The organism is Terrabacter sp. Root85, from assembly GCF_001429185.1.
Lineage (GTDB): Bacteria > Actinomycetota > Actinomycetes > Actinomycetales > Dermatophilaceae > Terrabacter.
Genome location: NZ_LMIW01000008.1, coordinates 114,119 through 170,204 on the forward strand (window position 1 = coordinate 114,119; position 56,086 = coordinate 170,204).

General features: G+C 71.4%; 56 protein-coding genes (2 of these 56 cut by a window edge). 45 read left to right on the forward strand and 11 right to left on the reverse strand.

Annotated features, from left to right (window positions below; genetic code table 11):
- The 9 genes from lysA to ASE25_RS07125 all read left to right on the forward strand — a co-directional run.
- Positions 1–1,309: the 3' portion of a diaminopimelate decarboxylase gene (lysA, locus tag ASE25_RS07085; protein ID WP_056824287.1), read on the forward strand. Its footprint begins 110 nt before the window's first position; only the last 1,309 of its 1,419 coding nucleotides appear in the window; its start codon lies beyond the left edge, outside the window; it ends in the stop codon at positions 1,307–1,309.
- Between the two features lie 84 nt (positions 1,310–1,393).
- Entirely contained in the window at positions 1,394–2,710 is a 1,317-nt protein-coding gene (locus tag ASE25_RS07090; RefSeq protein ID WP_200959014.1) for a homoserine dehydrogenase, read from the forward strand.
- Complete coding sequence (thrC, locus tag ASE25_RS07095; RefSeq protein WP_056770530.1) at positions 2,710–3,804, forward strand: threonine synthase; 1,095 nt, start codon at positions 2,710–2,712, stop codon at positions 3,802–3,804. The genes ASE25_RS07090 and thrC overlap by 1 nt, the downstream gene beginning before the upstream one ends.
- Before the next feature lie 4 nt (positions 3,805–3,808).
- A complete protein-coding gene (locus ASE25_RS07100) occupies positions 3,809–4,786 on the forward strand; it encodes a homoserine kinase (protein WP_056770527.1) in 978 nt (325 codons plus the stop codon).
- Positions 4,787–5,058: 272 nt separating this feature from the next.
- Entirely contained in the window at positions 5,059–7,200 is a 2,142-nt protein-coding gene (rho, locus tag ASE25_RS07105; RefSeq protein ID WP_056824290.1) for a transcription termination factor Rho, read from the forward strand.
- 118 nt (positions 7,201–7,318) lie between these two features.
- On the forward strand, positions 7,319–7,720 hold the full coding sequence (locus tag ASE25_RS07110) for a response regulator transcription factor (protein ID WP_020142958.1): 402 nt from the start codon (positions 7,319–7,321) through the stop codon (positions 7,718–7,720).
- Between the two features lie 13 nt (positions 7,721–7,733).
- Positions 7,734–8,792, forward strand: coding sequence for a HEAT repeat domain-containing protein (locus ASE25_RS07115; protein ID WP_056824293.1), 1,059 nt, complete (start codon positions 7,734–7,736; stop codon positions 8,790–8,792).
- On the forward strand, positions 8,789–10,237 hold the full coding sequence (locus tag ASE25_RS07120) for a glycosyltransferase family 2 protein (RefSeq protein ID WP_056824296.1): 1,449 nt from the start codon (positions 8,789–8,791) through the stop codon (positions 10,235–10,237). Before ASE25_RS07115 ends, ASE25_RS07120 begins: the two co-directional genes overlap by 4 nt.
- A complete protein-coding gene (locus ASE25_RS07125; protein WP_056824298.1) occupies positions 10,234–12,399 on the forward strand; it encodes a cell wall metabolism sensor histidine kinase WalK in 2,166 nt (721 codons plus the stop codon). Before ASE25_RS07120 ends, ASE25_RS07125 begins: the two co-directional genes overlap by 4 nt.
- A gap of 50 nt (positions 12,400–12,449) precedes the next feature.
- Here the strand turns inward: ASE25_RS07125 and ASE25_RS07130 are convergent, their stop codons facing one another.
- The gene (locus ASE25_RS07130; RefSeq protein WP_157623357.1) at positions 12,450–13,433 is read right to left on the reverse strand and encodes a hypothetical protein; all 984 of its coding nucleotides are present in this window, start codon (positions 13,431–13,433) and stop codon (positions 12,450–12,452) included.
- Positions 13,434–13,677: 244 nt separating this feature from the next.
- Between ASE25_RS07130 and rpmE the strand changes: the two genes are divergently transcribed.
- The 16 genes from rpmE (at position 13,678) to ASE25_RS07210 (ending at position 29,096) form a co-directional block, all read left to right on the forward strand.
- Positions 13,678–13,893 (forward strand): 50S ribosomal protein L31, encoded by a 216-nt coding sequence (gene rpmE / locus ASE25_RS07135; protein ID WP_026863931.1) that lies wholly within the window; start codon positions 13,678–13,680, stop codon positions 13,891–13,893.
- 89 nt (positions 13,894–13,982) lie between these two features.
- Complete coding sequence (gene prfA / locus ASE25_RS07140; protein ID WP_056824304.1) at positions 13,983–15,074, forward strand: peptide chain release factor 1; 1,092 nt, start codon at positions 13,983–13,985, stop codon at positions 15,072–15,074.
- A complete protein-coding gene (prmC, locus tag ASE25_RS07145) occupies positions 15,071–15,940 on the forward strand; it encodes a peptide chain release factor N(5)-glutamine methyltransferase (RefSeq protein WP_056824306.1) in 870 nt (289 codons plus the stop codon). Before prfA ends, prmC begins: the two co-directional genes overlap by 4 nt.
- A 55-nt stretch (positions 15,941–15,995) precedes the next feature.
- Positions 15,996–16,835 carry an L-threonylcarbamoyladenylate synthase gene (locus ASE25_RS07150; RefSeq protein ID WP_056770506.1) on the forward strand — a complete coding sequence of 280 codons (840 nt, stop codon included), beginning with the start codon at positions 15,996–15,998 and terminating at the stop codon, positions 16,833–16,835.
- 47 nt (positions 16,836–16,882) lie between these two features.
- Positions 16,883–18,160, forward strand: a complete 1,278-nt coding sequence (glyA, locus tag ASE25_RS07155; protein WP_056824309.1) for a serine hydroxymethyltransferase — start codon at positions 16,883–16,885, stop codon at positions 18,158–18,160.
- Positions 18,161–18,204: 44 nt separating this feature from the next.
- A complete protein-coding gene (locus ASE25_RS07160) occupies positions 18,205–19,302 on the forward strand; it encodes a glycosyltransferase family 4 protein (protein ID WP_056770500.1) in 1,098 nt (365 codons plus the stop codon).
- A gap of 144 nt (positions 19,303–19,446) precedes the next feature.
- Positions 19,447–19,956 (forward strand): hypothetical protein, encoded by a 510-nt coding sequence (locus tag ASE25_RS07165; RefSeq protein ID WP_056770497.1) that lies wholly within the window; start codon positions 19,447–19,449, stop codon positions 19,954–19,956.
- 14 nt (positions 19,957–19,970) lie between these two features.
- Entirely contained in the window at positions 19,971–20,264 is a 294-nt protein-coding gene (locus tag ASE25_RS07170) for an AtpZ/AtpI family protein (RefSeq protein WP_200959015.1), read from the forward strand.
- Between the two features lie 148 nt (positions 20,265–20,412).
- Positions 20,413–21,195: a F0F1 ATP synthase subunit A gene (gene atpB / locus ASE25_RS07175; protein WP_056770495.1), complete on the forward strand. Its 783-nt coding sequence runs from the start codon at positions 20,413–20,415 to the stop codon at positions 21,193–21,195.
- A 125-nt stretch (positions 21,196–21,320) separates the two neighbouring features.
- Positions 21,321–21,530 carry an ATP synthase F0 subunit C gene (atpE, locus tag ASE25_RS07180; protein WP_020142944.1) on the forward strand — a complete coding sequence of 70 codons (210 nt, stop codon included), beginning with the start codon at positions 21,321–21,323 and terminating at the stop codon, positions 21,528–21,530.
- Positions 21,531–21,586: 56 nt separating this feature from the next.
- The gene (locus tag ASE25_RS07185; protein WP_056770492.1) at positions 21,587–22,189 is read left to right on the forward strand and encodes a F0F1 ATP synthase subunit B; all 603 of its coding nucleotides are present in this window, start codon (positions 21,587–21,589) and stop codon (positions 22,187–22,189) included.
- Positions 22,189–23,001 carry a F0F1 ATP synthase subunit delta gene (locus ASE25_RS07190; RefSeq protein ID WP_056770488.1) on the forward strand — a complete coding sequence of 271 codons (813 nt, stop codon included), beginning with the start codon at positions 22,189–22,191 and terminating at the stop codon, positions 22,999–23,001. Before ASE25_RS07185 ends, ASE25_RS07190 begins: the two co-directional genes overlap by 1 nt.
- Positions 23,002–23,070: 69 nt before the next feature.
- Positions 23,071–24,702 (forward strand): F0F1 ATP synthase subunit alpha, encoded by a 1,632-nt coding sequence (gene atpA / locus ASE25_RS07195; RefSeq protein ID WP_056824313.1) that lies wholly within the window; start codon positions 23,071–23,073, stop codon positions 24,700–24,702.
- Positions 24,703–24,806: 104 nt separating this feature from the next.
- Positions 24,807–25,739: a F0F1 ATP synthase subunit gamma gene (locus ASE25_RS07200; RefSeq protein ID WP_056770482.1), complete on the forward strand. Its 933-nt coding sequence runs from the start codon at positions 24,807–24,809 to the stop codon at positions 25,737–25,739.
- Between the two features lie 27 nt (positions 25,740–25,766).
- On the forward strand, positions 25,767–27,227 hold the full coding sequence (gene atpD / locus ASE25_RS07205; RefSeq protein ID WP_056770479.1) for a F0F1 ATP synthase subunit beta: 1,461 nt from the start codon (positions 25,767–25,769) through the stop codon (positions 27,225–27,227).
- A gap of 489 nt (positions 27,228–27,716) precedes the next feature.
- Positions 27,717–29,096 (forward strand): NAD(P)/FAD-dependent oxidoreductase, encoded by a 1,380-nt coding sequence (locus ASE25_RS07210; protein ID WP_056824316.1) that lies wholly within the window; start codon positions 27,717–27,719, stop codon positions 29,094–29,096.
- A 114-nt stretch (positions 29,097–29,210) separates the two neighbouring features.
- Here ASE25_RS07210 and ASE25_RS07215 read toward each other — a convergent pair whose 3' ends face one another.
- On the reverse strand, positions 29,211–29,648 hold the full coding sequence (locus tag ASE25_RS07215; protein WP_200959016.1) for a hypothetical protein: 438 nt from the start codon (positions 29,646–29,648) through the stop codon (positions 29,211–29,213).
- Positions 29,649–29,766: 118 nt separating this feature from the next.
- On the opposite strand from ASE25_RS07215, the gene ASE25_RS07220 reads away from it, so the two are divergent.
- Together ASE25_RS07220 and ASE25_RS07225 are read left to right on the forward strand one after the other, a co-directional pair.
- Positions 29,767–30,042, forward strand: a complete 276-nt coding sequence (locus ASE25_RS07220; protein ID WP_028785412.1) for a F0F1 ATP synthase subunit epsilon — start codon at positions 29,767–29,769, stop codon at positions 30,040–30,042.
- A gap of 8 nt (positions 30,043–30,050) precedes the next feature.
- Positions 30,051–30,488, forward strand: coding sequence for a DUF2550 domain-containing protein (locus tag ASE25_RS07225; RefSeq protein WP_056824320.1), 438 nt, complete (start codon positions 30,051–30,053; stop codon positions 30,486–30,488).
- Positions 30,489–30,612: 124 nt separating this feature from the next.
- Here the strand turns inward: ASE25_RS07225 and ASE25_RS07230 are convergent, their stop codons facing one another.
- Both ASE25_RS07230 and ASE25_RS07235 read right to left on the reverse strand, forming a co-directional pair.
- On the reverse strand, positions 30,613–31,608 hold the full coding sequence (locus ASE25_RS07230; protein WP_056824323.1) for a hypothetical protein: 996 nt from the start codon (positions 31,606–31,608) through the stop codon (positions 30,613–30,615).
- A gap of 201 nt (positions 31,609–31,809) precedes the next feature.
- Positions 31,810–32,454, reverse strand: a complete 645-nt coding sequence (locus ASE25_RS07235) for a cob(I)yrinic acid a,c-diamide adenosyltransferase (RefSeq protein ID WP_056824326.1) — start codon at positions 32,452–32,454, stop codon at positions 31,810–31,812.
- A 66-nt stretch (positions 32,455–32,520) separates the two neighbouring features.
- On the opposite strand from ASE25_RS07235, the gene murA reads away from it, so the two are divergent.
- The 5 genes from murA to ASE25_RS07260 all read left to right on the forward strand — a co-directional run bounded on the left by murA (position 32,521) and on the right by ASE25_RS07260 (position 37,560).
- The gene (gene murA / locus ASE25_RS07240) at positions 32,521–33,807 is read left to right on the forward strand and encodes a UDP-N-acetylglucosamine 1-carboxyvinyltransferase (protein WP_056770458.1); all 1,287 of its coding nucleotides are present in this window, start codon (positions 32,521–32,523) and stop codon (positions 33,805–33,807) included.
- Positions 33,808–34,012: 205 nt separating this feature from the next.
- Complete coding sequence (locus tag ASE25_RS07245; protein ID WP_056770456.1) at positions 34,013–34,381, forward strand: STAS domain-containing protein; 369 nt, start codon at positions 34,013–34,015, stop codon at positions 34,379–34,381.
- 103 nt (positions 34,382–34,484) lie between these two features.
- Positions 34,485–36,503, forward strand: a complete 2,019-nt coding sequence (locus ASE25_RS07250; RefSeq protein WP_056825622.1) for a protein meaA — start codon at positions 34,485–34,487, stop codon at positions 36,501–36,503.
- 20 nt (positions 36,504–36,523) lie between these two features.
- Positions 36,524–36,871, forward strand: coding sequence for a hypothetical protein (locus ASE25_RS07255; RefSeq protein WP_056824329.1), 348 nt, complete (start codon positions 36,524–36,526; stop codon positions 36,869–36,871).
- Positions 36,871–37,560 carry a DNA alkylation repair protein gene (locus ASE25_RS07260; RefSeq protein ID WP_056824333.1) on the forward strand — a complete coding sequence of 230 codons (690 nt, stop codon included), beginning with the start codon at positions 36,871–36,873 and terminating at the stop codon, positions 37,558–37,560. The genes ASE25_RS07255 and ASE25_RS07260 overlap by 1 nt, the downstream gene beginning before the upstream one ends.
- Positions 37,561–37,613: 53 nt before the next feature.
- Here ASE25_RS07260 and nucS read toward each other — a convergent pair whose 3' ends face one another.
- Positions 37,614–38,309, reverse strand: coding sequence for an endonuclease NucS (gene nucS, locus ASE25_RS07265; protein ID WP_056824337.1), 696 nt, complete (start codon positions 38,307–38,309; stop codon positions 37,614–37,616).
- 84 nt (positions 38,310–38,393) lie between these two features.
- On the opposite strand from nucS, the gene ASE25_RS07270 reads away from it, so the two are divergent.
- Entirely contained in the window at positions 38,394–40,172 is a 1,779-nt protein-coding gene (locus ASE25_RS07270) for a 3-hydroxyacyl-CoA dehydrogenase family protein (RefSeq protein WP_056770440.1), read from the forward strand.
- 16 nt (positions 40,173–40,188) lie between these two features.
- On the forward strand, positions 40,189–40,497 hold the full coding sequence (locus tag ASE25_RS07275; protein ID WP_056824342.1) for a hypothetical protein: 309 nt from the start codon (positions 40,189–40,191) through the stop codon (positions 40,495–40,497).
- Between the two features lie 82 nt (positions 40,498–40,579).
- On the opposite strand, the gene ASE25_RS07280 is transcribed toward ASE25_RS07275, so the two are convergent.
- On the reverse strand, positions 40,580–41,158 hold the full coding sequence (locus ASE25_RS07280) for a TetR/AcrR family transcriptional regulator (RefSeq protein ID WP_056824345.1): 579 nt from the start codon (positions 41,156–41,158) through the stop codon (positions 40,580–40,582).
- Positions 41,159–41,262: 104 nt separating this feature from the next.
- Here ASE25_RS07280 and ASE25_RS07285 point away from each other — a divergent pair, with 104 nt between their 5' ends.
- The gene (locus tag ASE25_RS07285; protein ID WP_056824346.1) at positions 41,263–42,150 is read left to right on the forward strand and encodes an NAD(P)-dependent oxidoreductase; all 888 of its coding nucleotides are present in this window, start codon (positions 41,263–41,265) and stop codon (positions 42,148–42,150) included.
- A 56-nt stretch (positions 42,151–42,206) separates the two neighbouring features.
- On the opposite strand, the gene ASE25_RS07290 is transcribed toward ASE25_RS07285, so the two are convergent.
- Positions 42,207–43,619: an AI-2E family transporter gene (locus ASE25_RS07290; RefSeq protein ID WP_235508588.1), complete on the reverse strand. Its 1,413-nt coding sequence runs from the start codon at positions 43,617–43,619 to the stop codon at positions 42,207–42,209.
- A 214-nt stretch (positions 43,620–43,833) separates the two neighbouring features.
- Between ASE25_RS07290 and ASE25_RS07295 the strand changes: the two genes are divergently transcribed.
- Positions 43,834–44,265, forward strand: coding sequence for an SRPBCC family protein (locus ASE25_RS07295; RefSeq protein WP_056770424.1), 432 nt, complete (start codon positions 43,834–43,836; stop codon positions 44,263–44,265).
- 65 nt (positions 44,266–44,330) lie between these two features.
- On the opposite strand, the gene ccrA is transcribed toward ASE25_RS07295, so the two are convergent.
- Complete coding sequence (gene ccrA, locus ASE25_RS07300; RefSeq protein ID WP_056824349.1) at positions 44,331–45,671, reverse strand: crotonyl-CoA carboxylase/reductase; 1,341 nt, start codon at positions 45,669–45,671, stop codon at positions 44,331–44,333.
- A 150-nt stretch (positions 45,672–45,821) separates the two neighbouring features.
- On the opposite strand from ccrA, the gene ASE25_RS07305 reads away from it, so the two are divergent.
- Entirely contained in the window at positions 45,822–46,475 is a 654-nt protein-coding gene (locus ASE25_RS07305; protein WP_056824351.1) for a DUF998 domain-containing protein, read from the forward strand.
- Here the strand turns inward: ASE25_RS07305 and ASE25_RS07310 are convergent.
- Entirely contained in the window at positions 46,403–47,218 is an 816-nt protein-coding gene (locus ASE25_RS07310) for a polysaccharide deacetylase family protein (RefSeq protein WP_056824354.1), read from the reverse strand. The genes ASE25_RS07305 and ASE25_RS07310 overlap by 73 nt on opposite strands.
- Positions 47,219–47,330: 112 nt before the next feature.
- Between ASE25_RS07310 and ASE25_RS07315 the strand changes: the two genes are divergently transcribed.
- Positions 47,331–48,584, forward strand: a complete 1,254-nt coding sequence (locus ASE25_RS07315) for a glycoside hydrolase family 15 (protein WP_235508589.1) — start codon at positions 47,331–47,333, stop codon at positions 48,582–48,584.
- Here ASE25_RS07315 and mce read toward each other — a convergent pair.
- On the reverse strand, positions 48,564–49,007 hold the full coding sequence (gene mce, locus ASE25_RS07320; RefSeq protein WP_056824357.1) for a methylmalonyl-CoA epimerase: 444 nt from the start codon (positions 49,005–49,007) through the stop codon (positions 48,564–48,566). The two genes, ASE25_RS07315 and mce, sit on opposite strands and share 21 nt — an antisense overlap.
- Before the next feature lie 138 nt (positions 49,008–49,145).
- Here mce and ASE25_RS07325 point away from each other — a divergent pair, with 138 nt between their 5' ends.
- The 7 genes from ASE25_RS07325 to ASE25_RS07355 all read left to right on the forward strand — a co-directional run bounded on the left by ASE25_RS07325 (position 49,146) and on the right by ASE25_RS07355 (position 55,703).
- Positions 49,146–50,351: an acetyl-CoA C-acetyltransferase gene (locus ASE25_RS07325; RefSeq protein WP_056824360.1), complete on the forward strand. Its 1,206-nt coding sequence runs from the start codon at positions 49,146–49,148 to the stop codon at positions 50,349–50,351.
- Between the two features lie 20 nt (positions 50,352–50,371).
- Positions 50,372–51,337: a methylmalonyl Co-A mutase-associated GTPase MeaB gene (gene meaB / locus ASE25_RS07330; RefSeq protein WP_235508590.1), complete on the forward strand. Its 966-nt coding sequence runs from the start codon at positions 50,372–50,374 to the stop codon at positions 51,335–51,337.
- Positions 51,338–51,646: 309 nt separating this feature from the next.
- A complete protein-coding gene (locus ASE25_RS07335) occupies positions 51,647–52,654 on the forward strand; it encodes a GNAT family N-acetyltransferase (protein WP_056824362.1) in 1,008 nt (335 codons plus the stop codon).
- Positions 52,655–52,713: 59 nt separating this feature from the next.
- Positions 52,714–53,028, forward strand: a complete 315-nt coding sequence (locus ASE25_RS07340; RefSeq protein WP_030195005.1) for a thiamine-binding protein — start codon at positions 52,714–52,716, stop codon at positions 53,026–53,028.
- A complete protein-coding gene (locus ASE25_RS07345; protein ID WP_056770393.1) occupies positions 53,021–53,527 on the forward strand; it encodes a GNAT family N-acetyltransferase in 507 nt (168 codons plus the stop codon). The genes ASE25_RS07340 and ASE25_RS07345 overlap by 8 nt, the downstream gene beginning before the upstream one ends.
- 221 nt (positions 53,528–53,748) lie before the next feature.
- Positions 53,749–54,741: a hypothetical protein gene (locus ASE25_RS07350; RefSeq protein ID WP_235508591.1), complete on the forward strand. Its 993-nt coding sequence runs from the start codon at positions 53,749–53,751 to the stop codon at positions 54,739–54,741.
- 14 nt (positions 54,742–54,755) lie between these two features.
- The gene (locus tag ASE25_RS07355) at positions 54,756–55,703 is read left to right on the forward strand and encodes a tetratricopeptide repeat protein (protein WP_056824365.1); all 948 of its coding nucleotides are present in this window, start codon (positions 54,756–54,758) and stop codon (positions 55,701–55,703) included.
- An 82-nt stretch (positions 55,704–55,785) separates the two neighbouring features.
- On the opposite strand, the gene ASE25_RS07360 is transcribed toward ASE25_RS07355, so the two are convergent.
- A protein-coding gene (locus ASE25_RS07360) for a hypothetical protein (RefSeq protein WP_056824366.1) crosses the window boundary here: on the reverse strand, positions 55,786–56,086 show its 3' portion. The gene runs 185 nt beyond the window's last position; only the last 301 of its 486 coding nucleotides appear in the window; its start codon lies beyond the right edge, outside the window — the gene reads right to left on this strand; the stop codon is at positions 55,786–55,788.

Below are 56,086 nucleotides of genomic sequence, written 5' to 3' on the forward strand. Positions count from 1 at the left end.
CGTCGGTCGGGGCGCCGACGGCGTCCTCACGGTCGGTGGGATGAGCGTGACCGAGCTGGCACGCGAGTTCGGCACCCCGGCATACATCATCGACGAAGACGACTTCCGTTCGCGCGCAAGGGATTTCAAGCGGACGTACGCCGAGGTGTTCGACGGGCTGTCGGGTGGCGCCGACGTGTTCTACGCCGGCAAGGCCTTCCTCTGCACCGAGGTGGCGCGGTGGGTCCACGACGAGGGCCTGCACCTCGACGTCTGCACGGGCGGCGAGCTGGCGGTGGCCAAGCGGGCCGGCGTCCCCGGCGACCGGATCGGCCTGCACGGCAACAACAAGAGCGTCGCCGAGATCCGCGACGCCCTGGACTACGGCGTGAGCCGCATCGTCATCGACTCCTTCGACGAGATCGAGCGCGTCGCAGCGGTCGCCGCCGAGCTCGGCGTCGTCGCACCGGTCCTCATCCGCGTCACGGTCGGGGTCGAGGCGCACACGCACGAGTTCATCGCGACGGCCCACGAGGACCAGAAGTTCGGGCTGTCTCTGTCCGGCGGACACGCCTTCGAGGCCGCCCGTCGCATCCTCGACCAGCCCGAGTCGCTGCGCTTCCTCGGTCTGCACAGCCACATCGGCTCGCAGATCTTCGACACCGCCGGCTTCGAGGTGTCGGCCCGCCGCATCGTCGGGCTGCACACCCGCATCGCGCGCGAGCTCGGCGTCGAGCTGCCCGAGCTCGACCTCGGCGGCGGCTTCGGCATCGCCTACACGACCGAGCACGACCCCCTGCCGCCGAAGAACCTCGCGGCCGGTATGGCCGAGATCATCGAGCGCGAGTGCCGTGCCGAGGAGGTCGCCGTGCCGCGCATCTCGATCGAGCCGGGACGCGCCATCGCGGGCCCCACGACCTTCACGCTCTACGAGGTCGGCACGGTCAAGCCGGTCGACCTCGACGGGGGAGCGGAGCGCGTCTACGTCTCCGTCGACGGCGGCATGAGCGACAACGTCCGCACGGCGCTCTACGACGCCAACTACTCGTGCACGCTCGCGAGCCGGGCCTCGACCGCACCTCCCGTGCTCGCCCGCGTCGTCGGCAGGCACTGCGAGAGCGGCGACATCGTCGTCAAGGACGAGTTCCTCCCGGCCGACGTCGGCGCGGGTGACCTCCTCGCCGTCCCCGGCACGGGCGCCTACTGCCGCTCCCTGTCGAGCCAGTACAACCACACGCCGCGCCCACCCGTCGTCGCGGTCCGTGAAGGGGTCGCCCGGGTCATCGTGCGGCGCGAGACCATCGACGACCTGCTCGCCCTCGACGTCTGATGGATCTGCAGATCCTGCGCCACGGATGTCCGGATCGCGAAACAATGACCGTCCAGCACCCGGACAGGCGGCAGGATTCGCACCGTGGACAGCGCCGTGAGTGACACCCAGCCGTTGCGCGTCGCCCTGCTCGGGGCAGGCGTCGTGGGCGGAGCCGTCGCGCGCCTGCTCACCGAGCACGCGGACGACATGGCCGCGCGTGTCGGCGCGCCGCTCGAGATCGTCGGCATCGCCGTGCGTCGCGCCGGCCGGGACCGCGCCGCCCTCGGGGTCGACGCCGGCCTCTTCACGACCGACGCCGAGGACCTCGTGACCCGGGCCGACGTCGTCGTCGAGGTCATCGGCGGCATCGAGCCGGCTCGTTCGCTCATCCTGCGCGCGATGGAGCACGGCGCCTCGGTCGTCACGGCCAACAAGGCGCTCCTCGCCGAGGACGGCCCGGCCCTCTATGACGCCGCGGCCCGCCACGGCGTCGACCTCTACTACGAGGCCGCCGTCGCCGGGGCGATCCCGCTGCTGCGCCCCCTGCGCGAGTCGCTCGCCGGTGACGAGGTGCGCAAGGTGCTCGGCATCGTCAACGGCACGACGAACTACGTCCTCGACAAGATGGACACGACCGGGGCCGGTTTCGCCGACGCGGTCGAGCAGGCCCAGGCCCTCGGCTACGCCGAAGCCGACCCGACCGCCGACGTCGAGGGTTTCGACGCCGCGGCCAAGGCCGCCATCCTCGCCTCCCTCGCCTTCCACACCCGGGTCTCGGGCACCGACGTCTACCGCGAGGGCATCACCGAGGTCTCGGCGGCCGACGTCGCGGCGGCGCGCGAGATGGACTCCGTCGTCAAGCTCCTCGCGATCTGCGAGCACACCGACAAGGGCGTCAGCGTCCGCGTGCACCCGGCGATGATCCCGCGCTCGCACCCGCTGGCGGGGGTCCGCGAGGCGTTCAACGCCGTCTTCGTCGAGGCCGACGCCGCCGGTGAGCTGATGTTCTACGGGAAGGGCGCCGGCGGCGACCCGACGGCCTCGGCGGTCCTCGGTGACCTCGTCGCCGTCGCGCGCCACCGCGTCGGGGGTGGCCTCGGGCCGGGGGAGTCGAGCTACGCCGACCTGCCCGTCCTGACGATGGGCGACGCCCAGACGAGGTACCACATCAGCCTCGACGTCGAGGACCGGTCGGGTGTCCTCGCCCAGGTCGCGGCTGCCTTCGCCGACCACGACGTGTCGATCGAGACGGTGCGCCAGCAGCTCGTGCCCGCCGGCGACGGCGAGGCGGCCAGGGCCAACCTCATCATCGTCACGCACACCGCGAGCGACGCCGCGCTCTCGTCCACGGTCGAGCGCCTGCGCACGCTCGACGTCGTCCGTGGCGTCAACTCCGTCATGCGCGTGGAAGGTTCGTGATGGCCCACCAGTGGCGCGGAGTGATCCGCGAGTACGCCGACCGCCTTCCCATGCTCGAGGGCGCGCCCGTCGTCACGCTTCACGAGGGCGGCACCCCGCTCATCCACGCCGAGAAGCTCTCCGAGCGCGTCGGCGCCGAGGTCCACCTCAAGTACGAAGGCCTCAACCCCACCGGCTCGTTCAAGGACCGCGGCATGACGACGGCGATCAGCGTCGCTGCCCGCAAGGGGGCCAAGGCCGTCATCTGCGCGAGCACGGGCAACACGAGCGCGTCGGCCGCCGCCTATGCGACGAAGGCCGGCATGACGTGCGGCGTCCTCGTGCCCGACGGCAAGATCGCGATGGGCAAGCTGAGCCAGGCGATCGCCCACGGGGCCACGCTGCTGCAGGTCGACGGCAACTTCGACGACTGCCTGACCCTCGCGCGCAAGCTCGCCGAGGCCTACCCCGTCGAGCTCGTCAACTCCGTCAACCCCGCGCGCATCGAGGGCCAGAAGACCGCGAGCTTCGAGGTCGTCGACGCGCTCGGGGACGCCCCCGACATCCACTGCCTCCCGGTCGGCAACGCCGGCAACATCACGGCGTACTGGCGTGGCTACCGCGAGTACCTCGCCCAGCCCGTCACCGATGCGCCCGCGGGACCGGCCACCCACCTGCCCAGGATGTGGGGCTTCCAGGCTGCCGGTGCCGCGCCGATCGTCCTCGGCCACCCGGTCGACCACCCCGAGACCATCGCGACCGCGATCCGCATCGGCAACCCGGCGTCGTGGGAACAGGCCGTCGCCGCCCGCGACGAGTCCGGTGGCCGCATCGAGGCCGTCACCGACGAGCAGATCCTCGACGCCCATCGCTACCTCTCCTCGCAGGAGGGTGTCTTCGTCGAGCCCGGCTCGGCCGCGTCGGTCGCGGGCCTGCTGGCGAGCCACGCCGCAGGGCTCGTGCCCTCCGGGGCGCGCATCGTGTGCACCGTGACCGGCCACGGGCTCAAGGACCCCCAGTGGGCGCTGCGCACCGCCGACGGGAGCGAGGTCGTGCCGACCCGCGTCTCGGTCGACGCCTTCTCGGCAGCCCAGGCCCTCGGTCTCGAGGGCTGACCGCGTGAACCGGGTGCCCGCGGGCCGCTCCGTCAGCGTGCGGGTGCCGGCGAGCAGCGCCAACCTCGGTCCCGGCTTCGACTCCATCGGCCTGGCCCTGGGCCTCTGGGACGACTACGTCGTCACGACGTCCGACCGCGCCGGTCTCGTCATCGAGGTCACCGGCGAGGGGGCTGCCGACGTGCCCACCGACGGGCGGCACCTCGTGCACGCCACGATGCAGCACACGTGGCGCGCCCTCGGCGCCGAGCCGCCCTCGGGGTTGCACATCGCGGCCACCAACGGTGTCCCGCACAGCCGCGGGCTGGGTTCGTCGGCGACGGCGATCGTCGCGGGCGTGGTTGCTGCACAGGCACTTTCGTGGGGTGCCGACGAGACCGAGTATGCCGCGTGGCCGGCTCCCGGTGCCACCGTGCCCGTCGACCTCGGCCTGGCGACGCACCTGTCGAGCGAGCTCGAGGGGCACCCCGACAACGCATCGGCGAGCGTGCACGGCGGCCTCACGGTGAGCTGGATGCCGGACGGCAGTGGCCTCGACCGTGGCGAACGGACCGTCACGGCCCGTCTCGTCCCGCACCCCGACGTCGAGGTCGTCGTCTTCGTCCCGGAGACGCAGCTCGCGACGCGGACGGCCCGCGCCGTGCTGCCGGCCACGGTCCCGCTCGCGGCGGCTGCCGCCGGTGCCGGACGCGCCGCCCTGCTCGTGCACGCGCTGACAGCCGATCCTTCGCACCTGCACGCCGCGACCCGCGACTGGCTCCATCAGGAGGCCCGGCGCCCCTCCTATCCGGCCACGATGGAGCTCGTCGACCTCCTCCGCTCGCACGGGCACGCGGCCGTCGTGTCCGGGGCAGGTCCGAGCGTCCTCGTCCTCACGACGACCGAGGCCGCGGGCGACGTGCAGTCCGGGCACCTCGCCGAGCGGTGGGAGCGGCTCACGCCCAGGGTGCCGGCCCACGGCGCCACGGTGCACGCTCGCTGAGGCGCGACATTCGTGACCTCCCTCACCCGTGCGAGGGTCCCTGGGTGGTATCCTGAGCCCGCACCACTCGCCGCGACACCGCAGGCCGGTGCATCACCCCCACACTGAGGCGAAATCCTTTGCCTCTGGGCGCGTTCTGCGCCGAAGTGGATCTCAGACGGCCAGGTCACCTGGTCCAAGTCCGGCCCGCTGGAATGTCCCGGGCCGCAAACGAGGGGGAAGGATCCTTCGTGTCAGAAACAACCACCCGTCCGCTCTCTGGCCTGTCGGCCATGAAGCTGGACGAGCTCAAGGGCGTCGCGTCGTCGATGGGCATCACCGGCACGACGAAGATGCGCAAGAGCGACCTCGTCGAGGCGATCAAGGCGCGCCAGTCGGGCGGCTCGTCCGCTCCGGCTGCATCGACGCCCTCAACGGCGTCGACGGCATCGACGGGCTCCGACGCCGCGGCCCCCACCGAGGCCACCACCGAGGCCGCCCCAGCCCGCGCGTCGCGCCGGGTCAGCCGCCCGGCGGGCTCGGCCACGACGGCCGAGTCCTCCACCGAGTCCTCCACCACGACCTCCACCACGACCTCCACCGAGTCGGCCGGCCAGGCGCCCGCCGAGGATCGCGCCCAGGGCCGTGACGAGGCCCCGACCGGGGACCGTGCCCCGCGTGCCGAGCGGGGTGCCCGCGGCTCCCGTGAGAACCGTGCGGCGCGTGCCGACGCCCAGGACTCCACCTCGTCCGAGCGGTCCGACGCCGGCGACCACCAGGCGTCCGAGGGTGACGATCACGAGGGTCGTCAGCGCGACCGGGGTCGCGGACCGCAGTCCGACCGCGGTCAGCAGGGCGACCGTCAGCAGGCCGGCCGTGGCGACCGCGCGGACCGTCAGCAGGGCGGCCAGCAGTCCGACCGCCAGCAGTCCGACCGCCAGCAGTCGCGTCAGCAGGGCGACCGCCAGCAGGGCGACCGTCAGCACGACCGCGGCCAGCAGTCCGACCGCCAGCAGACGCGTCAGCAGGACCGCCAGGACCGTCAGCAGGACCGCCAGCAGCCCGACCGTCAGCAGCCCGACCGTCAGCAGGACCGTCAGGACCGTCAGCAGGGCGACGTGAACGACCAGAGCCGTGGTCAGCAGTCGCCGTACGACGACGAGGGTGGCAGCCGTCGCAGCCGCAACCGTCAGCGCAGCCGGGACCGCAAGCGCGGTCGCGGCCGTGAGGGTGGGCAGGACTGGAACGACGCCGACCTGCAGGTCGGCGACGACGACGTGCTCGTCCCTGTCGGCGGCATCCTCGACGTCCTCGACAACTACGCCTTCGTCCGCACGTCCGGCTACCTCGCCGGTCCGAACGACGTCTACGTACCGCTCGGCATGGTCAAGAAGAACGGCTTGCGCAAGGGCGACGCGGTCACCGGTGCCGTCAAGGCGCTGCGCGACGGCGAGCAGCCCTCGGGCAACGTCGGACGCCAGAAGTTCAATGCGCTCGTCCGCCTCGACACGGTCAACGGCCAGACGCCGGAGGAGGCCGCCAAGCGCGTCGACTTCGGCAAGCTGACCCCGCTCTACCCGCAGCAGCGACTGCGCCTCGAGACCGAGCCCAACGTGCTGACGACGCGGATCATCGATCTCGTCGCGCCGATCGGCAAGGGCCAGCGCGGCCTCATCGTCGCCCCGGCCAAGGCCGGCAAGACGATGATCATGCAGACCCTTGCCAACGCGATCACGACGAACAACCCGGAGTGCCACCTCATGGTCGTCCTCGTCGACGAGCGCCCCGAGGAGGTCACCGACATGCAGCGCGCCGTCAAGGGCGAGGTCATCTCCTCGACCTTCGACCGGCCGGCCGAGGACCACACGACGGTCGCCGAGCTCGCCATCGAACGGGCCAAGCGCCTCGTCGAGCTCGGGCACGACGTCGTCGTGCTCCTCGACTCGATCACCAAGCTGGGTCGCGCCTACAACCTCGCAGCTCCGGCGAGCGGCCGGATCCTCTCCGGTGGTGTCGACTCGGCTGCGCTCTACCCGCCGAAGAAGTTCTTCGGCGCCGCGCGCAACATCGAGAACGGCGGCTCGCTCACCATCCTGGCGACGGCCCTCGTCGAGACCGGCTCGAAGATGGACGAGGTGATCTTCGAGGAGTTCAAGGGCACCGGCAACATGGAGCTGCGCCTGAGCCGCGACCTGGCCAACCGCCGGATCTTCCCGGCCGTCGACATCAACAGCTCGGGCACACGCCGCGAGGAGATCCTCCTCGCGAGCGAGGAGCTGAAGATCATGTGGAAGCTGCGCCGGGTCCTCGGCGGCCTCGACGCGCAGCAGGCCATCGAGCTGCTCATCGATCGCCTCAAGAAGACCCGGACGAACTACGAGTTCCTCACCCAGGTCCAGCAGACGAGCGGCTCCAAGCTCGACGACGAGTCCTGACCGACGACAGATCGGGGACGGTGCCACATCGGCGCCGTCCCCTTTCGGCGTTTCATGGGCTATTCGGGTCAAATGTTCCTAAAATGGACGCATCACCCCGAACCCACCATGGAGAACCATGTCTGCGCCTGCCGGCGACCCCGATGCCAGCCCCGTCCGTGTCCTCGTGGCCGATGACGACGCTGACATCCGAGACCTCGTCGAGTTCAAGCTGACCCAGGCGGGGTATGCCGTCGAGGCCGTCCCCGACGGCATCAGCGCCTGGGAGGCGTTCGCGGCCAACCCGCCGCAGCTGGCGGTGCTCGACGTCATGATGCCCGGCCTGTCCGGCATCGACGTCCTCCGCAAGATCCGCGAGAGCGAGTTCTCCACGGTCCCGGTGCTGCTGCTCAGCGCCAAGTCGCGCGACTCCGACGTCGACACCGGTTTCGCGGTCGGCGCCGACGACTACGTCATCAAGCCGTTCAGCCCGCGTGAGCTGCTCCATCGCGTCAACGGCATGCTCGCCCGGGCCCGATGAGGGGGAGGGCGTCGTGATCATCGGGGCGGCGCTGCTCGTCGGAGCCACGGTCGTCATCCTCGGCGCGTGCGTGCTGCTCATCCTCGCCGTCGTCGCGGTCCGCGCGCGACGACACAGCCGCACCCAGCGCGACGAGATGCTGCTCTCGCCGCTCCGGCCGCCCCTCATCACGGTGGCCTCGGGTGAGGACGACGACGGCGCGGCCGCAGAGCAGCTGACGTGGGCGACCGGCGTCTCTCGCACCGTCCTCGACCGCAACATCGTCGAGATGCTGACGAAGATCCGCGGTGTCCCCGCCGAGCAGCTCGTCCACGTCCTCGAGGTCCACGGCGCCGTCGACGCGGCGGTCGCGCAGATGTCGAGCCGCTCCACCGTCAAGCGCGCGCGGGCAGCCCAGCTGCTGGGCCTGGCCCGCGCCGGGCACACGGTCCCGCTGCTCGTCGAGGCCCTCGGCGACGAGGCGGTCGAGGTGCGCAACAGCGCCGCCTACGCGCTCGGGCTCATCGGCGACCCCGCGGCCGCCGGCCCGGTGCTCGCGGCGATCGGCGCACCCGAGCGCGGGCTGCCTGCGGCCACGGCGGCCGAGGCCCTGCAGTCGATGGGTGTCGGCATCTCGGAGGTGCTGCGCGACGGGATGGCCGACCCCAACGCCCGCACCCGCATGGTCGCCGCCCACCTCAGTGGCGAACGCAGCTTCACCCGTGGGCTCCCGGAGCTGCGCGGACTGCTCGACGCCGACCCTGACCTGACGGTCCGCGAGACGAGCGCCTCGGCCATCGGCCGCCTCGGCCGGAGTGAGGACGTCGGCATCCTCGTGCGGCACACGGTGCCCTCCGAGCCACTGGCCCTGCGCCGGGCCTGCGTGATCGCCCTGGGTGACCTCGGTGAGGCGGAGGCGATCCCCGCGCTCGCCGTCCTGCTCGACGACTCGGACCCGCGCCTGGCCGAGCTCGCGGCGACGGCCCTGCTGTCGATGGGTCCCGACGGTCGCGACGCCCTCGCGGGCCACGAGAACGACCCCGCCGTGCGCTCCGCGCGACTGCTGGCCAGCCTGCAGAAGGCGTCTGCATGAGCTGGGACGGCTTCGTCGAGGGGCTGCGGTCCTTCGTCCTGTGGAGCATGGACGTCACGGCGGTGCCGATCATCATCTACTTCATCCTCATCAACACCTCGCTGCTCGTCCTCATCGTGCTGGCCTACCTCGAGTTCCGAGCCCAGCAGCGTCGTCGGTCGACGGCGGTCACCTGGCAGGGAGCGGGCCTGGCCCCCGGGGTGTCGTTGCTCGTCCCGGCCTACAACGAGGAGGCCGGCATCGTCATGGCGGTCAAGTCGTTCCTCACACTGCGCTACCCGCGGCACGAGGTCGTCGTCGTCGACGACGGCAGCAGCGACGAGACCTTCGCCCGCCTCGAGGAGGCCTTCGACCTCGTCCAGGTCCCGCGCGAGCTGCCGCACGAGATCCCGATCCGGGCCAAGGTGCTCGGCATCTTCGTCCCGCGCGACGGCCGCACCCGCCTCGTCGTCGTCCGCAAGGAGAACTCCGGCCGCTCGGAGGCGATCAACGTCGCCATCAACGCCGCGAGCGAGCCGCTCGTCGCCATGATCGACGGGGACTCCATCCTCGAGCCCGACGGCCTGCTCCACGTCACCCGTCCCTTCGCCGACGACCCGACGCGCATGGTCGCGACCGGCGGCGCCATCCGCCCGGTCAACGGCAGCCGCGTCGTGTCGGGCCGCATCGTCCGCGTCGAGATGCCGCAGACGTGGATCCCGCGCATCCAGCTCGTCGAGTACCTCCGGGCCTTCCTCCTCGGCCGCACCGGGTGGTCGCGCCTCGGCGGGCTCATCCTCATCAGCGGGGCCTTCGGTCTCTTCCGGCGCGACGTCGTCGTCGAGGTCGGTGGTCTCGACCCGGACAGCATCGGCGAGGACTTCGAGCTCGTCATGCGCATCCACAAGCGGCTGCGCGACGAGGGCCGCGACTATTCCATCGAGTTCGTGCCCGAGCCGGTCTCCTGGACCGAGGTCCCCGTCACCGCCAAGGTGCTGCGCAACCAGCGCCGCCGGTGGCACCGCGGTCTCTGGGAGACGCTCTGGGCCTACCGCTCGATGCTGTTCCGCCCGAAGTACGGCCGCATCGGCTGGCTCGCCCTGCCCTACTACTGGCTCTTCGAGCTGTTCGCACCGCTGCTCGAGCTCTTCGGGATCATCATCGTGCCGCTCGCGCTGGCGCTCGGCATCGTCAACGTGCCCTTCGCGATCCTCTTCCTCGTGCTGGCCTACGGGTATGCCGTGCTCGTCACCCTGTCCGCGATGGTCGTCGACGAGTGGGCCTTCCACAAGCACGACCGGTGGCGTGCCATCTGGCAGACCATCGCGGCGTCGGTCCTCGAGAACATCGGCTACCGCCAGGCCACCGTGTGGTGGCGCCTCGAGGGGTGGTGGTCGAGCCTGCGCGGGAAGAAGCACGTCTGGGGAGTCATGACCCGCACGGGCTTCGACGAGGACCCCGCGTGACGGGCGGGCTGCCGGTCGTCTCGAGGCGCTCCGTCGGCAGCCAGATCCGGCTGCTCATCGGCATCCTCGTCATCCTCGTGCCGATCGGAGCCATCATCTCGGTGGCCACGATCCACTCGCAGGGAGCCTCGGTGCGGGCCTTGACGCTCGCGCTCGGGCCGGCCCGCGAGGCCAACAGCGCCGTGCTGCTCGACATGACCCGCGCGGAGGGGGCCTGGCGAGAGAAGGTCGTCGGTGCCCCGGCCCCCCTCGACCCGCTCTCGTTGCGCCCCCGGGTCGAGAAGGAGCTGGCCGTCGTCGAGGCGGGCACGCAGCACGAGGAGCTCGCAGCCGACGACCGGGCCAGCTTCGCACCGCTCGTCGCGGCGCAGCGCACCGCCGTGGAGGGCTGGTTCACCGCCGCCGAGGCCTCGCTCGAGAACGTCCCCAGCGGACCTCCGGACGAGGCCCCGACGGGACCCCCCTCCAGCACGCCCGGCACCCCCGAGCCGGGGAGCACCGGCACCGCACCGACCACGCCCGAGGCGCGGCAGCGCACCCGGGTCGAGACGGCCTACGCCGCGTTCCTGTCGGCCAACGGCTCGCTGGAGGAGGCCATCCGCTCCCAGCGCGACGCCGCGCGCGTCGAGTCCCGCGAGGCGACCGGCATCACGTCCGGCGTCATCATCGCCGTCGCGGCGGTCGTCGTGCTCGTGCTCATCGCGGCCGGCTTCGGGATGGACCGCGCGGTCGGCCTCCCGCTCGCTCGCCTGCGTGAGGTCGTGCGCCGGCAGGCCGAGGAGGACGTCATCGCGATGGCCAACCAGGAGGAGGGCGCGCTCGAGGTCCGCATGCTCGCGCGCGACTTCAACGACCTGACCCGCGCCAACGCCCGCCTCGTCGACCAGCAGGCCGCGGTGCTCGAGATGCAGGAGCTCGTCCTCGACGTCGGCCGGGGCGCCCGGTCGGCCGTCGACGTCCACGAGGCACTGCAGCGGGTCACGACCAAGCTCGGCGCCGGCCTGGGCGCCGACCGCGTGCTGCTCTACACCCTCGGCGAGGACGGCCAGACGATCGAGGACCGCCTCCAGTGGCACACCGACGACCTGCCCGACCTGCCGCCGCTCCCACGCTCGCTCGCCCAGCAGGTCGGTGCCGTCAACGACGAGCTCCGCCGCGACGTCGGCTTCTTCGACCTCGGTGACCTCCTCGCCCACCAGGCGTACGACGACGAGCGTGCCCGCGCCTTCCACCGGGCCACCGGGGCCCGGTCCCTGCTCATGCTCCCGGTCGGGACGGGCGGCCGGGGCCTGGGCATCCTCTCGGTGATGATGGTGAGCGCGCCGCGCCGCTGGCACCGCCACGAGATCCAGGCCGCGCAGCAGTGTGCGGCCATCGCCGCCCAGTCGATCGTCGCGCTGCGCCTGTCACAGATGCAGGACGAGCAGGTGCGACGCCTCACCGAGCTCGACCGCCAGAAGACCGACTTCATGGCGACCGTCAGCCACGAGCTGCGCACCCCGCTGACCTCGATCAGCGGCTACCTCGAGCTGCTCGTCGACGGCGACTTCGGCGACGTCTCCGACGGCCAGCACGTCGCCCTCGACATCATCGGACGCAACGCGACGCGGCTGCGCGGGCTCATCGAGGACCTTCTCGTCCTCAACAAGATCGAGATCAGCGGCCTGCAGGCCGTGTCCGAGGAGGTCGCCGTCCGTGACCTCCTGCGCACGGTCACCGAGACGATGGAGCCGGTGGCCGCCGCCGGGGGAGTGCAGCTGCTCTGCACCGACGTGCCCGACGACCTCGTCGTCCGGGTCGACCGTGGACAGGTCGAGCGGGCGCTGATCAACCTCGGCTCCAACGCCGTGAAGTTCACCCCAGAAGGTGGCCAGGTGCTGCTGTCGGCCGAGCGCTCCGGTGACTCCACGATCATCTCCGTGCACGACACCGGCATCGGCATCCCGGCCAGCGACCTCGCGCGCCTGTCCGAGCGCTTCTTCCGTGCCGGCAACGCCACGGCCGCAGCCATCCCCGGGACGGGTCTCGGGCTCGCGATCGTGCGTGCCATCGTCGAGGGCCACGGCGGCGAGCTCGTCATCGCGTCGGTCGAGGGGGAGGGCACGACGATGCAGGTGGTGCTCCCCGTCGCCCAGCCGGCGAAGGTCCCGGCCCGGCGCTGACATCAGGGGGCGGGGCACTCCGGGAGCCGCGCCGGGAGTCCCGAGGATCCTCAGAAGCAGCCGCCCCGGGGGCGGCCCCGCAGCTGCTGCGTGACGGTCCATCCGGTCGCCGGGTCGCGGAGCACGTCCCCGGTCGGCGTCGTCGGCCGCGGCCTCGTCCCGGAGCTCGTCACCCGGGGAGAGCGGGTCTCGCCGGTGCGCGCGTCGAGCGACCAGCGCTCGGTGACCCAGACGGGCTCGCCGGTGACGGCCGCGGCCGTCGTCCGCGGGTACCAGACCTCGACGGCGACGACGTCCCGGCCCGCGAGGCGAACGCTGACGTCCGTCGGAGCGTCGGGTCGCGTGGGCAGCACGCGCCACGTCACCGCGCGGGCAGCGAGGTCGACCCCGAGGACCGAGCCGTCCGAGCCCGGGACGACGACGTGGGTGTCGTCGGCCGCCGCGAGGCGCTGGCCGGACCGGGTGCCCACGGGCAGCGCCACCTCGACCGAGTCCCACGAGCCCGAGTCCGGCGACCAGGCGACGAGCGTCTGCCCGCGGACGCCGACGACCGCGGTGGAGCTCACGACGGCCGACGCGCGGTAGGCACGGTCGGCGTCGCCGTCCACCGGTGACTCCTGCCACGACCAGCCGCCCGGGCCGCCGTCGAGCCGCTCGGCGGCGAGGACGGCGTCACCCTCGGCAGGGGCCCCCACGGCATACCCCTGGACGACGCCGATGACGTCGGCCAGGCCAGTCGGCGTCGAGACGGAGCCGGACGTGACGTCGACGACGTGGGTGGCGTGGCAGCCGACGATGACGACGTGGCCGTTGCTGACGACCGGAGGCTCGCTCAGCAGGTCCGGCACACTCGTCGTCCAGCGGACGGCCCCCGAGGGGTCGGCGCCGGTGACCGGCCCGGCCTCCGTCGCGGACACCTCGGGACAGTCGTCGAACGAGCAGCCGGCGCCCGAGCACGCCGCGGTCGAGAGCAGCACGGCGACCGCTCCGGCGACCGCCGCGCGGCGCCCACCCACCCTGCCCCTGACACCCATGCGCGCATCCTCGTCCTCCGCCGGCCCCGTCGTGGAGGAAAGACACTCGAACGCCCCCGATCGATGCATGTCCGGGACGCGTCGTCGCCGCGTCCGGGTGGGGGAATGCCGCGGCCCTCTCGTGCGTTTGGGAGGAGGTGCGCCGATCTGGCACACTCTTCCTTTGGACCGGTTCACGGGAGAGCAGCTCCCCAGCGTGAGCAGCGATGACACCGACCCGGCCGACTACCTCAAGGAGACAACGTTGAAGAAGGACCTTCACCCCGAGTACGTCGAGACCACGGTGACCTGCACCTGTGGCAGCACGTTCGTCACGCGCAGCACCGAGACGTCCGGCAAGATCTCTGCCGACGTCTGCTCGCAGTGCCACCCGTTCTACACGGGCAAGCAGAAGATCCTCGACACCGGTGGCCGCGTGGCCCGGTTCGAGGCCCGTTACGGCAAGAAGGCCGCCAAGTAGGTCTCCCGCACGCCGGCTCCCACGACTTCGGTCGTCGGGAGCCGGCGTTCGCTTTACCCCGACCCGTCCCCTGAGCCGAAGGGCCTGCCGTGCTCGATTCCGTCCAGTCGATCCTCGACGAGTACGCCGAGCTCGAGCTGCAGCTCGCCGACCCGGCCGTGCACGGTGACCAGGACCTCGTGCGCACCCTCAACAAGCGGTATGCCGCCCTGGCGCCGACCGTCGCCGCCGCCCGCGAGTGGACGGCGGCCGGCGACGACCTCGAGGCTGCACGTGAGCTCGCTGCCGACGACGCGTCGTTCGCCGAGGAGGTGCCCTCGCTCGAGGCCCGCCTCGCGGCCGCGGAGGAGCACCTGCGGCGGATGCTCGTGCCCCGCGACCCCGACGACGACCGCGACGTCATCCTCGAGGTCAAGGCGGGGGAGGGTGGCGACGAGTCGGCCCTCTTCGCAGGCGACCTGCTGCGGATGTACCTCCGCTACGCCGAGCAGCGCGGCTGGCGCACCGCCGTCGAGGACGCGACCGAGAGCGACCTGGGTGGCTACAAGGACGTCCGGGTCTCGGTGCGCGCCAAGAGCGCTCCCGGGCTGGGCGAAGGGCCGTGGGCCCGCCTCAAGTACGAAGGCGGCGTCCACCGTGTCCAGCGCGTGCCGGTGACCGAGAGCCAGGGGCGCATCCACACCTCGGCGGCCGGCGTCCTCGTCATGCCGGAGGCCGAGGAGGTCGAGGTGACGATCGACCCCAACGACCTGCGCATCGACGTCTACCGCAGCAGCGGCCCCGGCGGGCAGAGCGTCAACACGACCGACTCGGCCGTGCGCATCACCCACCTGCCCTCGGGCCTCGTCGTGTCGTGCCAGAACGAGAAGTCGCAGCTGCAGAACAAGGAGGCCGCGATGCGCGTGCTCCGGGCGCGGCTGCACCAGATGGCCAAGGACGAGGCCGACGCGGAGGCGAGCGCCGCCCGTCGGTCGCAGGTGCGCACCGTCGACCGGTCGGAGCGCATCCGCACCTACAACTTCCCCGAGAACCGCATCTCCGACCACCGCACCGGCTACAAGTCCTACAACCTCGACTCGGTGCTCGACGGAGACCTCGACCCCGTCGTCCAGTCGGCGCTCGACGCCGACGAGGCCGCCAAGCTGGCGGCGCTCGCCGAGGGCGACGGGCCGCGCGCGTGACGGACCTGCGCGAGGGTGTCCGGGCTGCTGCTGCGCGGCTCCGCGACGCGGGGGTGGCCTCCGCCGACGTCGACGCGGTCGAGCTCGCGGCCCACGTGCTCGAGGTCGACGCCTCGGAGGTCCGCCGCCTCATGGTGCTCGGCGGTCGCACGCTCCCGGGGTCGTACGCCGTCCTCGTCGAGGAGCGGGCCCGGCGGGTCCCGCTGCAGCACCTGACGGGCCGCGCCCACTTCCGCCGCCTGACCCTGTCGGTCGGCCCGGGGGTCTTCGTGCCGCGGCCCGAGACCGAGGTCCTCGTCGACCTCGCGCTCGTCGAGGTCGATCGGCTGTCGGCAGCAGGCGCCGAGGCCGTCAGGGTCGTCGACCTCTGCTCGGGCTCCGGCGCCATCGCCCTGTCCGTCAGGGCGGAGCGACCGGACGCCGACGTGCGCGGCCTCGAGCTGTCGCCCGACGCGTACGCCTGGTCGGTGGCCAACCGCGACCGCCTGGGTCTCGACGTCCGGCTCGAGCAGGGCGACGCGACGCTGCCCTGCTTCGAGGACTGGGCGGGCGCCGTCGACGTCGTGACCGTCAACCCGCCCTACATCCCCGTGGGCGCCGTGCCCGTCGACCCCGAGGTGCGCGACCACGATCCCGACGTCGCGCTCTACGGCGGCAGCGAGGACGGCCTGGCCATCCCGCTCGCGGTGGCCCGGACGGCCGCCCGGCTGCTTCGTCCCGGCGGCCTCGTCCTCGTCGAGCACGCCGACTCACAGGGCGAGAGCCTGCCCCGCCGCCTCGCGGCGACGGGGCAGTGGACCGACGTCACCGACCACGACGACCTGTCCGCCCGCCCGCGGGTGACGGTGGCGCGCCGCCGCGTCTGACCCACGGGTCGGCCCGGCGCCCGGGCGCTCGACCGCGCCCCAGTAGGCTCTGCCCGTGAGCGAGCGCTACGACTGCACCGACCCCGAGGGGCGTGCCGAGGGCATCCCGGCCGCGGCCTCGGCCGTCCGACGCGGCGAGATCGTCGTCCTGCCGACCGACACGGTCTACGGCATCGGCTGCGACGCCTTCGACGCCACCGCCGTCGCCTCCGTCCTCGCGGCCAAGGGCCGCGGCCGCGACATGCCGCCGCCGGTCCTCATCCCGACCGCCCGCACGGCCCAGGGCCTCGCGACGCAGGTGCCCGACTACGCCCAGCGGCTCATGGAGAAGTTCTGGCCCGGACCGCTGACGCTCGTGCTCAAGGCGCAGACGTCGCTGCACTGGGACCTGGGCGAGACCAACGGGACCGTGGCCCTGCGCGTGCCCGCCCACGAGATGACCCTCGAGCTGCTCGGCGACATCGGTCCCATGGCGGTCACGAGCGCCAACACGACCGGCGACCCCGCGGCCCGCACGGTCGACGAGGCGGTCGGGATGCTCGGCGAGTCCGTCGGGGTCTACCTCGACGGCGGCCCGGCCGGCGAGGGGCAGCCCTCGACGATCGTCGACTGCACCGGCGAGACCCCCGTGACCCTGCGCCTCGGCGCCGTGAGCCAGGACGAGCTCGACGAGGCCCTCGTGCCCGAGCCCGTCCTCGAGGCCCCCGAGCCCGACGCCGAGCCGGCGGCCGAGGCCGACGCGACTCCCGCGGCGGACCCCGCGACCGAGCCGGACGCGGAAGCCGACGTCGAGCCGGGGGGCGAGGCGCCGGCCGAGGCTGCCGAGACGCTCGGCGAGTGGCACGACGTGTCCACGACCGAGCGGCCGTCCGACGGTGCCAGCACGACGCAATAGAGTTGGCTCGCGCTCGCGCCCCACTCCCGACCCCCCGGAGAACTCCCATGGCTGACGACACGTTCTACGGCTCCGACTTCGGTGCCCTGCAGTCCTTCGACCCCGACATCGCGGGGGTGCTCCTGTCGGAGCTCGACCGCATCCGCGGGGGACTGCAGCTCATCGCGAGCGAGAACATCAGCTCGCCCGCGGTCCTGACGGCCCTCGGGTCGACGTTGTCGAACAAGTACGCCGAGGGCTACCCCGGTCGCCGCTACTACGGCGGCTGCTCCGAGGTCGACAAGGCCGAGACGATCGCGATCGAGCGCGCCAAGGCCCTCTTCGGCGCCGACCACGCCAACGTCCAGGCGCACTCCGGCGCGAGCGCCAACCAGGCCGTCTACGGCGCCTTCATGGCTCCGGGCGACACGATCCTGGCGATGGCGCTGCCGATGGGCGGCCACCTGACGCACGGCACCACGGTCTCCTTCTCCGGCAAGTGGTTCAACGCCGTGCACTACGGCGTCGACCAGCAGAGCGAGGACATCGACTACGACCAGGTCGAGGCCCTCGCCCGTGAGCACCGTCCCAAGGTCATCTGCGCCGGCGGCTCGGCCATCCCGCGCCTCATCGACTTCGAGCGTTTCCGCGCCATCGCCGACGAGGTCGGCGCGATCCTCTGGGTCGACGCCGCCCACTTCATCGGCCTCGTGGCGGGCAAGGCCATCCCCTCGCCCGTGCCGTACGCCGACGTCGTCACCTTCACGACGCACAAGGTGCTGCGCGGCCCGCGCTCCGGCGCCCTCGTCTGCAAGGCCGAGCACGCCGCCGCCATGGACAAGGCGATCTTCCCGATGATGCAGGGCGGCCCGCAGATGCACACCATCGCGGCCAAGGCGGTCAACTTCAAGGAGGCCGCGACGCCCGAGTACGCCCAGTACGCCAAGGACGTCATCGCCAATAGCCAGCAACTCGCGGCCAGCCTGCTGTCGCTCGGCATCCGCCCGACGACGGGCGGCACCGACACCCACCTGGCGCTGCTCGACCTCCAGGGCGTCGGCGTCACCGGCAAGGAGGCCGAGGAGCGGGCCGATGCGGCCGGCATCGTGCTCAACAAGAACGCCATCCCCTTCGACCCGCAGAAGCCCAACATCGCCTCGGGCATCCGCGTCGGCACGCCGTCGGTCACGACCCAGGGCATGGGCCTGGAGGAGATGAAGCAGATCGCCTCGCTCATCCACCGCGCCGTCACCGAGGGTGACGCCGACCCCGACCACGCGGTGAGCAAGGACGTGCGTGCGGAGGTCACCGACCTCGTGACGCGCTTCCCGGCATACCCTCGCTGAGTCAGTCCCCCCGCCAGCGTCGGCGCCCGAGCGAAGGTCGGTAGGTGCACGAGTACGTCCTCGTCCTCATCGTGGCCGCTGCGGTCACGTACCTCGCCACACCCTTCGTCCGCAGCGTCGCCGTCGCGACCGGGGCGTTCACGGCCGTCCGCGAGCGCGACGTCCACAAGACCCCGATCCCGCGGCTCGGGGGAGTCGGCATCTACATCGGCTTCGTGGCGGCGGCGCTCGTGGCGAGGGCGCTGCCCTACCTCGGGACGCTCTTCTCGACGAAACAGATCTTCGGCGTCGTCGCCGCAGCCGGCATCGTGTGCCTGCTCGGGGCGTTCGACGACATCCGTGAGCTCGACTGGCTGACCAAGCTGGCGGGACAGATGCTCGCCGCGGGCCTGATGGCCTACACCGGGGTGCAGCTGCTGTCACTGCCGATCTTCGGCACGACCATCCTGCCGACCCCCGTCCTCGTGCTCTTCACGGTGCTGGTCGTCATCGCGTCGACGAACGCCGTCAACTTCATCGACGGGCTCGACGGGCTCGCCGCGGGGGTCGTCTGCATCGCGGCGTTCGCCTTCTTCGTCTACAGCTACATCGTGTCGCGCTCGTTCGTGCCGGCCAACGTGTTCTCGACCGCGACCTTCATCTCGGCCGCCCTCGTGGGCTGCTGTGCCGGCTTCCTGCCGCACAACTTCCACCCGGCCCGACTCTTCATGGGCGACTCGGGAGCGCTGACGCTGGGGCTGCTCCTGTCGGCGGCGACGATCACCCTGACCGGCAACGTCGACCCGGGCGAGGTCAGCGCCAACGACGTGTCGGCCGCGTTCCTGCCGATCCTCGTCCCGCTCGCGGTCCTGCTGCTGCCGCTGCTCGACATGCTGCTCGCCGTGGTCCGGCGCACCCGTGCCGGCCAGCGACCGTGGCACCCCGACGCGATGCACCTGCACCACCGCATGCTACGCATCGGTCACGGCCACCGCCGTGCCGTGCTCATCCTCTACCTGTGGGCCGCCATCGTGGCGCTGGGTTCGGTGTCCTTCGTCATCTGGGACGGCCTCCGTCCGCTCGCGGTCGTGGGGGCGGCCGCCGCGATGGGTGTCGTGCTCACCGTCTGGCTTCCTCGGTGGAGGCCGTCCGAACGCTTGTGATAGCATTCACAAGCACCTGAGGGGAGTCTGGGAAGACCGCCACAGGAGCCCGGAAGTCCTTTCCACACAAGCGATCCGAGCATCATCCGGATCAGCCCGAACCCCGCCCGCACTACGCCTCACGACGCACCCAGGCAGGTTTTCTTGAGCGCCACACCGGCACGCGACGCATCACAGTCAGATGCCTTCGCGCAGCTCCTCCGGGGCTCCCTGCTGCCGACGGCCGTGGCCGGCCTCGTCTGCGTCGTCGTCGGGCTCTTCTCGAGCCCCAAGGCCGCATGGTCGGCCGCGCTCGGCGCCGCCATCGTCCTCTTCTTCTTCAGCCTGACGCTCCTCGTCATGAAGCGCACGGCCGACCTGCCGCCCACGACGACGATGATGATCGTCATGGTCACCTACACCTTCAAGGTGCTGGTGCTCGGCGTCGTCATGTTCGCGCTGCGCGACGTCACGTGGGCCTCGGGCTTCGCGATCGGCCTGTCGATCACGGTGTGCGCCGTCGTCTGGCTCTTCTTCGAGATGCGCGCCTACAAGCGCCTGCGGATCTTCGCGTACGACCCCGACGGCGCGGCCTCGCTCGACGCGACGCCCGACTCGAAGCCTGACGCGACGCCCGAGGCGGCGCCCCACCGGGAGCCGCGTGATGAGCCGTGACACGGGAGGTCGACATGACCACACCACCGACGCCGGAGCCCAGCGACCCGAGCGAGCCCACGGTGCCCAGCGAGCCCAGCGAGCCCTCTGCGGAGGACAAGGCCGAGGAGCTGCGGCGGTTCAACACCCGCGAGCAGGACTCCGCCTGGCGTGCCGTCGCCTACATGCTCACCGGTCCGCTCATCTACGGCGGTCTCGGTGCCCTGGCCGACCACTGGCTGGGCACGACCTGGCTCGTCGGGGTCGGGATCGTGGGTGGAATGGCCCTGTCGCTCTACCTGATCTGGTTCCGATACGGTACCCATTGAGCCCGACGGCCTCCGTGCCGCACGTCAGCGCGTCGCCCGCCGGCCCGCCGACGTGGAGCCCCACCGGGAGCCCACTCCCGAGCACCGACTCTCCACCCCTGACGCAGGTCGTCAGCCGAAGTGCCCAGAACCTACAAAGGAGTAACCCGTGAGCATCGTGGCCGCCGCCCCGACGGACTACACCGCCCCCGGCGTCGAGGAGTTCTGGCAGCCCCTCTTCGGGACCGACGGGCCGTTCGCGATCACCCGCCCGATCCTGCTCATGGTCCTGGCCACCGGCCTTGTCGCGTGGTTCCTGCTCGCCACGACGAAGAAGAAGGCTCTCGTGCCCGGCCGCGGCCAGATGGGCACGGAGGCCGTCTACGGCCTCGTGCGCAACGGCATCGCCAAGGACCTCATCGGCAGCAAGGAGTTCATGCGGTTCGTCCCGCTGCTCTTCGCGCTCTTCACGACGATCCTCGTCAACAACCTGTTCGGCGTCATCCCGCCGATGAGCTACCCGACGATGAGCCGTATCGGCTTCCCGATCGCGCTGTCGCTCATCGTCTGGGTCGTCTTCCACGTCGTCGGCATGCGCAAGCACGGCTTCATCGGCTACTGGAAGTCGCTCGTGCCCGCCGGCCTGCCCAAGGCGATGATCCCCGCGATCTTCTTCCTCGAGCTGATCACCGACCTCTTCACGCGCCCGGTCACCCTCGCCCTGCGACTCTTCGGCAACATGTTCGCCGGCCACATCCTCATCGTCCTGTTCATCACCGGTGGCTGGTACATGCTCACCAACGGCGGCATCCTCGTCATCGCCGGCGGCGTCACGTGGATCTTCGCCTTCGTCATGACGCTGTTCGAGATCCTGGTCCAGTTCCTCCAGGCCTACGTCTTCACCCTGCTGGCCGCCCTCTACATCGGCGGCGCGGTCGCCGACGAGCACTGAGGCCGACGCCTCCCGCGCCTCCGGCGCCCTACGAACTGCACCACCGCACGAGCACCACACACCAGCTTCGCCCCCGCCCGTCTGGTAACCGCCAGCCGGACAAGACAAGAAGGAATGGAATAAACATGACTGGCAACATCGCCATCCTCGGTTACGGCCTCTCCGCCATCGGCCCCGGTATCGGTGTCGGTCTGATCTTCGCCGCCTACATCAACGGCGTCGCCCGTCAGCCCGAGGCCCGCGGCATGCTGCAGCCGATCGCCTTCCTCGGCATGGCCATCACCGAGGCGCTCGCCATCTTCGGTATCGCGCTCGCCTTCGTCTTCAAGGGCTGACGCCCCTTTCCGGGGCAGCCCGAAGCACCGATCGTCTTTCTCTCTAGGAGAACCTCATGCAAGCAGTGACCGTGACCGCCGAGGGCGGCGAGGGCGGCTTCTGGGCCACCGCGGCACCGATCATCCCGCACCCGCTCGAGTTCTTCTTCGGCCTGGCGTGCTTCGCGATCCTCTACGTCGTCGTGAAGCAGAAGGTCGTGCCGCGCCTCGAGCAGATCTACGCCGAGCGCACTGCTGCGATCGAGGGCGGGATGAACAAGGCCGAGGAGGCCCAGGCCCAGGCCCAGGCCGCGCTCGAGCAGTACCAGGCGCAGCTCGTCGAGGCCCGCTCCGAGGCCGCCCGCATCCGTGAGGACGCGAAGGCCCAGGGCGCGCAGATCATCGCGGAGATGCGCGAGCACGCGGCGTCCGAGGCCTCTCGGATCACCGAGACGGCGCACAAGCAGATCGAGGCCGAGCGCCAGCAGGCGGTCGTCTCGCTCCGCGGCGACGTCGGCCGCATCTCGACCGACCTCGCGAGCCGCATCGTCGGGGAGTCCCTCCACGAGGAGACCCGTCAGAAGGGCATCGTCGAGCGGTTCCTCGCCGAGCTCGAGTCGGGCGACGTCGTGCGCGAGAAGGTCGGCGGCGCCGCCGGCAGCCCGGGCGGAGACGCCTGATGCAGGGACCCTCACGCGCAGCAGCGGCGGCGAGCCGCGAGGCTCTCACCGGCGTCCTCGCTGCCGGTGCCGACCGTTCGCGGTTGGCCGAGGAGCTCTTCGCGGCCGTCGGGATCATCGACAGCAGCGCGACCCTGCGTCGCGCCGTGGCCGACCCGTCCCGCGAAGGCGTCGACAAGGCCCAGCTCGCCGAGCGGCTCTTCGCGGGCAAGGTCAGCGCCGAGACGCTGGTCGTGCTCAAGGGTGCCTTTGGCCAGCGCTGGAGCTCCGAGCGTGACCTGACCGACACGGTCGAGTCGTATGCCGTCGAGGCCGTCATCGCCGAGGCGGAGGTCCAGGGCCGTGCCGACCGCGTCGAGGACGAGCTGTTCCGCTTCGAGCGCATCGTGGCGGCCGACGCCCCGCTGCGCTCGGCGCTGGCCGACTCGCAGGCGCCCGCCGACAAGCGAGCCGACCTCGTGTCCTCGCTCCTGCGCGAGAAGGTCGCACCGGAGACCCTCGTGCTGGCCCGTCAGGCCGTGGTCGCCCCGCGCGGCCTGCGCTTCGACCGGGTCCTCGAGAAGTACCTCGAGACGGCCTCGAGCCGCCGCGAGCAGCAGACGGCCATCGTCACCTCGGCCGTCCCGCTCACCGACGACGACCGTGCCCGCCTCGCCGCGGGCCTGGCTGCCATCTACGGCGGCACGGTCCACGTCAACACCGTCGTGGACCCCCGGGTCATGGGCGGGGTCAAGGTCGAGATCGGTGACGAGCTCATCGACGGAACCGTCATCCGCAAGCTCGACGCGGCCCGCCGGGCCATGGGTGCCTGAGGCACCCACCACCAGCTGTGATCAACCACCGGCCCGTCCTGCGGGTCGAAACCGAGGAGAAGATCTGACATGACGGAGCTTTCGATCCGTCCGGAGGAGATCCGGGACGCTCTGGACTCGTTCGTCCAGTCCTACGAGCCCGGCGCGGCCTCCCGCGAAGAGGTCGGCCGCGTCACTGACGCCGGTGACGGCATCGCTCACGTCGAGGGTCTGCCCTCGGCCATGACCAACGAGCTGCTCCAGTTCGAGGACGGCACGCTCGGCCTCGCGCTGAACCTCGACGTCCACGAGATCGGCGTCGTCGTCCTCGGTGACTTCGCGGGCATCGAGGAGGGCCAGACCGTCAAGCGCACGGGCGAGGTCCTCTCGGTCCCGGTCGGTGACGACTTCCTCGGCCGCGTCGTCGACCCGCTCGGCAACCCGATCGACGGTCTCGGCGACATCAAGTCCGAGGAGCGTCGTGCCCTCGAGCTCCAGGCGCCCAACGTCGTCCAGCGCAAGTCGGTCCACGAGCCGCTCCAGACCGGCATCAAGTCGATCGACGCGATGACGCCGATCGGCCGTGGCCAGCGCCAGCTCATCATCGGCGACCGCCAGACCGGCAAGACGACGGTCGCGATCGACACGATCATCAACCAGAAGCGCAACTGGGAGTCCGGCGACCCGGACGCCCAGGTCCGCTGCATCTACGTCGCCATCGGCCAGAAGGGCTCGACCATCGCGTCGGTCCGCGGCACGCTCGAAGAGGCCGGCGCGCTGGAGTACACCACGATCGTCGCGGCCCCCGCGTCCGACTCGGCGGGCTTCAAGTACCTCGCGCCCTACACCGGTTCGGCCATCGGCCAGCACTGGATGTACCAGGGCAAGCACGTCCTCATCGTCTTCGACGACCTGAGCAAGCAGGCCGAGGCCTACCGCGCCGTGTCGCTGCTGCTGCGCCGTCCGCCGGGCCGCGAGGCCTACCCGGGTGACGTCTTCTACCTGCACTCGCGGCTCCTCGAGCGTTGCGCCAAGCTCTCCGACGACCTCGGCCACGGCTCGATGACGGGTCTGCCCATCATCGAGACCAAGGCTGGCGACGTCTCGGCGTACATCCCGACCAACGTCATCTCGATCACGGACGGCCAGATCTACCTGCAGGCCGACCTGTTCAACGCCAACGTGCGTCCGGCCATCGACGTGGGTGTCTCGGTCTCCCGAGTCGGTGGTGCCGCGCAGATCAAGGCGATGAAGTCCGTCGCCGGTCGACTCAAGCTCGACCTCGCGCAGTTCCGCGCCATGGAGGCGTTCGCCATGTTCGCCTCCGACCTCGACCCCGCCTCGCGAGCCCAGCTCGCCCGTGGTGCGCGCCTCGTCGAGCTGCTCAAGCAGCCGCAGAGCTCGCCGTACCCCGTCGAGGAGCAGGTCGTCTCGATCTGGGCCGGCACGACCGGTCGCCTCGACGACGTCGCCGTCGAGGACGTGCGGACCTTCGAGTCCGAGCTGCTCGAGACGCTGCGTCGGGACGGCAAGATCCTCCAGACGATCCGCGAGACCCTCAAGCTCGACGAGGACACCGAGACGGCGCTGGCCAAGGTCGTCGACGAGGTCAAGTTCACCTTCCGGGGCACTGGCAAGGACGGCCTCGAGGCCGGCAACGAGGAGTTCGACGAGATCGCCGACGACCAGATCACCCAGGCGAAGATCGTCAAGCAGAAGTGACCACCTTCCGTATGCCGCCCGGCCAGCCGGGCGGCATACGGAAGCGGGCGTGAGCCCACCCTGCAGGCAACCACAGACTTTAGAGACCAAGAGAGGCGGAGCACATGGGAGCGCAGATGCGGATCTACCGCCAGCGCATCAAGTCCGTCAACTCCATCAAGAAGATCACCAACGCGATGGAGCTGATCGCGGCCGCACGCGTCGTCAAGGCCCGCCAGCGGGCCACCGAGGCGATGCCGTACACGACCGCGCTGACGCGTGCCGTGTCCGCGGTGGCGACCAACACGAACGAGGACCACCCGTTGACGACGGCGAAGGAGACCGCGAAGCGGGCCGGCGTCGTCATCATCACGGCGGACCGCGGACTTGCCGGTGCCTACTCCGTCGCGGCGATCAAGGAGAGCGCGGAGCTCATCTCCAAGCTGACCGCCGAGGGCAAGGAGGTCGTGCCCTACCTCGTCGGTCGCAAGGCCGTGAGCTACTACAAGTTCCGCAAGCGCGACTACGCCGCCGAGTGGACCGGCTTCTCCGACGCCCCGACGTTCGAGAACGCCAAGGAGATCGCCGACCGCATCACGGCCGACTTCCTCAAGCCCACCGAGGAGGGGGGCCACGACGAGATCCACGTCGTGTTCACCCGCTTCCGCTCGATGGTGCGCCAGGACCCGTTCGTGCTGCGCCTGCTGCCCCTCGAGGTCGTGGAGGCCGACGACGCCAGCGAGGACGAGAGCCTCGACCTCAGCGTCAACCGCTACGAAGAGGGGCAGATCCCCCCGGAGTACTCCTTCGAGCCGAGCGCGTCCGAGGTCCTCGACCTGCTGCTGCCGAAGTACGTCCGCAACCGCATCTTCACCGCGCTGCTCAGCTCGGCGGCCTCCGAGCTCGCCGCCCGCCAGCGCGCGATGAAGTCGGCCACCGACAACGCGACGGAGCTGATCAAGACCTACCAGCGCCTCGCCAACCAGGCCCGTCAGGCCGGCATCACCCAAGAGATCAGCGAAATCGTGGGCGGCGCCAACGCCCTCGCCGAGAAGTAACGCCCACAGGTAAGGAAGCAGACCACCATGACTGCAGCTGTCAGCGACACCACGTGGACGGCCCCGCCCGCGGGCGGCGTCGGACGCATCTCCCGCATCATCGGCCCGGTCGTCGACGTGGAGTTCCCCGTCGACGCCATGCCCGAGCAGTACAACCTGCTCACGACCGAGGTGACCCTCGCGGGCGAGACGAAGAACCTCAACCTCGAGGTCGCCCAGCACATCGGCGACAACATGGTCCGTGCCATCTCGCTCCAGCCGACCGACGGTCTCGTCCGCGGCTCGTCCGTGCAGGACACCGGCGGCCCCATCACCGTCCCCGTCGGTGACGTGACGCTCGGCCACGTGTTCAACACGACCGGCGAGTGCATGAACCTCGCCGAGGGTGAGCGGCTCGAGGTCAAGGAGCGCTGGGGCATCCACCGCAAGGCCCCCGCCTTCGACCAGCTCGAGTCCAAGACCACGATGTTCGAGACGGGCATCAAGGTCATCGACCTGATGACCCCGTACGTCCAGGGTGGCAAGATCGGCCTCTTCGGTGGTGCCGGCGTCGGCAAGACCGTGCTCATCCAGGAGATGATCGCGCGTGTCGCCCGTGACCACGGTGGCGTGTCGGTGTTCGCCGGTGTCGGTGAGCGCACCCGTGAGGGCAACGACCTCATGGTCGAGATGGAGGAGGCCGGCGTTCTCGGCCAGACGGCCCTCGTCTTCGGCCAGATGGACGAGCCGCCGGGCACGCGTCTTCGCGTCGCGCTGTCGGCGCTGACGATGGCGGAGTACTTCCGCGACGTCCAGAAGCAGGACGTGCTGCTCTTCATCGACAACATCTTCCGCTTCACGCAGGCCGGCTCGGAGGTCTCGACCCTCCTCGGCCGTATGCCGTCCGCCGTGGGTTACCAGCCCACCCTGGCCGACGAGATGGGCACCCTCCAGGAGCGCATCACCTCGACGCGTGGTCACTCGATCACCTCGATGCAGGCGATCTACGTGCCGGCCGACGACTACACCGACCCGGCCCCGGCCACGACGTTCGCGCACCTCGACGCGACGACCGAGCTCTCGCGTGACATCGCGTCGATGGGTATCTACCCCGCCGTCGACCCGCTGTCCTCGACCTCGCGAATCCTCGACCCGCGCTACGTGACCGCCGACCACTACAACACGGCCGTGCGCATCCGCTCGATCCTCCAGCGCAACAAGGAGCTGCAGGACATCATCGCGATCCTCGGTATCGACGAGCTCTCCGAAGAGGACAAGATCCTCGTCAACCGCGCCCGTCGCATCCAGCGCTTCCTGTCGCAGAACACCTACGTCGCCAAGCAGTTCACCGGCATCGAGGGTTCGACGGTGTCGCTGGCCGACTCGATCGAGGGCTTCACGAAGATCGCCGACGGCGAGTACGACCACGTCGCCGAGCAGGCCTTCTTCATGTGTGGTGGCCTCGACGACGTCGAGCGTCAGTGGGCGGAGATCCAGAAGAACCTCTGACCTGGATGGATCGATTCACCCGACGACGGGGAGGTGCCCTCTGGGCCCTCCCCGTTCGTCGTCTGTGGGTGCCGAGCTTGGCGGTGGCCGTCGTGGCCGCCGCGATCGTCCGCGCCCGCCACGGGCTGGACCTCAGCGACAGCTCGCACGCCGTGGAGCTGGCGCTCCGCCTCGCCCAGGGTGACGTCCCGTTCCAGGACGAGATGAACGTCGAGGCCCTGCCGGGTGCATGCAACCAGCAGGTCGTGTCGTACACCACGACCCCGGCGCTGCTGTGCCTCCTCGCCGTGCTGCGGGTTGGGCGCCACCGTCCGCCGCGTCCGCCACGACCACCTGCGCCGAGTGTGACGAGAACCGCAGCCCGTGGACGCCCTCCGCGTCCCCCGCGGGGCATGCGGGTACGACCGACGGTGTTGACAGAGATGAAACCGTCAGCGCCGACGCGCCCAGCACCTCGCACCAGGACACAGCTCAAGGACAAGGAGAATCGTGAGCACGCCCACCCAGCAGGCCCCGCGCCACCGGGTCGTGGTCATCGGATCGGGTTTCGGCGGACTGTTCAGCACGCAGAAGCTGAAGCGCGCCGACGTCGACGTGACCCTCATCGCCCGCACGACGCACCACCTCTTCCAGCCGTTGCTCTACCAGGTGGCCACCGGCATCCTCTCCGAGGGCGAGATCGCCCCGTCGACGCGCGAGGTGCTGCACCGCCAGGACAACGCCAAGGTGCTGCTCGGTGAGGTCGAGACGATCGACCTCGAGGCGCGCACCGTGACCCACACGGCGGTCGGCCGCGAGACGGTCACGCCCTACGACTCGCTCATCGTCGCCGCGGGCGCCGGTCAGTCGTGGTTCGGCAACGACCAGTTCGCCCGGCACGCCCCCGGCATGAAGTCGATCGACGACGCCCTCGAGCTGCGCGGTCGCATCTTCGGCTCGTTCGAGCTCGCCGAGCTCGCCACGACGCAGGCAGAGGTCGACCGCCTCATGACGTTCGTCGTCGTCGGCGCAGGCCCGACCGGTGTCGAGATGGCGGGCCAGATCTCCGAGCTCGCGCGACGCACCCTCAAGCGCGACTTCCGCCGGATCGACCCGACGAAGGCCAGGGTCGTCCTGCTCGACGCGGCTCCCGCCGTGCTGGGCTCGTTCGGCGAGAAGCTCGGCGACCGAGCCGTCAAGCGCCTGACCGAGATGGGCGTCGAGGTCCGCCTCGGTGCCAAGGTCGTCGACGTCGACGCGACGGGCATCGAGGTGGAGCACGGCGACGGCAGCCGCGAGCGCATCGAGTCGGTGTGCAAGGTGTGGGCCGCGGGCGTCAGCGCGTCGCCGCTCGGTCGCCAGCTCGCCGACCAGTCGGGCGCTCAGCTCGACCGGGCCGGCCGCGTCGAGGTCCGCGACGACCTGACGCTCCCGGGCCACCCCGAGGTCTTCGTCGTCGGCGACATGATGGCGCTCGACGGGCTGCCGGGTGTCGCCCAGGTCGCCATCCAGGGCGGCCGCTACGCCGCGGAGCAGATCGAGCGACGCCTCGACGGCAAGGAGCCCAAGGGGCCGTTCGAGTACTTCGACAAGGGCTCGATGGCCACGATCTCGCGCTTCTCCGCCGTCGCGTCGGTCGGCAAGGCGCAGTTCAGCGGGTTCTTCGCCTGGATCCTCTGGCTCGCCGTGCACCTCGTCTACATCATCGGCTTCAAGCACCGGATCACCACGCTGCTGCACTGGGCCGTCACCTTCATCGGCCGTGGCCGGTCCGAGCGGGTCGTCACCGAGCAGCAGGTGTTCGCCCGGCAGGCGATCGCCGACCTCGGTGAGGAGTTCAGTCCCGAGCTGCCGCCCGTCGCGACGGACCGCACGCACGACGAGTCCTGACCGGTCCGGGTGCGACCCGGACCCCCGCCACCACGCCGGGCCGGCTCCTCGAGGGGAGCCGGCCCGGCGGCATACGTGGTCGGTGGCGTGCACCGTCCTGCGGTCAGGGACGCGTCAGGGGACGAGACGCTCCACGGCTGCGCCGAGCCGGGGGAGGGCGGCGACGACATGGCCCTTGGCCTTGCCGCGCAGCGAGCCGTAGACCTTGGCGGCCGAGCCGTGCGAGGTGTTGGCGGCCTTCGCGTCGGTCACCGCGAGCAGGGCGTCGGCCGCGGCGTCGGGCTGGGCCGCGAGGTGGGCCCCGAACGGCGCGTCACCCTTGGTGGCCCAGAACGGGTCGAGGGCGCTCGCGAACTGGGGGAGCAGCCGGTCGGTGGCGCTCGTGACGAAGTTGCCACCGAGCTTCTTCGCGGCGGCGTAGCCGGCCTTGACGGCGGCTCCGCCCAGTCCGGACTTGTCGGCGACCTCGGCGTCGATGACGTCGGTCAGGGTCTCCACCGCCACCGGGCGGCGGGTCGGCTCGAGAAGGGCGTCGGACACGGTTGTGCTCATGGATAGGACTCCTGTGGAGGATGGGGAATCGGCGCGAGCGGCCTGCGCCACCTCGCGTACGGAGCATCCTCGCAGAGGCACTAAACTGCAGAGCACACCCCCACGATCCGGAGGAAACGTGAGTTCGCTCAAGGTTGAGATGGTTGCCGCCGACCGGAAGGTCTGGGAGGGCGAGGCCAAGTTCGTACGCGCCCGGTCCATCTCGGGCGAGCTGGGCATCCTGCCCGGCCACACCCCGTTGCTCGGTGTCCTCGTCGAGGGCGAGGTCTCCATCGAGTCCCTCGAGGGCGAGCGGCGCACGGTGACGGTCGACGGCGGGTTCCTCTCGGTCGACTCGGACGTCGTCACCATCGTCGCCGAGCACGTCGACGCCTCGTCGCTGCAGACGAGCTGAGGTCGCGCGTGCCGTCCGTTCTCGTCTCGACCGAGATCGTGATCGGCACGCTCCTGGTGGTCGCGGTGGCCGTCCTCGCGACGACCTTCCTGCGCCGGCGTTACATCGCCAAGGGCCTGCCCCTGACCCTCTGCGGCATGCGCCGCACGGAGTCCGACCGCTGGCGCCTGGGTCTCATCCGGTTCGGTGACAACGCCCTCGAGTGGTATGCCCTCGGGGGCGTCTCCGTGCGCCCCAAGCACCGCTGGCTGCGTCAGCGCCTGCTGCTCGACGCTCCGGAGCCGCTGAGTGGCAGCGACTCGATCCCGCTGCTGCCCGACGCGAGCCGGGTGCCGTGCAGCGACGGCGACAGCGACTTCGAGCTGGCCCTCCAGGGGCCGGCCTACACCGCGCTGCGCTCGTGGCAGGAAGCCGCGCCCCCGGGCTACAACGTCAACGTCGCCTGACGCAGCCCCGCTCCGGCCCACCCGCCTCGCCCGCTGGTCGCTCGTCGCGCACGAGATCGCGCACCCGCTGCGCCCAGGCGACCTGTTCTGCGCGATCTCGCGCAGTTCACGGCGCACGGTCTTCCTAGGACGACCGTCGCGTGACAGGTCGAACTCCCAGCCAGGGGTCGCGTGGGGTGGCCACGACGTCCGCGCGCACACCCGTCGCCCGGGCCTCGAGGTAGGCAGTCTCGACCCGTTCCCGCACCCAGCGGGGTCGCGAGCGGATCGAGTGCGGCGTCACCCCGACGACGACGACCCGTGCGGTCTGCAGATCGGTGTCCTGCTCGACCGTCGACTCCCAGGCCAGGCCATCGGCGTGCCACTGGCGGCTGTGCACCATGACCGCGAGGGCGACGTCGTCGATCCAGACGTCGGGTGTCGTCAGGCGGCGCCCCGACGAGGCGCGGACCTCGGGGTTGGCCCACACCGCGGGCAGGACCGTGGACGAGGAGAGGAGGCGCAGCAGGTCGGCCTCGGGGACGGACCAAGCCCCGGAGGCCGCGACCGCCAGACCCTCGTGCAGTCGTCGTGAGCCCGCCTGCCCGCGGACGAGCGTCCAGTGCGCGAGGTCGCTCAGCCGTGCCTTGCGCGACTGGGCCGCGGCGACGAGCACGGCTCGTGCCTGCTCGTCCGACGGTGCGGCCGCCGCGGCGTCGACGGCCGCCCGGGCGGGACACGACAGGCGGAGCGGGCCGCGCCGGTAGATGGGCTCGTCGAGCAGCGTCGTGTTGCGGACGAGGACCCACCCATGAGCCCGGGAGCGCAGGGGAGCCGGGACCAGGACCTGGATCGGGTTGGACACCGGAAGTCCTGCGATCCCGTGAACCGCTGCGGCCGACGAGCCTGCGAGCCAGCTTCTCGGACCGGCGAAGAGCAGGGCGGCCATCAACCGCTGCTGCTCGGAGGGCACTCCGTCGGACAGCAGGACGACGCCTCGCAGGACGAGCCGCCATTCTCGCCCGAGCCTCGTGCGCAGCTGGGCCGGCGTCAGGCCGCCCTCGAGAAGCTGCCGGCGAGTCAGGACGCCGAACTGGTGCACGGCAAGCTCGTGCAGCGGGGCGGGGAGTCTGGGGTCCACCCGAGCATCGTGCGCTCCGGCGGGGCGTCGGTCCCGCCTCGGCCGTCAGGGTGTGGACGGTGCGCGACAGGCTTCCGGGGCTGTGGACGACACCGTGGTCGGGCGCGAGATCGCGCGTTTGCCGCGCCCAGGCGACCGCAGATGCGCGATCTCCCGCGCGACCAAGGCGCCGAGGCCGTATGCCGTATGCCGTGTGGCGGGTCAGTGCTTCTTCGTGCGCTCGGGCTTCTCGACGCGGCCGCCACCGGGCTGCCACAGCACGTCTCCGCCGATCGGCTTGTTGGCGATCCGGGCGAGGATGAAGAGCAGGTCCGAGAGGCGGTTGAGGTACTTCGCCGTGAGGACGTTGACGCCGCCGACGCCCCTCGCGCCCGTGCCCTCGGGGGCCGGCTCGGTGCCGTGCTGGTCGGCGGCCGCCCACGCCGAGCGCTCGGCGCGACGCACGATGGTCGTCGCGAGGTGCAGGTGCGCCGACCCGGCCGTGCCTCCGGGGAGGATGAACGACCGGAGCTTCTCGACCTGCTCGAGGTAGTGGTCGCAGTCCGCCTCGAGGTCGTCGATCCAGGGCTGCTCGACGCGCAGGGGCGGGTAGTCGTAGGCGTGCCGTAGCGGCGTCGACAGGTCGGCGCCGACGTCGAAGAGCTCGTTCTGGACGCGCTGGAGGGTGGCCCTGACCTCGTCGGGCAGGTCGCCGCACGCGACGGCGATGCCGATGGCGGCGTTGGCCTCGTTGGAGTCGGCGTAGGCGTGCAGCCGGGCGTCGTTCTTGCTCACCCGCGAGAAGTCGCCGAGGCTCGTCGTGCCGTCGTCGCCGGTGCGCGTGTAGATCCGCGTCAGGTTGACCATGGGGCCACTCTCTCACCCGTCGTGGAGGCGCCGTCGGTCGGTCGGTGCCCCGATAGGGTTCGGTGGGTGAGAGAGCGATTCCGTGTCGTCGGTGGTGCCCACCTCGTGGGCGAGGTCGCCGTCGTCGGCGCCAAGAACAGCGCCCTGAAGCTGATGGCCGTGGCCCTGCTGGCCGTGGGCCGCACGACGCTGACGAACGTCCCGGCGATCGCCGACGTGACGATCATGGCCGAGCTGCTGCGCCGGCTCGGGGTGGGTGTCGACTACGACCCGGCGGCGGGCGTCGTCGTCCTCGACGTCCCCGAGCGCATCGGTCACCGGGCCGACTACGAGCTCGTCCGGGCGCTGCGCGCCTCCATCTCCGTGCTCGGCCCGCTCGTGGCCCGCGTCGGCGAGGCCGACGTGGCCGTCCCGGGTGGCGACGCGATCGGCTCGCGCGGCCTCGACCTGCACGCGGCCGGCCTCGAGGCCCTCGGCGCCGAGGTGCACGTGACGCACGGCTACCTCGTGGCCACGGCGCCGGCCGGCCTGCGCGGCGCCGACATCCGGCTCGACTTCCCGAGCGTCGGGGCCACCGAGAACATCCTCACGGCGGCTGTCCTGGCCAGCGGCACGACGACGATCGACAACGTCGCCAAGGAGCCGGAGATCATCGACATCGCCGAGATGCTCGTGTCGATGGGCGCCAAGCTCGAGGGCGCCGGCACGTCGCGGATCACCGTCCACGGCGTCGAGGCCCTCGTCCCGACCGAGCACGCCGTCGTCTCCGACCGCATCGCGGCCGGCACGTGGGCCTTCGCCGCCGCCACGACGCGTGGCGACATCGAGGTCGTCGGTGGGGTCGCCGAGCACCTCAGGGCGCCGCTGGGCGCCCTCGAGGAGGCGGGGTGCCACGTCGAGGTCACCCCTCGCGGGTTCAGGGTGTCGGCCGTCGACCGGCGCCCGCGCGCCTTCGACGTCGCGACGCTGCCCTACCCGGGCTTCCCGACCGACCTGCAGCCCTTCGCCCTGTCCTACAACGCCGTGGCGGACGGCTCTGCCATGGTCACGGAGAACCTCTTCGAGGCCCGCTTCCGCACGGTCCAGGAACTGGCCCGTCTCGGCGCCGACGCGCAGATCGACGGGCACCACGTCATGACCCACGGCGTCCCGATGCTGTCCGGTGCCCCCGTCGAGAGCAGCGACATCCGCTCCGGTGCCGCACTCGTCATCGCCGGCCTCGTGGCCGAGGGGGACACCCTCGTCAGCGGTGTGCACCACATCGACCGCGGCTACCCGCGCTTCGAGCAGGCGCTCCGCGCCCTCGGCGCCGACGTGACGCGCGAGCCCGACGACGAGCCCCCGTTCGAGTAGGCGAACCCGCAGAACCGCCGGGCCAGTCCGCGGCTGCGGCGGCGGATCGCCCCTTTTGTCAGGAGCGCTCAGTCCCGGCACGGAGGCCGGCGGAGTTCTTCGCTCGATGTTCGTATTTTCTTGACCACTTCTTGACTCCTAGGGGCAACGTTTTGGCTGGCTGAGGCGTCATCATGGTGACGGCACAGCGTTGAGAGGGGTCTACATGACGCTGAACACCCACCGCAGGGGTCCGGTCAGAGTGCTCGACGCACCCGACGGCCACGATGTCATCATCGAGGGGCGTCTCGACGTCCACACGGTGCCCGACATCCGTGACGCGATCCACGCGGTCATCAACCAGGGTCCTGGCGAGCTGCGCCTGCACCTCGGCGGCGCCGAGATCGGCGACGCGACGGGCCTCGGTGTCATCGTCCACCTCCACCGGCGCGCCACCCGCGCCGAGCGCCGTCTGCTGCTCGTCGATGCGAGCGACCGCACGACGCGCCTGCTGCGCGGGTGTCGGCTCGAGCGCATCCTCGCCCCGCGGCATCCGGCACCGGCGAGCCTGACTGTGGCGCCTCTCACCGCCTGAGCGCCTCCCCACCGCTGCACCCCGCCGCTACCGTCGAGCCATGTCTTCGACGGAGAGCACGCCGCATCCGGCCGCCCGGGTGACCCCCGACCGACCGTGGGTCATGCGCACGTATGCCGGCCACTCGAGTGCCGCTGCGAGCAACGCGCTCTACCGCCGCAACCTCTCCAAGGGGCAGACCGGCCTCTCCGTCGCCTTCGACCTGCCGACCCAGACCGGCTACGACCCGGACCACGTCCTCGCGCGGGGCGAGGTGGGCAAGGTCGGGGTCCCGATCAGCCACATCGGCGACATGGCAGCGCTCTTCGACGCCATCCCGCTCCGCGAGATGAACACGTCGATGACGATCAACGCGACGGCGATGTGGATGCTCGCGCTCTACCAGGTCGCCGCCGAGCGCCAGGCCGAGGCCGCCGGCGAGGACCCGGCCGCCTGGGTGCACGAGCTCGCCGGAACGACCCAGAACGACATCATCAAGGAGTACCTCTCTCGCGGGACCTACGTCTTCCCGCCCGCGCCGTCGCTGCGGCTCATCACCGACATGGTCACCTACACGGTGCGCGAGATCCCGAAGTGGAACCCCATCAACATCTGCAGCTACCACCTGCAGGAGGCCGGGGCGACCCCCGTGCAGGAGATCGCCTACGCCATGTCGACGGCGGTCGCCGTGCTCGACGCCGTGCGCGACTCGGGGCAGGTGCCGCCCGAGGAGTTCGCCAGTGTCGTCGCCCGGATCTCCTTCTTCGTCAACGCCGGCGTGCGGTTCGTCGAGGAGATGTGCAAGATGCGCGCCTTCGTGCAGCTGTGGGACGAGCTGACCCGGGAGCGCTACGGCGTGACCGACGCGAAGGCCCGCCGCTTCCGCTACGGCGTCCAGGTCAACAGCCTGGGCCTCACCGAGGCCCAGCCCGAGAACAACGTCCAGCGCATCGTCCTCGAGATGCTCGCCGTGACGCTCTCCAAGGACGCCAGGGCCCGCGCGATCCAGCTGCCGGCGTGGAACGAGGCGCTCGGTCTGCCGCGCCCGTGGGACCAGCAGTGGAGCCTGCGCATGCAGCAGGTGCTCGCCTACGAGTCCGACCTGCTCGAGCACGACGACCTCTTCACCGGGTCGGTCGTCGTCGAGGCCAAGGTCGCCGAGCTCGTGGCCGGGGCGAAGGCAGAGATGGCCCGGGTCGAGGAGATGGGCGGCGCCGTCGCCGCCGTCGAGTCCGGCTACATGAAGTCCGCGCTCGTCGCCTCCCACGCCGAGCGTCGACGCCGCATCGAGACGGGCGAGGCCGTCATCGTCGGGCTCAACCGCTTCGAGACCACCGAGCCCAACCCGCTCACGGCCGACCTCGACACCGCGATCCAGACCGTCGACGCCGACGTCGAGCACCACGCCTCCGAGGCCGTACGCGCGTGGCGCGAGACGCGTGACGCCGACCCCGAGCGCCGGGCGCGCGCCGCGGCGGCTCTCGAGCGCCTGCGCGCCGACGCGGCGACCGACGTCAACCTCATGGCGGCCTCGCTCGAGTGCGCCCGTGCCGAGCTGACGACGGGGGAGTGGGCCGCCGCCCTGCGCGAGCAGTTCGGCGAGTACCGCGCACCCACCGGGGTCTCCGGCTCGGTGGGCGTCGGCGCGAGCGAGCCCGGGGACGCCCTGTCCCACGTCCGTCGGCTCGTCGCGCGCACCGGCGACGAGCTCGGCGAGAAGCTGCGCATCCTCGTCGGCAAGCCCGGCCTCGACGGCCACAGCAACGGCGCCGAGCAGGTGGCCGTGCGGGCCCGGGACGCCGGGTTCGAGGTCGTCTACCAGGGCATCCGGCTGACTCCCGAGCAGATCGTCGCGGCCGCCGTCGCCGAGGACGTCCACCTCGTCGGGCTCTCGATCCTCAGCGGCTCGCACATGGAGCTCGTGCCCGAGGTCCTGCGTGGCCTGCGCGAGGCGGGTGCCGGCGACGTACCGGTCATCGTCGGAGGCATCATCCCCGAGTCCGACGCCGCCGCCCTGCGGGCCGCCGGCGTCGCCATGGTCTTCACGCCGAAGGACTTCGGCCTCAACGACATCATGGGCGAGATGGTGGGTGTGATCCGCGCCGCACGGGGTCTTGCGCCCCTCGAGTCCGCGCCCGTCTGAGCAGGCGTAGCGTCGCAGGTATGAGCGACCTGCAGTGCGCCGCGCGCGTCATCGTCGTCAACCCTCCGGCGCTCTCCGACGTCGCGTGGCTGGCGTCCGCGATCCACCTCGAGAAGGTCCAGGCGGTGTATGCCGCCGACGACGTCCCCGACACCGGCCCGGTCGAGTCGCTGGCCGACGACCTGGTCGTGCCCTCGCACCTCGGGCACGGCGACCTCCACGACGGCTCATCGGGCCTCGAGGAGCTCGTCGACCGGCACCGCGGCGAGACCGTCGTCGTCGTGCGCGGAGGGGAGGCGCCCGACCCGGTCCTGCTGCTCGTCGACGCCGACGGCGTCACCGCCCAACCGATAGAGGGCTTGTCCTGATGGCGTCGGCGGCGACCGCCGGGACCGTGGTCGCCGAGCTCGAGGCCGAGGTCTCGCCGGAGGCACTCGCATCGGTGCGCAAGCGCCTCGCCCCCGACGAGGAGGCGCTCGGCGTGCGGATGGGCACGCTCTTCGCCATCGCCAAGCGACACACGCGGCTCCCGCTCAGCGAGGTGCAGCAGCTGCTCGCCCACCCGGCCTACGAGCCCCGGCTCGCGGCCCTCTGCATCCTCGACTTCAAGGCACGGCGCAAACGGATCGACGGTCACGGGCGCGGCACCCTCGCCCGGACCTACCTCGGCCACCACGACCGGATCACGACGTGGGACATGGTCGACCGGGCCGCTCCGCGCGTCATCGGCCTGTGGCTCGTCGGTCGTGACAAGCAGATCCTGCGCGACCTCGCGCTCTCGCCCGAGCCGCTGCGCCGGCGCACCGCCATGACGGCGCCGCTCGGCTTGCTCGACACCGACGACGTGGAGGTCGGTTGGGAGCTCGCCGCCCAGCTCGCGACCGACCGGGATCCGTTGGTGCACAAGCCCGTCGGGATCTTTGCCAAGCACGCCGGTGAGCGTGACCGCGACCGGTTGGTGGCCTTCCTCGAGGAGCACGTCGAGGGGATGCCGCGCCCCGCCGTCCGGCTCGCCGTCGAGAAGCTGCCGCCGGACCTTCGCTCGCGCTGGGTGTGAGGGCCGGTGCGCCGGTGCGCCCGGGCGGCCACACGGCATACGCCCTCGGTGGGTCAGAAGAGGCGGGACTCCGCGTCGTCGATGCCCTTGAGGGCGTCGTAGTCGAGCACGACGCAGCGGATGCCGCGGTCCTCGGCGAGCGTGCGCGCCTGTGGCTTGATCTGCTGGGCGGCGAACACCCCGGTGACGGGCGCGAGGTGCGGGTCGCGGTTCATCAGCTCGAGGTAGCGGGTCAGCTGCTCGACACCGTCGATCTCGCCGCGGCGCTTGATCTCCACGGCGACGCTCGTGCCGGCCGAGTCCTTCGCGAGGATGTCGACCGGACCGATGGCCGTCATGTACTCGCGGCGCACGAGCGACCACCCGTGGCCGAGGGTGTGGATGTGCTCGGCGAGCAGCTTCTGCAGGTGCGCCTCGACGCCGTCCTTGACGAGGCCGGGGTCGACGCCGAGCTCGTGGTCCGAGTCGTGGAGGACCTCGTGGAGCAGGACGGTGAGGCGGTCCTCGCTCTTGGCGTGCTGGACCCGCCACACCGCGACGACTCCCTCGCCGGCCTGGACCTCGTCCGGCTCGACCTCGGCCATCGTGCAGGGCGGCGACATCCAGTTGAGCGGCTTGTAGGAGCCGCCGTCGCTGTGGACGAGCACCGACCCGTCGGCCTTGACGACGAGCAGGCGGGTCGCGAGCGGGAGGTGGGCCGTGAGGCGACCGTCGTAGTCGACGCTGCACCGGGCTATGACGAGACGCACCGGTCCACCCTAGAGGAGGGGGCGTGGGCAGCGTCACGCCCCGGGCGGGTGTGGGCGGCGCACACCCTCTGCGAGACTCCACCCATGGCTCGTGAGTTCACCAAGGTTGGCGTCATCGGACTCGGCACCATGGGTGCCGGCATCGTCGAGGTCTTCGCACGCAACGGCATCGACGTCGTCGCGGTGGAGGTCACGGACGAGGCGGTCGAGAAGGGCAAGGGCGTCCTGCAGCACTCGACCGACCGGGCCGTCTCCCGCGGCAAGCTCGCGGCCGAGGACCAGGCCGCGCTGCACGCCCGGGTCCTCTTCACGAGCGACATGGCCGACCTCAAGGAGTGCCAGCTCGTCGTCGAGGCCGTGCCCGAGCACCTCGACCTCAAGAAGGACATCTTCGCCAAGCTCGACGCCATCGTCTCCGACGACGCGATCCTCGCGACGAACACGAGCTCGCTGCCCGTCACCGAGATCGCCGTCGCGACGATCAACCCCAAGCGCGTCGTCGGCATGCACTTCTTCAACCCGGCCCCCGTGCTCCAGTTCGTCGAGGTCATCAAGACCGTCATCACGAGCGACGAGATCTTCGAGGACGTCAAGGCGCTCGCCGAGCGGCTCGGCAAGAAGCCCGTCATCGTCGGCGACAAGGCCGGCTTCATCGCCAACGCGCTGCTCTTCGGCTACCTCAACCACGCCGTCGCGATGTACGAGAGCAAGTACGCCACCCGCGAGGACATTGACGCCGCGATGAAGCTCGGCTGCGGCTACCCCATGGGCCCGCTCGCCCTCATGGACCTCATCGGCCTCGACACCGCCTACGAGATCCTCGACACGATGTACAAGCAGGGCCGTGACCGCCTGCACGCGCCGAGCCCGATCATCAAGCAGATGGTCAGCGCCGGGCTCAAGGGTCGCAAGAGCGGTCGCGGCTTCTACACGTATGCCGCACCGGGCAGCTCGGCGGTCGTCGACGACGCGTTGACCCCCGCGGCCGCGGAGGACTCGACGTCCGGCACGCGCCCGATCCGGACGGTCGGAGTCGTCGGCTCCGGCACGATGGCCACGGGGATGGTCGAGGTCTTCGCCAAGGCCGGTCTCGACGTGACCTTCGTGGCCCGCAGCGACGCCAAGGTCGAGGCCGTCCGGGCGGCGCTCGCCAAGAGCCTCGAGAAGGCCGTCCAGCGCGGCAAGGCCACCGAGGAGGACCGCGACGCGGCGCTGGCCCACGTGCGTGGCACGACCCGCCTCGAGGACCTCGCGCAGGTCGACCTCGTCGTCGAGGCCGTCGTCGAGGACCTCACCGTCAAGCGCGCGCTCTTCGAGAACCTCGACGAGATCTGCCGCCCCGGCGCCATCCTCGCGACGACGACGAGCTCACTGCCCGTCGTCGAGTGCGCGGCCGCCACGAAGCGTCCCCAGGACGTCATCGGCATGCACTTCTTCAACCCGGCCCAGGTCATGAAGCTCGTCGAGGTCGTGCACACGGTCTCGACCGCCGACGACGTCGTCGCCACGGTGCGGGCGCTCTGCGCGACGGTCGGCAAGCACGCCGTGACGTGCGGCGACCGCGCCGGCTTCATCGTCAACGCCCTGCTCTTCCCCTACCTCAACGACGCCGTGAAGATGCTCGAGGCCAACTACTCCACGGCCGACGACATCGACACGGCCATGAAGACCGGCTGCGGGTTGCCGATGGGTCCGTTCGAGCTGCTCGACGTCGTCGGCCTCGACGTGTCGCTCGCCATCGAGCGCGAGCTCTACCTCGAGTTCCGTGAGCGCGGCTACGCGCCGGCGCCGCTGCTCGAACACCTCGTCACGGCCGGCTACCTCGGCCGCAAGACGGGGCGTGGCTTCCGCACCTACGCCTGACACCTACGCTGGAGCCATGCCCTCGCGTCGACGTCCCAGCAAGCACGCGCGCGAGCACGTGCCGCTCGACGTGACGCGGATCCAGGGCGGCTCCACGCGGGAGGAGTCGTATGCCGGCACGCGCTGGACCGTGCGCTCGGTGAGCGGCGCGTCCGCCACCCGTGACTACCTGTGTCCGGGCTGCCAGCAGGACATCCCCCCGGGCCTCCCGCACGTCGTCGTGTGGCCGGCCGAGGGCGTGGGCGGGCTCGGGGACCGGCGGCACTGGCACACCGGATGCTGGCAGAAGCGCGACGCCCGTCCGAGCGGCAACTCCTACCGCTGAGACTCGTCCGGTCGATGTGTCCTCCGGTCACCCGTGGCCGCGGGATGCATCGAACCGCGGAGCCCGTCGGGGCGTGAGGGCCTCAGGCGTCGAGGACGGGGCCGAGCTCGCGGGCCACGAGCCGCAGGGGAGCGGTGTCGCGCTGCGCCCGGGCGAGCACGATGGCTCCCTCGAGGGCGCAGAGCATGAGGGTCGAGAGGGCCTGCGCCCGTCGGGGCGTCCGGCCCATCGAGGCGAGGGCGTCGGTGATCGGGCGCTGCCACGTCTGCAGGGCCGAGTCGGCAGCCTGCCGCACGGCCTCGTTGGTGTCCGCGCAGTCGATGACCGCTGCGGCGACCGGGCAGCCTCGTTCGAAGGCACGGACCGCGAGGTCGGTCGACCAGTCGTCGACGATCGCTGCGAAGAGCCGCGCGGGGGTCGGCCGTCTCATCCTGGCGAGGTGCTCGTCGACCCGTTCGGCGGCCCAGGTGCCGGCCCACTCGAGGGCCTCGCCGACGAGCTGGTCCTTGCCGGCCGGGAAGTAGTGCTGGAGGGAGCCGCGCGGTGCGTCCGCCGCAACCACGACCTCTCGCAGCCCCGTGCCGGTGACGCCGGCCCGCCGCAGGCGCTGGGCGGTCACGTAGACGATGCGCTCGCGCGGTCCGTGCGTGCTGGCTGACATTGGCGCCCTTCCCATGCTCGACGTGGGTCTCGACTATGACACCTGTCATGCTCAGGCCGCTACTATGACAGTTGTCATATGGCGCGGGAAGGTCGGAGGCGGCAATGGAGACGCGAGTCGGGTTCATCGGTCTCGGCATCATGGGACGACCCATGGCCGCCAACCTGCGGCGCGCGGGTGTTCCTCTCTCCGTGTGGAACCGGTCTCCGGCTGGGGTCGCTGCGCTCGAGGCCCTCGGAGCCGTAGTGGGTCCCTCGCCGGCAGCCGTCTTCGAGGCGAGCGACGTCGTCCTGCTCATGCTGGCCCACGAGGCAGCGGTCGACGAGGTCCTGCAGCGGGGGAGCGCTGCGTTCACGCGGATGGTGTCGGGGCGCACGCTCGTGCACCTCGGCACGACGTCCCCCGGCTTCTCTGCCGGGCTGGCCCGGGACGTCGAGGGGGCCGGGGGCGACTACGCCGAGGCACCCGTCTCGGGGTCGCGCATCCCGGCGGAGCGGGCGGAGCTCGTGGCCCTCGTCGGCGGGCGACCGGACGTCGTCGACCGCGTCGCACCGCTGCTCGCCGCGATGTGCCGCGAGGTCGTCCGGTGCGGCGAGGTCCCCGCCGGGACGGGCACCAAGCTCGCCGTCAACCTCTACCTCTGCACGATGGTCGCCGGGCTGGCGGAGGCCTTCCACCTCGCCGACCGTCTCGACCTCGACCTCGAGGTCTTCCGGCGCGCCCTCGACTCCGGTCCGATGGCGAGCGCGGTGTCGGCTGTCAAGCTCGCCAAGCTCGTGGCCCGTGACTTCGAGGCCCAGGCGGCGGTGCGCGACGTCCACACCAACACCCGGCTCATCGCCGAGGCGGCCCGGGCGGTCGGGGCGCACAGCCCGGTGCTCGAAGCGACCCGTGAGCTCTTCCGCGAGACCGAGGCCGCCGGGCTGGGGGCGCTCGACATGGCGGCCGTCGTGACCGCGCTGGAGCGGCGGGACGCCGCCCGCCCGGGGTAGGGAACGCCTCGTCGGGTCCCCGGCACACGGCATACGCCATCGGGTGGAGTCGGCGGCTAGTGCCGGCGCTGCCGGGGGACGAGGACCTCCTCGTAGAGCAGCAACGCCCCTGCGGCGAAGGGGATCGCGAGCAGCGCGCCGAGGATGCCGAGCAGGGCTCCACCGGCGAGCGCGGCGACGACCGTCACGGCGCCGGGGACCGCGACGGTGCGCTGCATGATGCGCGGCATGACGGCGTAGTTCTCGATCTGCTGGTAGACGATGAAGTAGATGATGACGATGAGTGCCTTCTTGGGCTCGTCGAAGAAGGCGACGACGGCGACGACGGTCGCCCCGAGGGTGGCGCCGATCATCGGGATGAGCCCGAGGAAGCCGACGAGCACCGCCAGCACCGCGGCGAACTGGAGTCCGATGAGGCTCATCATGATCCAGGCGAAGAACGCGTTGATCGCGGCCACCGCGACCTGGCCGATGGCGTACGACCCGACCCGGCGCATCACCTCCTCGGCGAGCGAGACCGTGCGCGGGCGCCGGCTGGCGGGGACGAGGGCGTAGGCCGCCTGCTTGACCGCAGGGAGGGAGGCGAGGAAGTAGAGGGTGAGGACGAGGACGGTCAACCCGCTGAAGACGCCGGTCGCGATGACCTTGCCCGCGTCGAGGACGCCGCCGAAGACGCCGGCCCACAGGTTGCCGTCGGCGACGCGCTTGTTGACCTCCTCCTGGATGCGCTGGACGAGCTGGTAGCGGTGGTCGACGTCCTGCACCCACGGGTTCGCGAGGAGGTTGTCGAAGAGCCGTGGGGCGTTCGTGGCGAGCTCGCCGCCCTGGTCGGCCACGGGCGGGATGACGACCCAGCCGACGAGCGCGAAGACGGCGAGCACGCCGAGGAAGACGATGGTGACGGCCCACCCCCGGCGCAGGTTGCGCCGGGTCAGCGCCTCGACGAGCGGGTTGAGGGAGAGCGTCAGGAAGAACGAGATGACGAGCAGCGTGATGACGGTGCCGAGCCGGCCGACCGCCTGCACGACGGCATACGCCGTGAGGACGCCGACGGCGCCCACGAAGCCGATGTAGAAGGGCGACTGGCGGTTGAACGGGGTGCCGCTCTGACCGAAGTCGCGCCGGCCGCCCTTGCCCCGCTTGGCACCGCCGGTCCTCGACGGGGCCGGTGCGGTGGCGCCGGTCCCGTGGGGCCCGGCGGTGCCGCCGGGCGCGTCGGTCGGGGCGCGGGGTGGCGTGCTGCCGGCGGGCGTGCTGCCGGCGGGCGTGCTGGCGTCGGACGACCCCGCCCCGATCGGGAGGGTGGTCGTGAGGAGGTCGGGCTCGGGCGGCGCCTCGGGCGACGCCGGGGGCTCGCCGTACGCGGCTCGCGAGGCGCGCTCGTCGAAGCCGAGGTCGCGGGCCCGGAACTCGTCCATCCGGGCGCGCTGGGCGCGGCGGTACGCCGTCCACCGTCCCCAGATGCTCACGTCCGCGAGCCTACGTCAGGCACTCCCCACGGGGCCGGGTCGCCCGTGGCGTGTCAGTGCGGGGGGACGCCCTGCGGGGAGAGCCGCCGCGCGCCGCCCCGCGCGCGACCGTGTCCCGGGCGGGACGGCATACGGGTACGGGACGGGTGAACGAGAACACGACGACACCCGACCGGCGGGGTCGCTCGCACACCGACCAGCTCGAGGAGCACCCATGCCCAGCGTGACCCGCAGCTTCACCGTCCATCCCGCGCCCGCGGTCGTCATCGCCTACCTCAAGGACTTTGCGAACGCCGAGGAGTGGGATCCCGGCACCGAGTCGTGCACGCGCGTCGGCGACGGACCGGTCGCGGTCGGTGCGCGGTGGCACAACGTCTCGAAGATCGCCGGCGTCACGACCGAGCTCGACTACGAGCTGGCCGAGCTCACCGACACCCGGATCGTCCTCGTCGGGCGCAACGACAGCGCGACGTCGACCGACACGATCACCGTCCTGCCCTCGGGTGAGGGCAGTGAGATCACCTACCACGCCGAGCTCGACATGCACGGGCTCGCCAACCTCGCCGCGCCCGCGATGAAGCTCGTCTTCGAGAAGCTCGCGAACGACACCGAGGAGCAGCTGACCCGGGTGCTCGAGTCCCGCTGACGCAACCGACGAGGGCCGGCCCACCGTGACGGCGGGCCGGCCCTCGTGCGACGGCTGCAGGGCGGCTACTGGTCGGCGAAGCGGTTGATCGCCGACTCGAAGCCCGCGCGCTTCTCGGGGTCGGTGACGCCGAGGCCCGGCTCGGGGGAGAGCGTCAGCACGCCGACCTTCCCCTGGTGGGCGTTGCGGTGGACGTCGAGCGCCGCCTGCCCCACCTCGTCGAGCGTGTACGTCTTGCTCAGCGTCGGGTGGATGAGCCCACGGTTGACGAGCTCGTTGGCCTCCCACGCCTCGCGGTAGTTGGCGAAGTGCGAGCTGACGATGCGCTTGAGGTTCATCCAGAGGTAGCGGTTGTCGTACTCGTGCATGTAGCCCGAGGTCGACGCGCAGGTGACGATGGTGCCGCCCTTGCGCGCGACGTAGACGCTCGCGCCGAAGGTCTCGCGACCGGGGTGCTCGAAGACGATGTCGACGTCGTAGCCGCCGGTCAGCTCGCGGATCTTCTTGCCGAGGCGCTGCCACTCGCGGGGGTCCTGCTCGGTGCCCTCGTCGTTCCAGAAGCGGTAGTCCTCGGCGTTGCGGTCGATGATGAGCTCGGCGCCCATGGCCCGGCAGATCTCGGCCTTCTCGGGCGAGGAGACGACGCAGATCGGCGTCGCGCCGCCGGCGAGGGCCATCTGCGTGGCGTAGGAGCCGAGGCCGCCTGACGCGCCCCAGATGAGCACGCGGTCGCCGAGCTTCATCGCGGCGCCGTTCTTGGAGATGAGCTGCCGGTAGGCCGTGCTGTTGACGAGGCCGGGTGAGGCGGCCTCCTCCCACGTCAGGTGGCCGGGCTTGGGCATCAGCTGGTTGGCCTTGACGATCGCGAGCTCGGCCAGGCCGCCGAAGTTCGTCTCGAAGCCCCAGATCCGCTGCTGCGGGTCGAGCATCGTGTCGTTGTGGCCCTCGGCGTCCTCGAGCTCGACCGACAGGCAGTGCGCGACGACCTCGGTGCCCGGCTTCCACTTCGTCACGCCGGGGCCGGTGCGCAGGATGACGCCGGCGAGGTCGGACCCGACGACGTGGTAGGGCAGGTCGTGGCGCTTGGAGAACTCCGACATGCGGCCGTAGCGCTCGAGGAAGCCGAAGGTCGAGACGGGCTCGAAGATCGAGGTCCACACGGTGTTGTAGTTGATCGCACTGGCCATGACGGCGACGAGCGCCTCGCCCGGCGCCAGCTCCGGCACGGGTACCTCGTCGATGTGCAGCGACTTGCGCGGGTCCTTGTCGCGCGTGGCGAGCCCCTCGAACATGCCGACCTCGTCCTTGTGGACGGTCGCCCCGCGGTACGTGGCGGGGATCTCGATGTTCGCGTAGGTCTCCTGGGTGCGGTCGCCGGAGAGGATGGCGTCGCGGATGGCCTGCATTGAAGGTCCTTACGTCGCAGCGTCATTGGTGGGTCGAGACAGAGTCGAACCAGTGCGGTGTGTCCCCGAACGTAGCGAGACGTGACCCGCGGGTAGCCGCTTCTGAGACGGCCACCACAGGTGACCTGGGTCACGGGATAGCGTCAACGCGTGCGACGGACGACGGCGGGTCTCGGCTGCTGGCTCGTCCAGCCGGTCTACCTGCTCGTCGAGCTCCTCGTCGCCGCCGGCGCCTCGGCGGCCTACAGCCTGCGCGACGACACGATCAGCGCGCTCGGGATGCTGACGTGCGCGCCCGGTCACGCGGGGTCGACGGTCGACGTCTGCTCCTCGGGCCATGCCGCGCTCGACGTGGCGTTCGTCGTCTTCGGCCTCCTGCGGGCAGCGGGCGCCGTGCTGCTGCGACCGCGTCTCGGCGCCGGGGGATGGGCGCTCGCCGCCGTCTGGCTGTGGGTCGCGTCCGCGCTCTTCGCTGCTGCCGTCGGGCTCGTGCCCGTCGACCAGCACCCCGGGTGGCACGGGGTCGTGGCGCTTCCCGTCTTCGTCCTCCAGCCGCTCGCCGTCCTCGTCACGGCCGAGGCGCTGCGGAGGTCACACGCCGTGTCACAGGGCGTCGCCGTGTCCGGTCTCGTGCTCGGCGGTCTCATGGTGGCCTCGGCTGCGGCGTTCGGGTTGCGTCTCGAGGACCCGACGTGGGTCGGTGCCCTCGAGCGCCTCGCCCTGTGGCCGACCTACCCGTGGCTGGCCGCCGTCGCCTGGGCGCTGCTCGGCGCCAGGAGGTCGGAGACGGTCGCGAAGGTGTAGCCGTCGTCGCGGAGCCTGCGGATGATCGCGGCGAGCCGGTCGATGGTGATGAGCCGGTCGTCCGAGCCCGTGTCGTGGGCGAGGATGATCGACCCGGGACGCACCTGCGACGCGATGTCCTCGACGATGCCGTCCGGATGACTGGCCACGAGGTCCTCGCGTGCCTGGGCCGACCACAGGACCGTCGTGAGGGTCGACTCGGCGGCCGCGAGGAGCGACGCCCCTCCGACGTGCCCGTAGGGCGGCCGGAAGAGCGTCGGCGCCACGCCGTACGTCTCCGTCATGAACCGGGTCGTCCTCGTGATCTCGTCCGTGCACCGGGACCAGTCGAGCCGACCGAGGTCGGGGTGCTCGAAGGTGTGGTTCGCGAGCTCGTGCCGGCCGACGCTGTCGCGGTGCAGCGCGCCGTGGTCGCGCACGTTGCGCCCGAGGCAGAAGAACGTGGCCGGCACGTCCTCCGCCTCGAGCGCGGCCAGCACCCGTGGGGTCCAGTCAGGGTGCGGACCGTCGTCGAACGTCAGCGCGACGCGGCGCTGATCGCCCGCACCCGCCCAGACGACCGAGGTGGCTGCCGCCGAGGGGGTGGATCGGTCGGGACGGACGGCGCTGACCGGGCTGCCGTAGAAGGGCAGCGGGGTGTTCTCGTCGAGCCGCTCCACGAGTCGCACCGCCCCGACGGCCCCGGCTGCTCCGACGGCTGCACCGGCTGCCGCGGTCAGGGCCTGACGGCGTGTGACCTCCATGTCAGCCGATGCTACGGGCTGCCCGCCACGATCCTCGGGCGAGTCGGCACCACGCGTGCCACACTGGCGCCCGGTCGACGGGGAGGTCGACCGCGGGTCGAGGGAGGTGGACGTGCGGCGTGCCGTGGTGGGCGCTCTGGCTGCGGTCGTGATGGCCGGTGCCGGACTCGTCCCGCTGCTCGTCGCCGACGACCCGCTGCCGGTCCTGCGCAACGGCGCGGGCTGGCGCGCGACGTCCGTCCTCGCGCCTGCCGCGCTCGGCGACCGGCTCGTGGAGCCGCTGGCCGAAGCCCTCTGGCTCTTCGACGGCACGGTCCCCGCGGCCGGCGCGCGCACACGCGTCGCGGCCCAGGCGCTCCAGGACCTGCACGCCCTGACCCGACCGAACGGGGCCGTCGCGGCCGGCCCCGACGCCCCCTGGGCGTACGCGTGGCCACGGGACTCCGCCTTCGTCGCCGTCGCGTACGCCGAGACCGGGCACGTGGCCGATGCCGAGCGCGTCCTGGGCTTCCTCGCACGCGTCCAACGGCCCGACGGCGGCTTCGAGGCGCGCTACCGGCTGGACGGAACCGGTCCGCCGGACGACCGTCCTCGCCAGAGCGACGGCGCCGGGTGGGTGCTCTGGTCCCTAGAGCAGGTCAGGGTGGCGAGCCCCGGTCGGGTCCTGCCCGCTGGGCTGCGCGGACTGCGCGACCGGTCCTTCCGTTTCGTCCTGGCGCAGACAGCGGCGGGCACCCGCCTGCCCGAGGTGTCACCCGACTACTGGGAGGTGCCGGAGCGGCGGGTCACCCTCGGCACGGCGGCTCCGCTCGCCGCCGGGCTCGAGGCCGCGGCCGGGACCTTCGCGGCCGAGGCTGACACCGGGCGGGTGGACCTGGCCAGGCGGGCGGCTCGCGGGCTGCGGTCCCTGATCCGTGCGGAGTTCGGCCCCGCGTACGAGCGGCACGGGCGGTCCGGAGGGCTCGATGCGGGCGTCACCATGCTGATGCCACCCTTCGCTGCAGTGGGCGACGTGGCCGCGGAGCGTGCCTGGGAGCACTACCCGGTGCTGGCCCTGCGTGCCGGGGGTGGCCTCGCCCCCGGTGTCGAGTGGAAGGGCGACGGCGTCTCGTGGACGCCGGAGACCGCCATGGTCGCCTACACCGCGGCAGCCTCCGGACACCCTCTCGTCGCCGAGCGCTGGCTCACCTGGCTCGACGGGCACTGCACGTCGTGGGGGAGCCTGCCGGAGAAGGTCCTGCCGGACGGGAGCCCCGCAGGACCGGCGCCGCTCGCGTGGACCGCCGCCCTCGTCGTCCTCACCGAGGTCGAGCTGGCGGCGCAGCGATCGGGTGTGGACGCGACGTCAGTGTCCGGCGTGGGCTGACGGCTCGACGAGCTCGACGAGGACACCGCCCGCGTCCTTGGGGTGGATGAAGTTGACGCGGCTGTCGCTCGTGCCCCGCTTCGGGGTGTCGTAGAGCAGCCGGAGGCCGCGCTCGCGGAGCGTCGCGCACACGGCGTCGATGTCGGTGACGCGGTAGGCGAGCTGCTGGATGCCGGGGCCGCTGCGGCCCAAGAACTTCGCGATCGTCGACTCGGGGGAGAGCGGCGCGAGCAGCTGGATGCACGAGCCGGAGTCACCGACGCCCATCATCGCCTCGCGGACTCCCTGCTCCGCGTTCGTCTCCACGTGGAGCATCCGCATCCCGTACGTCCCCTCGTAGAACGCGATGGCCGCGTCGAGGTCGGGGACCGCGATGCCGACGTGGTCGATGTGGGTGAAGAGGGGGTCGGGAGTCGCGCTCATGGTCCCAACGTAGGGCGGCGTGACGGCATACGGCTGCTGTATGCCGTGTGCGCTTGGTCATGCTCGTCGAGGGGCCTCGCGGGGTCGCGACTAGAGTTGACGGCGACATCCCCAATGACGTCGGAAGAGGCTTCACCCATGACTGCTGACCGTCCCACCTCCGTGATCGTCGCGGGCGCCCGCACCCCCATGGGTCGGCTGCTCGGCTCGCTCAAGGACTTCTCCGGGTCCGACCTCGGTGGTGTCGCCATCAAGGGGGCCCTCGAGAAGGCGGGCGTCGCCCCGGAGCAGGTCGACTACGTCATCATGGGCCAGGTGCTGCAGGCCGGCGCCGGACAGATCCCGGCCCGCCAGGCCGCGCACGCCGCCGGCATCCCGATGACCGTCCCGGCCCTGACCATCAACAAGGTCTGCCTCTCCGGCATCAACGCCATCGCCATGGCCGACCAGCTCATCCGCGCCGGCGAGTGCGACGTCGTCGTCGCCGGTGGCCAGGAGTCGATGACCAACGCGCCGCACCTCATGACGAAGTCGCGCGAGGGCTACAAGTACGGCGACGTCACGATGCGCGACCACATGGCCTTCGACGGCCTCTGGGACGCCTTCACCGACCAGGCCATGGGTCTGCTCACCGAGCAGGCCAACGCGGGCGAGCAGGCCTTCACCCGCGAGGAGCAGGACGAGTTCTCGGCGCGCAGCCACCAGCTCGCGGCCAAGGCGTGGAAGGACGGCCTCTTCGACGACGAGGTCGTCCCGGTGAGCATCCCGCAGCGCAAGGGCGACCCGGTCGTCTTCAAGAACGACGAGGGCATCCGCGCCGACACGACGACCGCGTCGCTCGGCGGCCTGCGCCCGGCCTTCAGCAAGGACGGCACGATCACGGCCGGCTCGGCGTCGCAGATCTCCGACGGTGCCGCCGCGGTCGTCGTCATGAGCAAGGCGAAGGCCGAGGAGCTCGGACTCACGTGGCTCGCCGAGATCGGCGCGCACGGCATGGTTGCCGGGCCCGACTCGACGCTCCAGCAGCAGCCCGCTCGCGCCATCGCCCGGGCCTGCGAGAAGGAGGGCATCACGCCCGCCGACCTCGACCTCGTCGAGATCAACGAGGCCTTCGCGGCCGTCGGACTCGCGTCGGCCAAGGAGCTCGGCATCGACGTCGACAAGGTCAACGTCAACGGCGGCGCCATCGCCCTCGGCCACCCGATCGGCATGTCAGGTGCCCGCATCGCCCTTCACCTCGCGCTCGAGCTGAAGCGTCGCGGCGGCGGTGTCGGCGCGGCTGCCCTCTGCGGCGGCGGCGGCCAGGGCGACGCCCTCATCGTCCGCGTGCCCGCGACCGCCTGATCGCCCGGGTCCTGCACCGCGTGGCGCGCCGATCCGTCGACGTCCCCGCCCTGGTCGAGTCGGCCATGGCGGGTTCGCCGCGCGCCGTCGCCCGCCTCATCTCCCTCGTCGAGGACGGGCACGAGTCCCTCCGCGAGGTGATGGCGGCGCTCGCGCCGCATGCCGGCAACGCCTGGGTCATCGGTCTCACCGGCTCACCGGGCGTCGGCAAGTCGACGACGACGACCGCGCTCGTCGGCGCCTTCCGCGAGCGGGGCCTGCGCGTCGGCGTGCTCGCGGTCGACCCGAGCTCGCCGTTCTCGGGCGGGGCGCTGCTCGGCGACCGCGTCCGCATGCAGGACCACGCCCTCGACCCCGACGTCTACATCCGCTCGATGGCCTCGCGCGGCCATCTCGGCGGACTGTCGTTCACGACGCCGCAGGCCATCCGGGTGCTCGACGCTGCCGGGTGCGACGTCGTGCTCGTCGAGACCGTCGGGGTGGGGCAGTCCGAGGTCGAGATCGCCGGGCTCGCCGACACGTCGGTCGTCCTGCTCGCGCCCGGCATGGGCGACGGCATCCAGGCCGCCAAGGCCGGCATCCTCGAGATCGGAGACGTCTTCGTCGTCAACAAGGCCGATCGCGACGGCGCCGACGCGACGGTCCGCGACCTGCGCCACATGATCTCGCTCGGCGACCGCACCGAGCCGGGTCTGTGGCGGCCTCCGGTCGTGAAAACCGTTGCGGCACAGAAGGTCGGCATCGACGAGGTGATGGAGGCGCTCGACAAGCACCGGGCGTTCGTCGAGGAGAACGGCGAGCTGGCACGGCGCCGCGAGCGTCGCGTCGGCGACGAGATCGAGACCATCGCGCTGACGACCCTGCGTGCCCGGCTCGGGCACGTCGGTGGTCACGAGGGCGTCGCCGCGCTGGCCCGTGACGTCATCGCCGGGCGCACCGACCCGTATGCCGCCGCCGACCGTCTCGTCGAGCAGCTCGGCTCCTGACCCGCAGGTTCGGGCTGGCTGGCTCACCGCGACACCTGTAGCCGGGCAGCGCGGCGATGCCGACCTGGGGCGGCGCGCTGTCCACAGAGCCTCGGAACACCTGAAGTGGGGGTCGTCGGCCGGAGTCCTGCGCGTGGCGACCGCGCGCGGGTGCTTGCTGTGTCGCGGGGGACCGCTCGCAGGGCCCGCGGTGGCGCGGAGGGAGCGGGCGGCATACGGACGCGGGGGAAGGCCTGCAGGCGGACGCGGCGAGCGCGCGGCGGATGTAAATGGATGGCGCGGAGGACGAGGCGGTGTCACCGTCGAGGGATGGACATCATCCCGCTCGACCATGACGACGACGTCATGCTCAAGGAGCTCTTCGGCGTGGCCACGCGCAGCGAGTCCGTCTCGCGCGTGCAGCCGATCCAGCGCACCGAGGACGAGTTCCTCAAGATGGTGCGCTTCTCGTTCCCCGGCGAGCGCGAGGAGAGCGTGGTCGCGGTCGTCGACGGCTCACCCGTCGGCTGGGCCCGCGTGTTCTTCCCCGAACGCGACAACCTGGACAAGTGCTGGTCGCACCTCGAGGTCGACCCGCAGCACCGCGGGCAGGGCGTGGGGGCCGCCCTCGTCGACTGGATGGAGCAGCAGGCCCGGGCGGCAGGCCGGGACATGCTCCTGACCGAGGTCTTCGTGCCGGTGGGCGACCGCGAGTCGCACGCCGACCGCGAGTTCGCCCTCCGCCGTGGCTTCACGGTGTCGAGCATCGAGATCGTGCGCTCGCTCCCGCTCCCGGTCGCGGGCGACGTCATGGCCGAGCACGAGCGTCGTGCCGCCGAGGCGATGGGCGACCTCTACGAGCTGACCGTCCACGTCGACGGCGTGCCGGACGATCTGCGTCAGGGCGTCTGCGACGCGTCGAACCGGCTCATCCTCGACGCCCCCACGGGAGACGTCGAGTTCGAGCCCGAGTCGATGACCGTCGACGACTACGAGACGCTGCTCCAGCACCTGCGCGACACCGGTCGCACGATGGTCACGGCGGTCGCCGTGCACCGCGAGTCCGGCGTCGTCGCGGCCTACACCGACCTCTCCATCCCGTCCGGTGACCCGCACGTCGTCTTCCAGTGGGGCACCCTCGTGCTGCCCGAGCACCGCGGCCACCGGCTCGGCATGGCCGTCAAGGTCGCGAACCTCGAGGAGCTGGCCCGCCTTGCGCCAGAACGGCGTTCGGTCCAGACGATGAACGACGAGCAGAACCCCTGGATGGTCCAGATCAACAAGGACCTGGGCTTCGCCATCATCGAGGAAGCACTGACGATGAAGAAGGCCTTCTAGGCCGAGCGGCTCGGTGGGGTGCTCGCGCGACGACGGCGGGGGCGGCATACGGTGAGGTCATGCTGATCGCCTTCTCCGTCGCCCCCACCGTCGCGGCCGACGACACCGGATCCGTGTCCGACGCCGTCGCCCGAGCCATCCGCGTCGTGCGCGACTCCGGTCTGCCGCACCGCACCGACGCGATGTTCACGACGATCGAAGGGGAGTGGGACGAGTGCATGGCTGTCGTCAAGCAGTGCTGCGACGTGCTGGCGGAGACCTCGCCGCGTGTCGGGCTCGTGCTCAAGGCCGACATCCGTCCCGGCTGGACGGGCGAGCTCGACGGCAAGCTCGAGCGGCTCGAGGATGCGCTCGGCCGTCAGCAGGATGACTGAGGGCGACTGGGCCCTGCGCCCGCTCGCACCCGAGGACTGCGACGAGCTGGGCCGGGTGCACATGGCCATCTGGCGCGACGCGTACGCCGACCTCATGCCGGCCGACTACCTCGCCGGGCTGAGTGACGAGCGCTGCGCGGACCGCTGGCGTGAGCGGGTCGCCCTGCCGCCGGACGCGCCCCAGCGCACCCTCGTGGTCGTCGATTCTGACGGCCGGCTCGCGGGTTTCGGCAGCGCCGGCCCCAGTCGCGACGAGGACGCACCCTCCGAGTGGGAGCTGTATGCCGTCAACCTCGCCCCGCACGCCCGTGGCACGGGCGTTGCCGACCGGCTCGTCGACGAGCTCCTCGGCGACCGCGACGCGACCTTGTGGGTCATCGAGGGCAACGCGAGGGCCAGGGCCTTCTACACGCGGCGCGGGTTCGTCGACGAGGGTGGGCGCGAGCTGCACCCGCCGACCGGCACCCCGGAGATGCGGATGGTCCGCCGCCTCGCCTGACGCGCGCAGGACAATCTGCGCATAACGGGCATAGGTCGCCGACCGTCGAGCGTGACCGGTCTGACATCGGCTCGTGTCGCTGCACGAACTGCGTCAGGAGTGTCGCAAATGTCCTCGGCGAGCCGTTCCCGCGGATTGGGGATGCAGCACGGTCCGTGCGTATCGTGGGTCGCGGCCGAACGCGCTCGGCCTGTCCCCCTGCGTCACCGAAAGGCTTTTCCATGCCCCGCACCGCGACTCGTCGACGTGCTCTTGCCGCCGCGCTCGCCTGCGCTGCCATGCTCTCCGCCTGCACCGGCAACTCCGACGACGGCACCGCCGGGACCGGCGGCTCGGCGACCCCTGTGGTCGCGGCCGATGCCGCCGACACGACCGCCGCCTCCGCCGTCGGTGCCGCAGCGACGTCCTCGCTCGACGCCTCGGCCGCCGGCGCGGCTGCTCGCAGCAAGGCCTTCGTCGGGGCCGCCCTGCAGTCGGCGAACGCGTATGCCAAGACGCTGCCCGGGCGCACCGCCGCGGAGAAGGCCGACGCCGAGCTCGCCACGACCGGCGTCAAGGTGCTCGCGCTGTCCCGCGCCGGAGACGCCCCGGCGCAGATCCTCGCGCAGACGACGCTGAAGAAGACCGGTGCGGCCGTCCTCGTGCTGCTCGTCGGTGGCCAGTCCGGTGCGCCGTTCAAGGCGGCCGCCGTCACCCCGATGCTCCCGGACGCCAAGCTCGACGCCCTCGACCCGACGACCGACGGCTCTGCCGCCGTCGCCGACGGCAAGGGCCTGAGCGCCAAGCCCGACGACGTCGTCTCGGCGTTCGCCGCCTCGGTGAAGTACCCCGACCCGACGGCGACCAAGGTGCTGGCCGACGACCCGCTCTCGGAGCAGCTGCGCCAGTCGGCCCGCGCGCAGTCGCAGGCCCTCAACAACCAGGGTGCCTTCACCCAGGAGCACGAGCCCAAGGGCGTCATCGGTGGCCTGCGCCTCAAGGACGGCAACGGCGCCATCGTCTTCGCCCACCTCGTGCGCAACGACGCCATCGCCATGCGGACCCCCGTCAAGCTCACCCCGGCCAAGGACCTGACGCTCCTGACCGGCATCAAGCAGATCACGACCGAGGCCAACCTCACCTCCAACGAGATCGTCGCCATCGTCATCCCTGCGTCCGGACAGGCGCGCATCGTCGCCGCTTCGGACCAGCTCGTCGCCGGCTCGGGTCGGTGAGGCAGGATTGATCTATGAGTCACCAGCCATTCACCGCAGCAGCACTTCGCGGTGCCGTCGACCTGTCATCGCTCAAGCGTCCGGCCCAGCCGGCTGGCCCCGCATCCGGCGCGGCCTCCACCTCCGCGGACGGTGCTGGCCTCGTCATCGAGGGCACTGACGCCACGATCCGTGACGTCATCGCGGCGTCCGACCGGCACCCCGTCGTCATGGTGCTGTGGTCGCCGCGGCTCCAGGAGTCGGCCGACTTCGTCACGACCCTCGGTGCGGTGGCCCGCCGCTACGCGGGCCGCTTCCAGCTCGTCACCGTCGACGTCGACGCGAACCCCACGATCCTGCAGGCCTTCCAGGTCCAGGCCGTGCCGGTGAGCTTCGCCTTCGTGCAGAGCCAACCCGTGCCGCTGTTCGAGGGCGCGCAGCCCGAGGCCCAGGTCACGGCCGTCATCGACCAGGTGCTCCAGCTCGCGGCGCAGCACGGGGTCACCGGCACCGTCACGGTCGGGGACGAGGCCGAGGCAACGGCCGACGAGGCCGAGCAGGAGCAGCCGCTGCCGCCACTGCACCAGAAGGCCTTCGACGCCATCGAGGCGGGCGACCTCGACGGGGCCGCCTCGGCCTACCGCGAGGCCCTCGCGCAGAGCCCTGCCGACACCGACGCCAAGCTCGGACTCGCCCAGGTCGGGCTCATGCAGCGCACCCAGGGGGCCGATCTCCAGGCCGCCCGTGCCGCTGCGGCCGCCGAGCCGACCGACGTCGACGCGCAGATCCTCGTCGCCGACCTCGACCTGCTCGGAGGTCATGTCGAGGACGCCTTCATGCGGCTCATCGACACGGTTCGCGTCACGGCAGACGCCGACCGCAACACGGCGCGTGAGCACCTCGTCGAGCTCTTCGAGGTCATCGGCGTCACCGACGAGCGCGTCGCGAAGGCACGCAAGTCCCTCATGAGCGCCCTGTTCTGAGGCTCTGACACGAAGCGGGCCATCCTCCACGTCGGAGGGTGGCCCGCTGTGCTGTGTGGGTGCCGTCGCGTGCCCGGCGGTGTCAGGTGGCCGACGTGGCGACGAGCGCGTCGGCCAGCCGTGTGACGACGTCGTCGGCCGTGGCACCGACCGAGTCCGTGCCGTCGACCCACAGGCCCCAGTGCGGCGTGGCGGGGTCGGCGCCGTCACGGACGACGACCACGTGGACCGGCTCGGGCTCGACGAGGTCGAGGAAGTCCTCGAGCCGGTCACCGAGCGCGTCCTCGGCGACGACCGCGTCGAGGCCCTCGAGCTGGTAGGTCTCGGCCACGGCCAGGGCCGCTGACCAGCGCAGCAGCCGACTCCGCAGCTGTTCCGACGTC

Excerpts from the sequence above, each read along its gene's own strand:
- ASE25_RS07275 (WP_056824342.1), top strand. The coding sequence starts at position 40,189 with ATGCCCTCGCGTCGACGTCCCAGCAAGCACGCGCGCGAGCACGTGCCG.
- atpA (WP_056824313.1), top strand. The coding sequence starts at position 23,071 with ATGACGGAGCTTTCGATCCGTCCGGAGGAGATCCGGGACGCTCTGGAC.
- mce (WP_056824357.1), bottom strand. The coding sequence starts at position 49,007 with ATGAGCGCGACTCCCGACCCCCTCTTCACCCACATCGACCACGTCGGC.
- glyA (WP_056824309.1), top strand. The coding sequence starts at position 16,883 with ATGGCTGACGACACGTTCTACGGCTCCGACTTCGGTGCCCTGCAGTCC.
- ASE25_RS07170 (WP_200959015.1), top strand. The coding sequence starts at position 19,971 with ATGACCACACCACCGACGCCGGAGCCCAGCGACCCGAGCGAGCCCACG.
- ASE25_RS07355 (WP_056824365.1), top strand. The coding sequence starts at position 54,756 with ATGAGTCACCAGCCATTCACCGCAGCAGCACTTCGCGGTGCCGTCGAC.
- ASE25_RS07120 (WP_056824296.1), top strand. The coding sequence starts at position 8,789 with ATGAGCTGGGACGGCTTCGTCGAGGGGCTGCGGTCCTTCGTCCTGTGG.
- ASE25_RS07345 (WP_056770393.1), top strand. The coding sequence starts at position 53,021 with ATGACTGAGGGCGACTGGGCCCTGCGCCCGCTCGCACCCGAGGACTGC.
- ASE25_RS07235 (WP_056824326.1), bottom strand. The coding sequence starts at position 32,454 with ATGGTCAACCTGACGCGGATCTACACGCGCACCGGCGACGACGGCACG.
- ASE25_RS07270 (WP_056770440.1), top strand. The coding sequence starts at position 38,394 with ATGGCTCGTGAGTTCACCAAGGTTGGCGTCATCGGACTCGGCACCATG.
- ASE25_RS07185 (WP_056770492.1), top strand. The coding sequence starts at position 21,587 with ATGCAAGCAGTGACCGTGACCGCCGAGGGCGGCGAGGGCGGCTTCTGG.
- ccrA (WP_056824349.1), bottom strand. The coding sequence starts at position 45,671 with ATGCAGGCCATCCGCGACGCCATCCTCTCCGGCGACCGCACCCAGGAG.
- ASE25_RS07190 (WP_056770488.1), top strand. The coding sequence starts at position 22,189 with ATGCAGGGACCCTCACGCGCAGCAGCGGCGGCGAGCCGCGAGGCTCTC.
- ASE25_RS07260 (WP_056824333.1), top strand. The coding sequence starts at position 36,871 with ATGGCGTCGGCGGCGACCGCCGGGACCGTGGTCGCCGAGCTCGAGGCC.
- rho (WP_056824290.1), top strand. The coding sequence starts at position 5,059 with ATGAAGCTGGACGAGCTCAAGGGCGTCGCGTCGTCGATGGGCATCACC.
- ASE25_RS07215 (WP_200959016.1), bottom strand. The coding sequence starts at position 29,648 with ATGAGCACAACCGTGTCCGACGCCCTTCTCGAGCCGACCCGCCGCCCG.
- ASE25_RS07130 (WP_157623357.1), bottom strand. The coding sequence starts at position 13,433 with ATGGGTGTCAGGGGCAGGGTGGGTGGGCGCCGCGCGGCGGTCGCCGGA.
- ASE25_RS07350 (WP_235508591.1), top strand. The coding sequence starts at position 53,749 with ATGCCCCGCACCGCGACTCGTCGACGTGCTCTTGCCGCCGCGCTCGCC.
- ASE25_RS07200 (WP_056770482.1), top strand. The coding sequence starts at position 24,807 with ATGGGAGCGCAGATGCGGATCTACCGCCAGCGCATCAAGTCCGTCAAC.
- ASE25_RS07285 (WP_056824346.1), top strand. The coding sequence starts at position 41,263 with ATGGAGACGCGAGTCGGGTTCATCGGTCTCGGCATCATGGGACGACCC.
- atpD (WP_056770479.1), top strand. The coding sequence starts at position 25,767 with ATGACTGCAGCTGTCAGCGACACCACGTGGACGGCCCCGCCCGCGGGC.
- ASE25_RS07250 (WP_056825622.1), top strand. The coding sequence starts at position 34,485 with ATGCGCACGTATGCCGGCCACTCGAGTGCCGCTGCGAGCAACGCGCTC.
- ASE25_RS07295 (WP_056770424.1), top strand. The coding sequence starts at position 43,834 with ATGCCCAGCGTGACCCGCAGCTTCACCGTCCATCCCGCGCCCGCGGTC.
- ASE25_RS07325 (WP_056824360.1), top strand. The coding sequence starts at position 49,146 with ATGACTGCTGACCGTCCCACCTCCGTGATCGTCGCGGGCGCCCGCACC.
- ASE25_RS07340 (WP_030195005.1), top strand. The coding sequence starts at position 52,714 with ATGCTGATCGCCTTCTCCGTCGCCCCCACCGTCGCGGCCGACGACACC.
- ASE25_RS07255 (WP_056824329.1), top strand. The coding sequence starts at position 36,524 with ATGAGCGACCTGCAGTGCGCCGCGCGCGTCATCGTCGTCAACCCTCCG.
- atpE (WP_020142944.1), top strand. The coding sequence starts at position 21,321 with ATGACTGGCAACATCGCCATCCTCGGTTACGGCCTCTCCGCCATCGGC.
- ASE25_RS07280 (WP_056824345.1), bottom strand. The coding sequence starts at position 41,158 with ATGTCAGCCAGCACGCACGGACCGCGCGAGCGCATCGTCTACGTGACC.
- ASE25_RS07310 (WP_056824354.1), bottom strand. The coding sequence starts at position 47,218 with ATGGAGGTCACACGCCGTCAGGCCCTGACCGCGGCAGCCGGTGCAGCC.
- ASE25_RS07110 (WP_020142958.1), top strand. The coding sequence starts at position 7,319 with ATGTCTGCGCCTGCCGGCGACCCCGATGCCAGCCCCGTCCGTGTCCTC.
- ASE25_RS07245 (WP_056770456.1), top strand. The coding sequence starts at position 34,013 with ATGACGCTGAACACCCACCGCAGGGGTCCGGTCAGAGTGCTCGACGCA.
- thrC (WP_056770530.1), top strand. The coding sequence starts at position 2,710 with ATGGCCCACCAGTGGCGCGGAGTGATCCGCGAGTACGCCGACCGCCTT.
- ASE25_RS07335 (WP_056824362.1), top strand. The coding sequence starts at position 51,647 with ATGGACATCATCCCGCTCGACCATGACGACGACGTCATGCTCAAGGAG.